The organism is Flavobacterium chungangense LMG 26729 (assembly GCF_000735715.2).
In the GTDB taxonomy this organism is placed as follows: Bacteria; Bacteroidota; Bacteroidia; order Flavobacteriales; family Flavobacteriaceae; genus Flavobacterium; species Flavobacterium chungangense.
Window position 1 is genome coordinate 230,687 of sequence record NZ_JASY01000001.1, and the last position, 57,671, is coordinate 288,357.

Here is a 57,671-nt window from a genome sequence, read left to right on the forward strand (position 1 = left end):
TTGCTTTTTCGATAAGTTTATCGACAGGTTCAGTAAAATTGATATTGAAGTTGCATTTTGTCATTTGTTTTTAATTTTAAATTGGTTGTTTTAAAATTCACTTATTAACGTATCCCGGTAAGTGAAGTTATAGATCGGTTAACAAAATCGGATTAATATTTTTTTCATCTACTCCAATACTTTTTAATATGTCAATAGGCCTTTGCATATCTCCAAAATATGAGACATTCCATTTTATGTTAGCACGAACACTCCTAAATACTTTTAGAAAATAAGGTAAGTCTACTGTAGATATTGAATGGCCGAGGATAAAAATTTCTTCAATTTGTAATAAACTATTAAAGTATGCTTCATTTTCGGCGATGATGGTTGAAGTGTTTTTATATGTGCTTTCAAAATAATCATCTAAAATTTTATTTCCTTCCATTACTCTAACATCGTATGAATCCATATCATCATCGTCTTTATAATGATTAAATGAATTTTCAGGAGTTAATTCCCTACTATGGCCTAAAATTATTTCGGAATCCGTATCTATCGCCTTTTTATGAATATATAAAATTTGATTTTCTGGAATAGAATAATTTTGTTGTAATGTTGGAGTATAATTAAAAACAAGATATTGCGCGTCTTTACTCAACGTAATTTTTTGCACTTTTGGAATATCTAAGTTTAGTATCCAATTTAAAAAGTTTTCTCGCAAATCTACCGTAATAACATTGATAGCCCGCTGCATCTCATATTGATAATCATGATGATTTGCATCACTCCAATCATCAGCGGAATAGCTAACTAAAAAATCAGACGCATCATCCACTATCTTGTCAGTATCGATATGAGCTAGTGTTTCTTCAAAGTCTGACCATAATTCATCAGCTACAAAATATTCATCTAACGCTTCAAATAAATTTGGTTCTTTTTCTTCAACAAAATCACGAAAATCGCTGTATCTAGATTTGATTCCATGAAAAATATCAAATCCATTTCCTATAATATATAATCGTTTACTCATAAGTCTTTAAGATATGCATTGCGTTTCATTTATACGTAGTCGTTTGAGGGCGATAAAGTTATCTATGACAAGATATAGATTCTTAGTGAAATATAAATTTTCGATAATAAAAAAACTTACAATTTTTATAAACAATTTGTTGGAAGTGGTTATTTCGTTTTGAAATTAAATTCAAAAGTTCTATCTTCCATATCAACAGATGTTGAGACCCCCACTTTTATCAGTTCTATTACAAGAAAATTTTTAGAATATTTAAAACCTCCGAAGCATGAGAAGTAACAAAGATTTCAGTACCTTTTATAAAAACTGGCGAAACACCTTTAGGGCTTAAAAGCAAATACCTTATTTTATATAATTAACATAAAAAAACTAAGTCATGCATGACTAGAATATTCAAAGATGAAGCTTAAAAAGAGAAAAGTTCAAAAATCTAAAGTAACACTAGATTTCTGAACTTTTTTTAAATACCATTTTGGACTTCTAAATAAGTTTTTACTCGACCAGATTTAATCCATTTCATTAACTCATGTTTGTAAAAATAAATGCGCTTGCCTTGTTTGTTAAATGGAATTTCTCTCTTACATACTTTACTATAGATTGTTGATACCGATAGATTTAAAAGTTTTGATGTTTCTTGAATGTTTAGTAATTCATCTTGATTTTCTCCAGTAGGAGAGGTTCTTTCAATAAGTTTTTCCAAATGCTCTAATTTATCGTAAAGCTTTTTCATCATTATTGGTATCTGGTCAAAAGTAAATGGCTTCATGGTAATTTGTTATTTAGATCTTATGTAAAAGTATGTATTACCATTACAATAGTTTAAATAAACAGGTATAAATACGTACTCGTCGATGTTTTTTTAATCGATATATTTGAAATTGTTTGTTAAATATTTAAAATACGGTTTTCCATAAATAAAAAATAAATTAAAAGATAATATTTGTCTTAGTGGAAAAGCTTTTAAATACTGTTTTGTCTGAAATTACTTGTATTGTAGTGACAAGTTAAACAGTATGAGACAATAACAAAAAAGGAAAATAATATTATATGTACACAGATAAACCTGCATCAATTCAATCAGAAGATTGTTTTCAACGTTATGAATTTTCAAAGCGCATCGCCTCAATCGTAGCAAAACCTTCAATAGACAAATCCCTTATAATTGGTTTGTATGGCAGATGGGGAGAAGGTAAGACAACTGTGATGAATTTTATTCAAAAAGAATTACCAAAAGAAACAATTATTGTAAACTTCAATCCTTGGCTTTTCTCTGATGAACAACATCTTTTAAAATCTTTTTTTACTAGTATTTCAGCTTCTTTAGGTGCTTCGAATAAGACTAAGAAAGAAAAGATTGGTGAACTTTTAAGTGATTATGGCGGAGCTATCGGCTCCGTAACTCAATTGGTAGGTTTTAATACCGATGGCTTAGAAAAATTAGGTAACAAACTCAAAAGCACATCTGCCGAAGAGTTAAAGAAAAGAATAGATGAATTAATTATTCAATCCGGAAAAAACATCGTAGTATTTGTAGATGATATTGATAGATTAGATATTACAGAAGTTCAATATGTCTTTAAACTAGTGAAATTAGTTGGTGACTTTCCTAGGACTTGTTATATATTATCATTTGACGATGAGATGGTATCTGCTGCATTATCTCCGAAATATGGAGGAGATAGTAAATCTGCAGGATACAATTTTTTAGAAAAAATTATACAAATCCCTCTTAAGATACCTAAAGCAAGTAAGAAGGCTTTATCTAAATATTCCTTAGATCTTCTCAATAAGGTTTTAGACGATAATTCAATAGACCTAAACCAGTCAGAATCTAATGAATTTTTAGAAGTTTTTGATAACGCTTTTCTGCCCATTATGGACAATCCAAGATTGGGGATAAGATTTGCTAATAGTTTGTCTTTTTCATTACCGCTATTGAATGGAGAGGTAAACATTAGTAATCTGATGATTTTAGAAGGACTTAAAATTTTCTACCCATCTTTATATGATTTCATAAGAAACAATGGACAATTATTCTTAGAAAGAACTGATAGAGATCAATCAGATTTTAATAGTAAAAAACAAAAGCAAGATGAGATAAAAAAAGAAATTTCGCAAGCAATTGTTATCTATGACGAGAAGAAGCAGAAAGTAATTATCGAAATGTTTGAGCAATTATTTCCACAACTTAAAATTATATATAGTAATTCTGGTTATGCAGATGATATTTATGTGAGATGGACTAAAGAGAAAAGGATATGTTCAAGTAAATATTTTGATCGATATTTTTCTTATTCTGTACAGGAAGGAGATATACCTGATAATTACTTTGAAAATTTAGTTAAAAATTTTGAAGATAATAGCATTGATGAAGTTGTGATAAAACTTAATGAAACCATAGAGAGATATTCTGCATTTGACTTAATTCAAAAATTAAGAATGCAAGAAGGAATATTTAATGAAAAACAATCTTATAACTTATCTTTAGCATTGGCTGAATTAGGACACACTCTACCAAAAGATAAAAATATATATTTTACTTCCACCTATGCTCAGTCAGCTATTTTAATTACCAGATTGATAGGGATTCAATCTAAGAAAAATCAACTAACACTCTTATTAAAGGTATTTTCAATAAGCAAATCGTTAGATTATAGCATGGAGATTCATCATTGGCTAATGTTTAAAGAGGGAAAAGATCCAGTAAATGCAATTTTCTCTGAAAAAGAAAAATTAAAAATTAAAGAATTACTAGTATCTATTTTTAAAGATTCAATGACAGATGAAAACTTTTTCACTTCATTAGAAGATGGAAATTTGTGGAGAATGCTAAGTTGGTGGATAAATTCTCTTCAGCATAAAAAGACATTGAAAGTTTTTTTGGATAAGCACTTAAAAAAGAAGAACAACCCAATTTTTGCTTTGAAATTATTGAAGGTTTTTACACCGACTATTACAATGACTTCCTCCGCAGATTATATACCAAGAACTTACAAATCTGGCTTTTTTCAGTCAAATTTTGATGCAATTAAAGGTGTTGTAGATGTAAAGTTATTGAATGATAACCTTCTAAAATTGAAAGGATTAAATATAACTGAAATAAATCCTTCTGAAGTGTCAAGTCAAGATCCAATTAATGACGAAACACTTGTTTCAGTATTTCAATGGTTTATAATTACTCAATCAATAAAAGGATGATAAAAACAGAAATAAAACCTTATTTTTTAATTAAAATAGATTCTTTAAAAAGGAGTAATGAAACATCATACTAAAGGAATATATATTAATAATTAAACTGTTAATTGAAAATTATCTACAAATGATAAGAGCATTTTTGCAATTGTTGTTTGCCTTATAACTAATAATAAAAGAAATGATTTTTAGAATCTTAGATAGTTGGGGTCAGTATGATTCAAACTCCAAAAATGAAGTTTGTCTTGTTTGGGACAATTGGAATGACTTTAGTTTTTATACTTTATTCGGTATTTTTTATGTAGATGAGAAATCACAAAAGCATGATCTTGGTGGAGTTAAAATTGGTTTTGTAGGACAGGAGGAAAGAGATAAAGTTTATCATATTGATTACACATTTAATTATATAGGAGATAATTATTTTTCATTGGGAAATTCAGAAGAGTATTATGAGAAGCTTAATAAAATACCAGTGGAAATTAGAGATTCGATACTTAATCAGTTAAATGATGTAGCAAAAAAGCCTGAAGTTTTTAATGGTGTTAGAGAAGAAAGAGTCGTTCAAATTTCATTTCTTAGAGATCTCCATCCGAATACAATAACTGGTCAATATAGAAGAATGGCTAACGGAGGGGCAAAATTAACTCCTTATAGTTTTCGATTCAATAAAGGAAGTAAAAAAGATCAAGATGGATTAAGTCTTCTGTTTGATGTAATTCCGGAATCGCTTCCTCCAACAAATATTCATGTTTTAATTGGTCGGAATGGAGTTGGAAAAACGACTTTGATTGATAATATGATTAATTCGTTAGTTGTTCATTCCGGTCCCATTACTGTGCATGGCAGTTTTCATTTTAATAAAATACACATGTATGATGATGAAGTAAATTCTTTTGCTAATTTAATTTCCGTTTCATTTAGTGTTTTTGATGAATTGGATTTGCGATCTGATGTGGAATTTATTAATGATATGAAGTATTCTTATATAGGTTTAAGGAAAACGAAAGAACTACAGTCTGAATTAGAAATAAAAGATTTAAATACTCTGTCAGTTGAGTTTTACGAGAGTTTAAAAGTATGCAATTCAAGAGGTTTGCTTCCAAGATTAGCAGAAGCTCTTGAAACTTTACAATCAGATCCTAACTTTCGAAGAGAAAGATTTGTTGAATTAATCATGCGTGATGAATTAGATAAGTCAGCAATGGTTATTTCCACGGCCTTTAGAAGACTTAGTTCAGGACATAAAATTATTTTGCTTACAATTACTACATTAGTTGAAAAGTTACAGGAAAAGAGTTTACTACTTATGGATGAACCAGAAGCTCATCTTCATCCACCGCTTTTGGCAGCGTTTATCAGATCGGTATCAGATCTCCTCATCAAAACAAATGGTGTAGCAATTGTCTCAACGCATTCTCCTGTAATTTTGCAGGAAGTACCTAGAAGCTGCGTGTGGAAATTAAGAAGAAGTGGAGATATTACAGTCTCAGATCGGTTAAGTCGGGAGTCTTTTGGTGAGAACGTTGGAGTCCTAACTAATGACGTATTTGGCCTAGAGGTTACAAATTCTGGCTTTTATAAAATGTTGGCAGACATAGTTGAAAAGAATGATTATAATTATGATCAGGTTGTACACTCCTTTAACAATCAATTAGGATCTGAAGCGAGATCAATTGTCATGGCTTTAATTGCAAATAAATAATAAAAATAAAATGCGTAAAATAAATAAACCAGTATTAAAAGCAGCAGTGGTCTATCCTGTCTGTATTGCAACAGTTGGAAATAGTGAACTTCGTGGCAGACTCGAACACTGCCAGACTTTAATAAATAATGCTGAAATAGAGTTTGAAGCTAAAATTACCAAAGGTCAAATCTACACAATTGCGAGGGAAATAATAGTCAATGGAAATGTAACTTATAAGGAGCTAAAAAATGTTTATACAGCTCAGATGGTGCAAAAACCCAAAGGAAGAGTATATTATGATCAGCTTCTCATGGCTGCACCAGGGGGCCTTTGCCCACTTTGTTCACATAGGGAGGCCACCACATTGGATCATTATCTACCTAAATCTAAGTATCCAAGACTTTCAATTGTTCCGATAAACTTGATACCTTCTTGCAAGGACTGTAATACAGGTAAACTGGCAGATTATCCCATAGGACCTAATGATGAAACACTCCATCCTTATTATGATAACATTGAAAATGTAATGTGGTTAAATGCTATAGTTAATAAGACAGCTCCTGTTTCACTATCTTTTAATGTTAAGGCTCCTGCAAGCTGGAGTAACTTGCTAACAAACAGAGTAACTACACACCTTGATTGTTTTAAGTTAAATATTTTATATGCAGCACAAGCAGCCAGGAGGCTATCTGGGATGAAATATAATTTAGAGAAAATTTATTCTAGCGGAGCTGCGCAAGCTGGAATCGAGAAATATCTGGTTGATGAGGCAGCATCAAATGCACAAGTAAATTTAAATTCGTGGGAGACTGCAATGTTTAGAGCATTGTCAGAAGATCATTGGTTTTGTTCAACAGGTTTTCGACTGATTGGATAGCAATATCGTTTTATTATTATTTTATGAATGTCTTTAAATTTGTTATTGTTATATTCAAAATAGTCTGTTGGTTAAGCTAAGCAAATAAAAATAATGATTTATGCATACATTATTGTTAATTTGAAAATATGATAAAATAAAAAAGTTAATTAAATTACATTTGTTTTATTTGCAGAGTTAAGATTATTTTCCATTTAATCTTTTGACCATTTCATATTCAATGCCCATTTGGTATGTTCGCCAATTTTATATAGTTGTTTTTGTTCTCTTTTGCAATGTCCTAAAGAATTTATTAATTCAGTATCTGCCCATTTCAGATATTCAGTATCACCTTTCTCTAAGAGTTTTTCGAGCTCTTTTTCTTGTTTAGGGGTTGGGATCAAATCTAAAATATCATATTGTAATATTTCGTAAGTATCCCAGCCAGGTGTTCTTTTAACAGGAGTAGTGATGGTGCCAACGTAATTATAATTCACATATGGAAAATTTTCCCTTGAAAGAATTTCTCCTTTTCCGGCAATAAGTTCTTCATAGAATTCTCGCCAATGAGAAATCTCCCTGTCCTGTTTTGTATTGAACCAATCAAGAAATTTAATTGCATTTTTTGCAGGTACATATAGCGCATAATCATGCTTCATAAGACCACTTGTTGCCAATTTTATATCATCTTTAGCCTCAAACTCTCTTCTTAGTAAGCTTTGCGTACCTTTCAACCTTTTGTATTTACCTCCTACCAGTTGATAGTGAGGGAAATTTGAGCTTTTCACTAAAAGATACTTATCATTAACCTTGATGCGATATAAGTAAGACATTGAAAATCTTATATAATGACCATTAAAACTTAAATATTTGCACTTTAGTACCAAAAAAACTCTTTTCCAGTTAGTGATTAAATCATATAATCCATCTACAATTAGCAAATCAACCAATAAAAGAATGCCAGCTCCGATAATTTCCGGTTGTAAATTGTCGGATACAAAATAGTACCCGACAATTATCAATATTATACCTAAACAAAATTTAATTATATATCGTATCATATTATTTTTGGACTTGGCTGAATCTTGGTTATTGTTTCACTTAAAATTTCGTAAGTTAAAGCTTTATCAGGAAACGAATTTGCCAAAGCTTCAGGTAAAACACGTAATCTGATGTCTGAAAAAGAATGCCCCAATCCATTATTTTGTTCTGGACCAGTTAAATCAGATAGTGCTTCAAGTTGTTCTTTTGAAAAATCTATTCCTTTTAAACCCATTTCAAATAATTCCATTCTTTCAGCTTTGTCAGGTCTTTCAAATTCTAAAATTATTGCAGCTCTTCTTAGTATTGCTTCATCAAGAAAATGTAATCTGTTTGTCGACATAAATACAATAGCTCTACCATCCAATTCCCTAATCTCGTCAATCTTTTGAATTAGCGTGTTTACAGCCGCTTTCTCTTCTTGGTGCATTTGCATTGTTGAACGCGTTGTTGCAATGGCATCAGCTTCATCAATTAGTAAAAAAGCTAATCTTTTTTTACCTGCTTGGGTTTTTAATTCTGCAAATGCATCATTTACTAGATTTCCCATCTGACCATGTAAACCTTCTCCACGCACTCTAGTACTTAGTTTCAGAAAATGCCCTTCTTTTTTTAGTTCTCTGACCATTCTGTCAGCAATAGATTCCGCAGCAATAGTTTTTCCGGTACCAGCGTCTCCTGCTAAAATAATCAATGGGTATTTATCCTTTATCTGATCAATTACTGGTAATTGAACATTATGAAATTTTTTACTCCAACTTATTAATCCCTCTTGGTCTAGTAATAATTTAAGGTTGGTGTAAATACGATTGAATTTTTTTTCAAATCCAACTAGGTTTTTTGTTTTTTCCTGTATCGATGCACTTGGTAGTACAGTTGCGTTATCAAATATTGAAGCCATTATTTAAAATTTGTTTTTTGCAGTTCGTACCCTTTACTGGCATATAGTTGCGCGTTATTATTATTTAAGTGTGGAAAGTTGGTGTTTACACTGGATGAAACCCACTGCATTTTAAAGTAATGATTTTGTTGAAATTTAACTTGTTCACTTAGTGGTAAAGCATGCCACTTGTCAGAGTATGATAAAATTACTGATAAGTATGTATTTGGTAAATTTTCCCAATCATTATTGTTGCCAGCTCTTTCGCTAGATGTAGCTGTACCGTTAGCGTTTACTGAAAATTTAGCCGCTCTAATTGCATTATCATTACTAGAATTATTAAGAGTTATAGTAACTGTTTTTAGATAATCGCTTTCGGCTAACTCCATTATATCATGAAATAAGTTATCAACGTAAGACATCGTCCATTTATCTGTTCTTCTTGCAATTGTTCTAATATCAGCCTCACAACCTTCAAAAGTTTTTCTGACGTCAATCACAGTATAAGTTCCTGTTATTGTATTTGTTCCGTACATATTTATTTTTTTATTTAATATTAAAAGTTGAACCGAAAACATGTTTCCACTCGCTTAGAGTATCTCCTTCATTCCTTTTTGACTGTGCAATATTCAAAGAATCAAACGCTTCGGAAGCTTCCTCAACAATTTCTTTCCATTTACTATCCGTCATCCTTTTTGAAACATTATTCTCATTATTAGTATCATCTGCAACATAAATACTAGATGTGTAATAGGTTGGTACAGTATTGATTGCGTTCTTAAACGAAATGACAGGGAAGTTTGGTCCGCTCACAAATTGAAAAAATCTAATTATTGCTTCTTCAATATTAGTTTCTATACCGTAATTTATATCAAGATAAGCTACTATTAATTCGATTACGTATGAAGATAATCCTGGTTCATCATCAGTCGGTTTTATCTCCTTTTCATTTCTCCACCATTTTAAAGCTCTGACGATACTCGTGTAAGATGGATTGTTTTTTCTGTTGTTTACAGAAAAATCGAGCTGTTTTGAAATACTTGTAATGTATTTCGAACCACCTCTTCTTGAAGGTTGCCAAACATATTCGACTGGTGAAGAGATTGGAACCACAGGAACAATGTCAACTTCTAATCCTGAGCCGCTAAAAATAATTGTTATAGATTTTGTGTTTCCCTTAGCATCAACAACTTTTCTAATGTCTTTCTGTGGGTAGATCTCTTCTAGATAAGTGATAATGTATTCGAAAAGTTTGTTCAAATCATTTTGAATGTTATCGTCGCCTCCAACAAATAAAACCAAATCGATATCTATTGGAAAATCTCCCGTTGGTTTTAAAATTGTATGTTTTTTCCAAGAACCTGCTAAAATGTATTTTGTCACTTTTAGACCGTGACTGTCATCGTTTTTGATTTTGTTCTCCAGTTTTTCTTTAAGATTATTTATCTGAGTTCTATATTTTGGCATATCCTCAGCCTTTAGCTTAATTTTATCAATAAAAAAACCTAATTCGTCGTTTGTATATTTCATCTTATTAATTTTATGTTAAAAATTCATTCAAATATTATTCCTTATATTGTAATCTGACATACTGGCATAATAACTGTCATGCTAAGGAGCGTTTATTTTATCTGTAAGTAATTTATTGATTATTATCATAGTTAGACTTATTTTAATTTATAACTTTGTGTCTACTATTACTACCAAAAGCGTTACCACGGTTTTAGGTAGTATTATACAGAAGCAATACATGGCGTGGCAAGAATTACAAAATGAATCTACCGAGAATCTCATTGAATATATTCAATGGTCAAGTGATCCAGCTTATTCAAGCACGGCCGATGATGCTTTTATGGTATTTTGTTTTAGATTTCAGATTCAGTTATTGAAAAAATTAATTCCAATATGTAAGCAGTGGAATTTAGACAGAGATTATGCTACTCAACTTGGAGAGAAAGTTTTTGATAGATTTAGAAAATACGCAGGTAGTTTTAATAAGGATAAGTGCAATAAAGAGATTGATATTTGTGTTCTGTTTTTTTTGTTCCGAATTGCACAAAATTTACTACCAGGTTTTAAAAATGAAATCCTTGGAAATGATTTAAGTCCGTACATAGGTGATGAAGAAATTATTAAAGATTTTCCAGATATGGAACAATCTAGTATGCAACCATCAAAACTAAAAGATTTAAAACGAATTCAAGAAATTATACAAAGTGCGCTCGACCGATTATCGCCAAAGCATAAAATAATTTATTTGACGTATAAGATGCATGAGAAAGAAGGATATAAACTTCCAAGGAAATTACTTGAAAGTTTAAGAGATGAACTTGATTTATCTCAAGCAACTATTAGAAGCTATAAAAAAGATTCATTTGATATTGTAGATACATATTTGAAATTATATGGCTCAAAGTAAAAAACATATAACCCCTGAGAATGTTACTGAATGGTTAGCATCAACCGGATTTCTTTTTCCAAGAAATGAAGTTGAGTTATCTAGGTTTGAAACACTTTTTGGAGATACTGACTTTGGTTTAACAGGATTGGAAATTGACCCTGCCAAAATTATCAGAGGTGGAGACAGTCCAAAAAGTATTCAGATTCCGGAATCTATAAAGCCAGAAGATCTTGCCGAATATAGAATGGTTGCCCGTAATGGAAGTAAGTTGCCAGAGCACATCTTGAATAAAATAAAGAACAATCAAAATAAGTCCAAAAAGAATGGTGATACCGAATCATCGGATTAACGAAATAGAAAAGCTGGCAGAGTTTATAGCTAGAGATTTTTCAAATGGAAATCTGACTCTTTTGGAAGAAATTGCAAAGGACGAAGATATTTCACATTATTTCGACCATTATGAAGATGCTTTTGATGGAATGTTACTTTATGATACTGAGGATTTAAATTTCCATATTCATATAAATATTGATAATGGGAACAATCAATTCTCCAAGAGAGGTCGTTACACTTTTGCACATGAATTAGGGCATTATTTTATTGAACAGCATAGACTAGGATTAAAATATGGTTTGCTTGAACCACATGCATCTTTTCATAATATCAATCAGAAAAACTTAATGGAGCTTGAAGCTGATTATTTTGCTAGTGTTCTACTGATGCCAAGAGAGAAGTTTAGAGGTGTTTCAGGAGGAAAAAACTTTTCATTCGAGACTATTTTTAAGCGGTCTGAGGCATTTCAAACAAGTATTCTGGCTACATTAATTAGATTCAGTAAAATAGGAACTCATGAAATATTTGCAGTTATTTCACAAGATAATATTGCAAAATGGTTTTTACGGAGTGATGATTTTCCTCAATGGCCATTTAAATTTAAAGTAGGAAATGTTTTGCCGAGAACTACTGTAGCCGGTGAATTTTTCACAATAGCCGACAGTAAGTATGCAGCAATTCAGGAACTTTCCGCAGACGATTGGTTTTATCCATTTGTTAATGATAATCGTGCCAATAGAACAATGTATGAACAATGCTTTTATTCAGATAATTTTAATTATGTGATTAGTTTGTTATGGTTTAAATAAATTGCATCATGCAGAATAAGTTTTAGCCTTTTTCCTGTATTTATCTGTTTTCTGAAGAAGTTCCTTCATAATTGGCTATTATAAAAGTGAAAGCGATTGTAGAAAAGTGCATTATGTTGAATTGTGAGATAAGGATGAAAATTTGTAAGCAATATGTTTTTAAAGTTTTTATATTTTCTACTATGCACTTTTTTATGGCAATAATACACAATAGGAAAATCATTTCAAATGATTTATTTTTTATTCTGGTAGGTACCAAGAAACCATATTTCTTACGAAATCTGATGTATTTTGTATGGTTGGCAGAAATATGATTCTATCTTCATCAATGGTGTCAACGTAAGGAGCAATTTCTTTTATTATTTCCGGTGAAAATCCATATCTTAATAAGAGAATGTGTATTTTATTATTGGTATTATACCTAAATAGTTCAACAATTTTTTCTGCCCGAGAGTCGTTTCTTTTTTCGCCGTAAATTTTGAATGCTGCTATAAATATATCGGATAGGGAAAAAGAAATTACCTGGTCCATATAGTCGTAGGTATCATATACAATGGAATCATAGCTTACGTTTTCCTTGGGTGTATTCTTTTCATATAATCCATAAACATTTAGACTGCTGTCAGGAAGTTTTTTTGCTGGTTGAGAAAAGGCGCCGAAAGGTTCGTTCGGCTTGTCTCTATTAGTAATTGAGCTATATCTAAGACCAACAATTTCACTGAATGATCGCCCTTGTGCGGCGTGAAAAAAAATATCTATGGCTTGGTTAAATACATTTGTTTCTCCTCCGTTAAGCATTCGTCCCAGCGAAGCTTCATAGATCTTTTTAAGCGAAATCTTGGCATTATCACGATTGCTTTTATTTGAAGCACCGCCTATACTATTTCTTAAATCATTTGGAAATCTGTAGAAAATATCTAGGAATTGCTTAGCTGCAAGCAATACTACTGAAGTTGACAATCGCTCAACTTTTGATATCGGAATATTCTTCTCATCATCAAAAGTATTATTATTTATAGCATCGATGAGTTCCTTATCATCTTCATTATGTTCTCCGTCCTTTGGGTTTTCCAATATAGATTTCTCGCTTAAGGTAAATGTAGTCTTGATTCTTTCTGAAAACAATTTTGCATTGGTTGTATATACGTATCCGTAGTCAAATATTTTATTTTCAGTTAAACGGCCAGCCCTTCCAATTAAATTTTTAAATGCTAAAGCGCGTTCATGCTCGTCCCCTTCGAATTTGTTGTTTTCTAGCCAGACAATATCAAATGGCATATTAATGCCTTGAGCTAATGTACTGGTTGCAAAGCATAAAGTGGAATGTTTACCGCGAATAAAATCTTCAATCAAAAATCTTACCTCAAGGGGAATGGATCCATGGTGAATAACAATTCCTTTTTTAAGAAGATTTACTAGGAATGATATATGTCTGGTCTTATCCGCGCCAACCATATCACTAATGTTATCTATAATTTGAAGTGCGTCTTCATTAGTCACATCCGGAAGACTTGCTATATAGTCTTCAAAGCCCTCTTTAAAGCTGCCTTTATAGATTGAATTTTTCGAAACATAGACCAGAATGGAATGTTGGCCTGTCAATGCGAAGTTCCTAAAATCCCCATCAAAGGCGATGTAGTTCTTTTTCCAATATCCGTTACTGATATAAGGAGAGAAGTAGTAATATTGATCTTCTTTTAAAACAATACATAATTTTCCAACAGAACCATGTAGATAGGAACGGCCATAACCATTATTAATGGGAAGTTGGTGCTTGGAGAATTGAGCTTCCGGATTTTCTATGAAGGGATGTGCAAAGATAATCTTAGCGTTAGGAAAATGTTTTTTGACCCTTCGTACTGCAATATCAAACGTAATTCCCCTGCTATTTTCCTCTGAAATTTGAGCTTCATCGAAAAAGAAGGTCTGAATATTTAACTCGTTCTTAAACTTATACAAATCTTTAGAGCGTTCCGGCGTGAGAACAAAAATTCGGCGTAGCTTACGGTCGTTATAAACCAGATCTACAAAGGAAGAAATCATAACGCTTTTATCATTCTCAAATTTCCTGCGCATCGAGTTCATGTATTCTGCGATCAAGGCTCTGGACGGAACCACTACTACCGCATCTCCAGTTCCTTCTGCAAGGAAGTCCCGGATTGAATATGATTTTCCTGCACTGGTTGGTGCTGAGATCGATATGTACTGTTTCTCGTCAATTGCCCTGCGTATGCTAGCCTGAACAGGTGTAAGAAGAGCTCCATGGTCTTCCATGTGTTCATTTCCAAATCCTTGCATTAAAAAGGAATATAGGTTGCCAGGATTTCCAATCTTATAGAAAAGTCCCAATGCTGAAATAATTTTTTCCTCAAACTCTTCGAAAATCTGAGGATGAAATTCCTTAAAATAGCTAAGATTTTCTAATAAACCTGAGTCCTTAGGGCCTTCGCGATGTATTGTATCTATCAGCTGGCTTAGATCTTTTGCTGGATCTTTCGAGGTTTTAATTGTATTAAGATTCATGACTCACTCCAACAATATAAATGTTTTTTGCCTTTTTTAAATTTTCATACGTTTTGGAATGTTCCAAAGCATTCTTGAGAACCATTAATGGATTTGCTGCATTAATTGAGAATGCCAAAACAACACCAAAAAGGTCGTTATCGAGATTCGTTGCCGGGTCTTCTTCAGCCAGTGATCCTAAATGTGGACCATTCATTAGGTGTTTGTTACCGCCGATGAAACCGTCGGCTTGACCGCCGGCCCCGGAGCTATCGCCTGAAATACCACTATACGGAGAGGAAGTACTTGAGAATTTTGCCTCTCCAAAATTGATAATATCTTCTGTGCAAACGGTATGAAAATCAAAGCCCTCATTTTGGGCAAGTTTGGGTTTCCACAACTCCGCAATAGGAAGTGATCGATGTCCGAATACAACCTCCAAAGCTTTTGATGAACCCATAGAAACCATAAGCTCGCCGAATTCACTAGCCACTTTATTATCGGACGACAGAGTGGTTTTAAATACTTTAACGAGTGCATCTGCCGTTTTTTGTGCAGTTGTTTCATAAGCACGTCTCGCTCTATCATCTAATTTTATAACCCAAGAATTATCATTAACAAGTGTAGTTAGTTCCAGTGCTATTTTTTCCAGATCAGAGATTTTTGCATGGCAGACAAAGATATTTTCTGTATCTGAAACGCTGGTTACCTCATAAAATGTGGATCCCCATGTTTCTTCCTGGAAAATTTGTCCGTAAGAAAGATTATCACTCATATCGCTCTTTAATATGATTTAGAATAAATTTAGATATTTTTAATTTAAATATTGCTACTGTAAAAATTTGCTATTTAATTATAATGTATTTCATGTTAATACAATGTGAGATTATTTGGCGAACTGTAAAAATATAGGTTGTATATTTTTGTGTCCAAACTACTTTTTCCTATATTAAATTTTGAATATTTTGCATTTAAATAATTAAAACAAATATTAGTATTTAATATACAGCTGCATTACGGAAAACCTTAATTGCTCAATATTATTTGATAACTTCAAACTTATCGATTAAATTATTTAAATAAGTACGTATAAATACTTCTTTTTAAATAAAAATTGGTACCTAATATACATTGGGTTATGATATTACTTAAAATAACCTTCAATATCCTTTTTAGCTACATAAGTAAACTTTCCTTCTGAAAATTTACTTATGTTATTGCGTTTTATAAGATTATATAAAGCCCCACTCGAAATATTAAATTTCCTTTGTATTTCAGTGATAGTGTAACAGTCTTTAATTTCAGCCTGTTTTCTTTGCTCTGTTGGTCGTAAAACTATTTCAAAGCCGATTTGTGGCTTTTCAAATAAAGCATTGATATCACACCGTCTAATCAAGGTTTTTCTTTCTGAAAAGTTGTAGGCATTTATTCTTTTGGTATTGATTAAACGATAGACCGTTTTAACTGAAAAACCTAGAAGCAATGCAAGTTGTCTTACATTTAAAAATTCTTTGTCTTTAAGATCAATAAGCGGCTGATTTTTTATTTTGATTGTTTGAAGGTTTGAGCTTTCAATTTTCCGATTTTTTAACCTTCGCTTATAATCTTTACTTGCACATTTTAATGAGCAATATTTTGTTGTGGTTTTCTTTGCAAGGAACTCAAAACCACAAAATCCACATATTTTATATACCGAAATATTCGAGCTCATTTCCAATTTTATTAGTTGGAATTATAGGGTTGTAAAGTAGTTAATTAAGAACGTGTAATGAAGTTAATTATAAAAATATCTAATCACCACTTTTTGATTTGGAGAGAAATTATTCTTGGTGTATTTTTCAGGACTAAATTTTTAATTACTCCAGTAAATATAAGGCTTTCAATTCCAATAATTATGTTTCTTGGTTGATTTAAGCAGTTTGAAAATTTGCTAATTTCTGTGAAATAAAGTAACAGGCCAATGTTTACAACAGCTCACAGGTTTTGATAAAAGCGTGGTACAATTTTGAACAAAATAAAACAAAACAAAAACAAAGTAAAATGGTCATTTTACCTATAAATTTGATGATTTTTAATGATTTTAAGGAGATTTAAGAGGATTTAGGTACCGTTATTTGCCCCAAAAAGGCACAAAATTCAATTTTTGTGTTCTGAGGTACAATTACGGTACAAAAAGTGGGTTTTTAAGTGAAAAAAGTAGGATTTTTGGGTTAAATTTTAACATAAAATTGGCTAAATATGTTAAAATTATGTTAATTATTTGCCGATGCAGAAATTAGCGAAAATATTACCCAATAATTCGTCATTGGTCACCTGACCGGTGATAAGGCCAAATTGATACAAAGCTTCTTTTATATCGAGAGCAATTAAGTCACTGGAAAGGTTCGTTTCAAGGCCAAATTTTACTTTTTGTATTTCATCTAAAGCTTTAAGTAATGAATCGTAATGTCTTGTATTAGTGATTATAGTTTCGTTATTTCTTAGTACACCTGTATTTACAAAAGAAAGTAATTCATTTTTTAAATCATCAACACCAATTTTTTGTTTGGCAGAAATTAAAAGAAGCTTAGCATTTAGATTCTCAAGTTGATTTGTAATGTTTAAGACTTCTTCGTGAGACAAAATATCCTTTTTATTAACAACAATTAATAAAGGTTTTAATGGGTATTTATTTTTGATTTGTTCAATCTCTGAAACAAATTCAGAACTTGAAAGCTGAAACTTCAAACCATCAAACAAATAAACAACAACCTGAGCCTGGTCGATCTTTTCGAAAGTCTTTTTTATTCCAATGCTTTCGACAACATCTTTTGTTTCACGAATCCCTGCTGTATCGATAAATCTAAACCCAATTCCGCCAATAACCAATTCATCTTCAATAGTATCGCGTGTTGTTCCGGCTATGTCAGAAACAATTGCCCGCTCTTCGTTTAATAGGGCATTTAACAAAGTTGATTTACCAACATTTGGTTCTCCGACGATAGCAACCGGGATTCCATTTTTAATGACGTTTCCAATAGCAAATGAGTCGATTAGACGTTTTAGAACAAATTCAATTCGGTTTAATAACTCATAAAATTGTGTTCGGTCTGCAAATTCAACATCTTCTTCTGCAAAATCCAATTCTAGTTCAATTAAAGATGCGAAGTTCAAAAGCTCTTCTCTTAACCGGGCAATTTCATTACTAAAACCGCCTCGCATTTGCTGCATGGCAATTTGGTGTGAAGCTTCATTGTCAGAAGAAATCAAATCGGCAACAGCTTCTGCCTGTGATAAATCCAATTTGCCGTTTAGGAAAGCTCTCAGGGTAAATTCTCCAGCATCAGCCATACGACAGCCTTTTCTCAATAATAACTGGATAATTTGTTGTTGGATATAAGTTGAACCATGACATGAAATTTCGATTGTATCTTCGCCGGTGTAAGAGTTAGGTCCTTTAAAAACAGATACTAAAACTTCATCCAGCGTTTTTTCGTTATCCACAATGTGGCCCAAATGTAAAGTATGGGTCTTTTGCTTTGTTAAGTCCTTATTTTTTATAGATTTAAAAACAGAGTTTCCAATGGAGATTGCTTCAGCACCTGAAATACGAATTATAGCAATAGCTCCTGCTCCGGATGGAGTAGCCAATGCCACTATAGAATCTTGATTTATCATCTTGCAAAGGTAAGAAAAAAGCAGAAATCTTACGAGCTATGAAAATGACAAATGATAACATTAAAGAGTCTAAAATAGCACTATTAAGAAATTATTAACTGTTAAAATCCTGATAATTATCAGTTTGTTTTGTCTTTATAATGATTAAATTTGAGTAGAAACCAATTAATCAGATATAAAATGAAAAAGATATTATTTCCAACTGATTTTTCTGAAGCAGCTACAAATGCATTTGTCCATGCTTTAGAATTTGCTAAAGTTGTCAATGCCGAACTCATTTTACTGCATACTTTTGAAATTCCGGTATATGACAGTCAGTTTTTCCCCGAGAATTACGCAGCAATTTACAGTTCAATAGAATTGGCTAAATTTGACCTTTTTAAAGATGAAATCCCTAAATTAAGGGCTATTGCTGCTGAACGAAATTTAAATGAAATAGTAATAAAACACCGGTTAATGGATGGTGATTTGCTCTATAATTTAAAAAATGCTGTAAAAGAAGATCAAATTGATTTTGTAGTTATGGGTACAAATGGGGTTTCCGACTGGACAACTTTCTTTTTGGGATCCAATACCAGTTCTGTGATTTCAGGGGTTGAGGTTCCGGTGTTATGTGTTCCTATAGATGCTAAATTTAAAAAGATAAAAGTAATTGGTTTTACTACCAGGTATCGGGAAAAAGATAAAAAAGAGTTAAGAAAAGTATTAAAAATAGCAAAGAAAACGGATGCGAAAGTTCGAAGTTTATATGTTAAAACTTCTGATTCGGATGTATCCCAGCAAACCATCAAAGAATGGGAAGTCGAGTTTGCTGATGAAAATGTAGAATTTTTAGTGTTGCCAAGTGATGATGTCAAAGAAACAATACTTGATTTTATACTCTTTAAGGATATTGATGTTCTCACGACTATTACACATAAAAGATCCTTTTTTGAAGGGTTTTTTAGTTCTGGTTTTGCTAAAAAAATAACGAAAGAGGTTTCTATTCCTGTTTTAGTGATGCATGACAACTAATTTCTGATATAATTAATCAGTGTTTTGTATTGGTAAAACCTATATTTGTGATTCATTAAATTAAAAAGATGGATTATTATCAAAACAAGGTTTCGCAATATACCGAATCATTACATACAACTAATAAAAAGTATAACAGTATAAGTGTTTTAAGACTCTTAAGTATTTTTAGTTTTTTGTTTCTGATGTTTTATTATATCAAAACAAGCGAAATTTTATACTTAATTAGTGCTGTTGTATTTTTTATTTGTTTTATATTTTTAATGCGTATTCATTCGCGTCTGTCATTTCAAAAACAGTTTTTAATTGCACTTTTAAAAATAAACGAAAATGAAATCTCTTTTCTTAAAAGAGAAAAACTTCCTTTTGAAAACGGTATTGAATTTAATGATTTCCATCATCCTTATGCATATGATCTGGATATTTTTGGAGATCATTCCTTATTTCAGAATTTAAACAGAGCAGCAACTTTTGTTGGAAAAAAAACATTAGCGAATCAATTATTAAAATTGAACTCCAATGAAAGTATTCTTGAAAATCAAGAAGCAGTTAAAGAGCTTAAATCAAAAATAAACTGGAGGCAGGAGTTTTTTGCTTTAGCAGTTGTCAGTCATGACAGTAAAGATTCATATGATTCGTTAATGCATTGGAAATCATTTAAAAATAATAATTTATCTAAAGTTTTAAATGTACTTTCAATTCTTTTACCTGTCTTGTTTTTTGGCTTTCTGGCAGCTTATTTTATTGCCTCAAAAACTATTCTGTTATCGTACCTGACTTATGTTTTTATCGGAAATCTGATTGTTTTAGGAAGTGGAGTTAAACGTATTCGATCTGAAATTGCCAAAGCTGAAAATATTGATAAAATAATAAAGCAATATAGTTTGCTGGTTCAGAAAATTGAAAATGAAACTTTTGAATCTAAGAAACTGAATGATTTAAAACAGCAGTTGTTTTTTAAAAACGCAAAAGCCAGTTCCCATTTAAAACAGCTGTCAGAATTGTTTTCTAGAATGGATACAATTAATAATTTTGTTACTGCAACTGTTTTTAACGGAACTTTTTTATTTAATCTCCATGTTTTAAGAGCACTTTTGAATTGGAAAAATGTGTGTGCAGATGAACTTGAAAAATGGATTGCTGTTATAGGGGAATTTGAAACCTTAAACAGCTTGGCAAATTTAGCGTATAACAATTCTGACTTTGTATTTCCTGAAATAAACAAGGAACATAAAATTGAATTTACAAATCTAAGCCATCCACTATTGAACCCCGTAAGCAGAGTAGGGAATGATACTCATTTTTATCCGCAGTCTTTTATGATTTTAACGGGTTCTAATATGTCGGGAAAAAGCACTTTTTTAAGAAGTTTAGGGATCAATATGGTATTAGCTGGTATAGGGTCAGTTGTCTGTGCTTCAAATGCTAATATTCATCCATTGCCAGTTTTGGTTTCAATGAGATTATCTGACTCTTTAGCGGATAGTGAATCCTACTTTTTTGCTGAAATCAAGCGTTTAAAACAAATTATGGATGCCTTGGAAGATAAACCGGCTTTTGTTTTACTGGATGAAATTTTGAGAGGAACCAATTCTGATGACAAACGAAACGGAACAATTGAAGTAGTTAAAAAAGTCATTGCTAAAAATGCAATTGGTGCCATTGCGACACATGATATTGAAGTTTGTTTAACAACTAATGAATATCCTGAAACTTTGACCAACCAATGTTTTGAAGTCGAAATAAAAGACAATGATTTGCATTTTGATTACAAACTCCGTATCGGAATCTGTAAAAACAAAAGTGCTACTTTTTTAATGCAAAAGATGGGGGTTATTTAATTCTTTGATCAAAATAAATTTTTATAAAAAAACTTTTTCTGCCTCATAAAGAAGAGTCAGAAAAAGTTTTAAAAAGAAAAAACGAAATATGTGTTACAAGTTCGCTTTTATTTTTTCAATAACAGCGTCATATTCTGAATCAGATAAATATGTTTTTTGAGGGTTCATTTCAAAAACACTTCCAAATCCGTAACCGCCATTGTATTTTGGAACAATGTGCATGTGTAAGTGAGATAAAGTATCGCTAAACGCTCCGTAATTGATTTTATCAGGATTAAAAGCTTTTGCAATGGCTTTTCCTGTTGTAGCAACATCTTCCATAAATAAATTGCGCTGTTCATCGCTTAATTCATAAAATTCAACGGCATGATCTTTGTAAACTACATTTAAGCGTCCCGTGTAAGATTGCTCTTTAAAAAGGAAAAGCTGAGATACTTTTAAATCTGCAACTTTTATCATCAACTGTTGTAAGGTGTCATTGTTTTGGCAATACAGGCATTCTGAAACTGGACTAGGCATATTTTGATTTTATAAAAGGTTTGTAATAATTGAAGTGCTTTCGGCAAAAATACTTTTTATTTTAAAAGAAAAAACTTTTTCTGCTTTTCAAAAGTGAAAGAGGCAGAAAAAGTTTTTATTATTTTAGAAAGCGAACTTTTACTATAATTTATATTTTAAACTAACCATTACCTGACGAGGAGCAATTGGGTTTGTACTATAATTTTCGTGGACTGTATAGTTTAACTCATCTGTTAGATTAGATAATTTACATAAAAGAGAGACTTTTTTCCATTCGTAACCTACAGACGCATCAATAGTTGCGTAACCTTCTAATGGAATGTCACGATCTCTGATAGTAATTGTATATGTTTTTGGATTAGTTGAAGGTTTGTTTTCTGTCCATAAGTAATCGTCATTCCAGCCTCCGGTACGGTCTCCAATATAGTTTCCAATTGCACCAAAAGAAAATCCTTTTAATATTCCTTCAGGTATTTTGTAGAAAAAACTCAAATTTGCAGTATGTCTTGGTGTTCTTGCTAAGATATCACCAACAACTAAACTTCCGCTTGTTCCAGATGATTTTGAAACTTTAGTTTCATTAAAACTATATCCGGCCATAATGTTTAAACCTTCTACAGGTCTTGCAGTAACATCTATTTCAATACCTTTTCCTTTTGTAGCTCCAACTAATTCTTTTAAATTAGTATTTACGTTTTCAGAAACACCATCAGCTTGATATTGTGCAGTTTGTGCTAAATTGTTGTTTTCAATCATATACACTGTTACGTTGGTACTTAAATCTCCTTTCCAGAAATCTTTTTTGATACCTGCTTCGTACTGATCAATTATAGATGGATTTAGTGGTTTTAAATCAACAGTTGTTCCTGTATTAGGTGTAAATGAATTAGAGTAGCTGGCAAAGATTGACATATCTTTATTAGGCTGAACAACCAATCCAGCTTTTGGAGAAAAAGCTCTGTTTAAGACTTTTGCCGCAGTTGTTGGAGTTGCAACTTTTGTTGTACTAACCTGACTTTCCTGCCATGACCAACGGATTCCTCCTAAAAATTTTATATGGTCTGTAATCGAAATTAAATCTTGTGCAAATGCGCCAAAACGTTTCGTGTCTGTTGTAGCTAATTGAGTTATTCTGTTGCTATAAGGAACATTAAGGCTTTGTGTGCTATAGTCATAGTTTAATATATTTATGGCTTTTGCCTCTGTTGTTACAAGATCAGCAGGTTTTGCAGGATCAAAGAAACCAAAAGTATAATTTGGAGCTGTAGAATATTCATAGTCAACCCCGGTAAATATTTGATGTTTGATTATTCCGGTATTAAAGATACCTTGAAGATTTAATTGGTCTCCAAATATATTTTCTCCGGCATCAGCTTTTGTTAAGCCTCTTTTCCAGAGAACTTCCTTTGCACCAGTTGTGGTATTTGTAGAATAAGCTAAATTAGATAATTGTGCTGTTGATGTTTGTGTTCTTCTGTATGATTGAAAAGAAGAATTAAAACCTAATTTCCAATTATCATTGAAGTTATGATTAAGTATTAATGAAGCACTTGAAGATTTTGTGTTTCCGGTTGACCAAAGCGCTCCGAAAAATTGATTGCGTGGTAAATCTAAAATTTCTTTTCCAACAATTCCAGTTCCAAAATCCGGTGTCCAGTCGGCACTTAGATAATCTCCTTGTAATGTAATATGAGTTTTTTCAGTAAGGTTAAATAATAACGAAGGATTAAAATAAATACGTTCATTTTTTACATAATCCCTAAAGCTTTCTGAATTTTCGTAAGAAGCATTAATACGATAGGCGATTGATTTGTTTAAAGGTCCATAAAAATCGATCGATGGTTTGTAAAAAGCATAGCTTCCCATTTGCATGGATAATTCACCGCCTTCTGTAAATTTTGGGGTCTTAGTAACTAAGTTTAAGATTCCTCCAGGGGTAACATTTCCAAATAATAATGCTGATCCACCTTTTAAAAATTCTACTCTTTCTAAACCTGAAACATCCGGAATAGATCCTGTATTATAGCGAAATCCATTTTTAAACATGTTATTGGTATCCATCGTATAGCCTCTTGACCAAAAAGATTCCTGTGCACCGCCACGGGCTGAACCTACATAAACGCCATTAGCATTTTTTATAACGTCACTTAAACGAATAGCCTGCTGTTGTTCGATAACTTCACTTCCAACAATCTGAACACTTTGTGGTAAATCCATTACCTTAATTCCTGAGCGAGCTGCAGAAATTGGTTTTTTAGGTTTATTTGCAGTAATTTTAACCTCATTAAGAACTTCACCTTTTTTGTTTTTTACAGTATCATTAATAGCTGATGCAGTATCGTTATTTGAATAATCCTGGCTGTAAGTAGCAAAACTTAGAAATGATAAACTGAAAAGTAAAATATATTTCATGGTGTTTATTTAGAATAATTTAAAATAATTTTTTTTGCAAATATAGAGGGTATGTTTATTATTTAAAAGTTTATTTAGATTAATTATTATTAATTTTGCAACTATTTGTTTGTTAATTGTTTATTAATTTTTTTCAAAGATATTGTTTTAAAAACATAAGAAAAAAAATACATTTAAAACAGATTTAAACAAAAAAAAAGCCTTTTTCCGAATTGAAAAAGGCTTAATACATATAAAACTTAAATTTATTTTACGGCAATTAAATAAGTTGCCATTTTCCAAATTTCATCATACTTTTTGCCGTTATGTTCTCCTGATACTTTTTCGGTATAAGCAAATTCTACCATGTAATTTCCGGACCAGATTGGTGTAAAAGAGATTTCTCCTTTATCGTTTGTCCATAATTCTTTTTCCCACCCGTTTGGGGCAATTACTTTTACTTTTTGCTTTTTGGCAGAAGCACCTTCGTAAAAAGCAAATATGTCGATTTTGGCGTTTTTCTTAGCGATGTCTGCATTTTCACTAAAAACGCCAATTACATTATTATTTGCCGTTGCATAATTTCCTGCAGTTTTGTTTCCTACTACAACTGTTGCACTTGAATTGTAATCTAAAACCATAGTTCCGTAAATATCTTTTACTTTGTGGTGCATTACGATTGTATAAACTCCGTCTTCATCAGGTGTAAAAAATGCCTGATACTTATTTTCAAGAGCTTTAGAGGTTAACTTAGTTTCTTTTTTTGAAGGAGAAACCAATACTAAAGTAAAGTCTTTTAAATCTGAAAACCATTTGTCGGCTTTGGTAATATCGTTATCTGCGAATTCTCCAAAATATATGGATATTCCCTGGGCCTTGCCTTTTGTACCAGTAGTTTTAGTTTCAATCCATAAGGCGTGGGCAAAAAGGGCAGGGCTTAAAAGAAGCATTAAAATTGAAAAAGCCAGTTTTTTTAAGTTATTTAATTTCATGATAAGTACGTTTTTAATTATTGTTTGTGATAAAATCCCTTAAAAACTAATTTAAGGGATTCATTTTTATTTAGAATTTGTAACTAACCGACAAGCGAACGTTTGTTCCCGGTTCTGCTTGCCAGTAAAAATAGCCCGGATCATATTTTCCTCCAGAATATAAATATTCGTCTAAAATGTTATTTACAATTACATTATAAGTCATTTTTCCTTTTTGGTATGTAACTCCACCATCTAAACGGAAATAATCAGGCAAAGCTGTTTCATCGCTGTCAGAAACAAACCATGGAGATCTGTCAATTTGATATTGGTAACCAATTGAAAGGCCTAAACCGTTTAGTGCTCCCTGATCCATTTTATAGTTTAACCAGGTATTCTGAACATGTCTTGAAGTTCCCGCAACCTGAGTTCCTACTAATGACTGGTCTGTATCTTTAGTGACTTTTGCTTCTGTAAAAGCATAATTTATAACCACATCAAGATTCTTAACAATCTCTCCTCTAATATCAGCTTCAAAACCTTTTACTTTTTGTTCTCCACTTTGTCTCATATACTGAATGCCTCCTGTAGAGTGGTCCGGATCCGCAGTCAAAATGTTTTTATTTGTAATTTGATATACTGCAAAGGTAGAATTCCATTTTCCGTTCATCCAGTCTCTTTTGAAACCAAACTCAAGATTTGTCCCGGTTTGTGGATCAAAACTATTTCCTAGCCAGTCAGTTCCATAATTTTCATTAAACGATTCATCTCTTACAAAATAAGCCGAAGTGTTTTTGTCTAAAGAATAGCTTACACCCAATCGAGGCGTAAATTTACTGTCTTTATATGATCCTGAGTATGCATTTGAAGTTTTTAGTGTTGTGTATCTACCCGCAAGCGTTACACGAAGACTGTTATCAAAAAATCCTAACTCATCTTGTAGATAAAAAGCGTTGTACCCATTGCGATATTGTACACCTCTTTCTCTGATATCTTTACTTCTGTCAAAAACAGGTAATTTATTAGCAGGAACATTACCATGAGTTGGGTTATAAATATCAAAAGGAACAATATTACCATTAACATCATAGCCATTCAAAGCAAACGTCTGGCTCCAGTCATGGTAATTTAATTTGTCACTCATATCAAGACCGCCTAAAATTTTGTGAGTAACAGAGCCGGTTTTTTCTTCACCATTTACGAAAAATTGACCTGTTTTGGCTATTCCTAAAACATCCCAGATAGATACTCCACGGTGTAAAATATTATCGTTTCCAGAATCAAATCCAGGGTATTGAGGCCACATTGACATTCCTTCTTGTTTGAAGTTAAAATAAGCAGCTTGTCCTGTAAATTTCCAATTATCACTTAATTTGTGCTCAAAAATTGCCAAAATACTTTGGTCATTCATATTGGTTGGATCAAAATTTGGCTCGGCATTAGTAAAACTTTTAGGCAAATCTGCGTATCCTTTGTTAGAAAAAAGATAGTTTGAACCTATTGCAAGAACCTGAGAAAATTGATAAGTATATTCTAATGTAAGTGAGGTTTGATCATCAATTAAATATTTTAATACAGGAGCGATAGAAAAACGATTGTTATAATCGAAATCACGGTGACTGCCTTTCATTTGTCCCATAGCATTGATTCTGTACAATAATTTTCCGTCTTTCGATAATTTTCCGTCAAAGTCTAAAGCACCTCTGTACATGTCAAAACTTCCTAATGCAAAATTAGCCTCACCTTTTGTACGTCCGCTTGGTTTTTTGGTTACAACATTATAAAAACCGCTTGGGTTACCATTTGCGAGCATAAAACCGGCTGGTCCTTTTACAAACTCGATACGCTCTACCATACTCATGTCTTCGGTCAATGGTCCCCATGTAGTGCTTACATTCATACCATTTCTAAAAGCCGCAACCTGGCTGCCTCTCATAGTAATATTAGCATAATTATCCCAATGTTCTACTCTGGTAGCGCCACTTACGTTACGGGTAACACCTTCAAGCATATCATATATTTGCTGATCCTGAATTAATTTTCCGGTAATTACCTGAATGTTTTGCGGGATTTCAATAATAGCCGACTGCAAACGAAGCGAGGATGAAATTCTGTTGGTTTTAAAAGCACTTTTGTTACTTAAAACTACAACCTGATTCAGTTCTGTATTTGATAAAGTCAATTTTAAATCTGTAGTCGTTACTTCACCTGCAGTAACAGTTACTTCTTGATTAAGATCATCATATCCCACTAGTGTAACTACTAATGTATGTGTTCCTGCAGGCACATTTTTAAGTTCAAAAGATCCATTATTATCTGCAATCGTGTTTTTGTTTATTCCTTTTATAGAAACAGAAACTCCTTCTGCAGCTTTATCGTCGCTTGTTTGTATTGTTCCTTTTATTGTGCCTTTTTGGGCAAATGAAGTAGTAAGTGATAGCAAAAAGATGCTGAAAACTAATAAGAACTTTAGGTTATTCATATAAAAATAGATTTGTTATTATTTAGACTTAATAAAAATAATACGCAAATGTAAAATTTAATACTTGTTTAACAAATATTATTTAGATTAAATATGAATAATATTTTTTAATGTATTGGTTTTAGGGGAGTAAGGTTTCAAAAAAAAATGCCCTACTTGATAGTAAGGCATATAAATTGGTTTAAGTATTGTAAAATTTCTTAATAATACAAATTTATTATCTGGAATTGAATTAAACTTATTTTTTGATCTGCTTTTTGCTTTTTCTAAAGAATGTCGTATGTTTTGACCTTCCTATTTTGTAACAGAAAAGTTAGGATATAAAAAACATATCATTTTTCAGCAGCTTTCAAAAAAACGTTTGCTTACTTGCTAAGTAAACTAAAAATTAAAGAGAACTAATTTAAAAAATCAGTTTTTTTTGGAATTATTATGTGTTTTTAGAATTTATAGCTAAAACTGGCCACAACATTTCTTGGTTTCTGAGGATTCACTGTGCCCCATCCGCCATTGAAATATTCCTTATTGGCAATGTTATTGATATTTAATGCTACTCTAAATTTGTTGTTACCGTAAAAAAGGGATCCATTTATAACAGTGTATGACGGCAGTACAAATTTCCCGAGTTTATCACTGTTGATAATTGCATTTTCACTGGCATAATTTCCTCCAAAGCCTAGTCCAAAATCTTTCAGCATTCCATATTGAAATTTATAAGTTGCCCAAAGATTAGCTAAATTTTCAGGTCCTGACCACATTGGTCTTTTGCCTTTTTCTAAAAACACATTTTTAATATCTCCTTTTGTTATTTTACTCTCATTATAGCTGTAGCCCGCAATAATATTTAAGCCTTTTGCAGGAGATGTATTCAGATCAAATTCAAAGCCTTTGCTTCTTGATTCACCTCCCTGAATACTATTTAAAGGATTTTTTGGATCAATTGTTACCAAATTGGCTACTTTGATATCATAATAATTTAGAGTTGTATTTAATTTTTCGTCAAGAACATTTGCTTTAACACCAAATTCCAATTGATTGGCATGTTCCGGATCAAAGGCTTCAGAACCTACTAAATTTCCATTAGTATCATATGATTTTTTTGGCGAAACATTTTTAAAACCATTCATGTAATTAGCGAATATAGAAAGCTTGTCAATAATAGGCTGATACAATAAACCGAATTTAGGGGATAAGGAAGTTTGATTGTAATCATCATTATCAGTTTTTATATCTCCTTCATTATCAAAATAATCAACACGTAAACTGGCCATTGCTATTAAACTTGGAAAAATATTGATAACATCTGATGCATATACACTGTATGTTGCATCTTTGCTATTATAATTTGTCGTGCCGGATTTTGCAAGAACAGCATCTACAGAACTGCGGGTTGGGTATGTTGGAGCATCCTCAGTTCCGGTATAGGGATTAAGATAATTAACTTCTCCTTGTGGAGTAATATTATAAAGCCAGGCATAACCGGAACCTCCAAATTTTAATTCTTGTGAAAAGTAATCAAATCCGGCAACAATCCTATTACGCATATTTCCGATTTTAAAATCACCAATAAAATTTTGTTGAATATCAGTAGTTACTGTTTGCGATTGCTCTTTGGTAATATTTACAGCAAATTCGCCTAACCCATTTTCATTATCAGGCATATATGAATAATAACCATCTGATTTGGTAGAACCTCTTGATAATGCTGTTTGCGAAGTCCATTGTTCAGAAATATTGTAATTCATCTGAGCCTGTAAATTGAACTTGGGGTTTTTTATGGACAAATCATTACTATAAAAAGAGAGTTTGGTGTTGTAGTTTAATTCATTAAGATTGTCAAATTGCAATGTAGAGGATCTTCCTAAAAATAACATCGGAGGTGTTGTCTTTTCTTCTTGCATGAATTCAGTATTAATCAGGAAAGATAATTTTTCATTAACCTTGTAGGATAGAACAGGGGCTACAAAAAAAGAAGTACGGAAACCTGCATCCTGAAAACTATTTTCTGTCTGATATGCAGTATTAATTCTTATAGCAACATTATCTGACTCATCTATAGAGGTATTTACATCAGCAGTAACTCTGTTAAGTCCAAAACTTCCGGTAAGATAAGATACTTCTGTGCCAAAACCTGAATAAGGTTTTTTAGTTACTGTATTAATGAGTCCTCCGTAACTAATCAGACTGCTTCCAAACAAAGTTCCGGATGGGCCTTTTATAACTTCGATCCTTTCAATGTTGGCAGGATCTAAACTACCATTTGTTAAACCGGGTAATCCGTTTACAATATTTGCCTGTACATCAAAGCCTCTCAATGTATAAAAGGATCCGCCATCTCCGCTACGGCCTGTTGATTCCCATAATTTTTGAATACCGGGAACATTTTTCAAGGCATCATCAAAATTTGTTATTGCCTGTTCTTTTAATAAATCAGCAGTAACTACATTGTAAACTTGTGGATTTTCAATGTTTTTAAGGGGCATTTTTGAAACATAAGTGCTTTGTTTCGGAAAGAGTTTTGCTCTGTTATTATTATATATAGTTACTTCTTGTAGTTGTTTGTTTGAAACTTTTAATTGTAAATTAAGTTTTGTAGTTTCATTGCCTGTTACTTTTATCTCTTGTTCGAGTGTTTCGTAACCAGTTAAAGATATTTGTAAAATGTAGTTATTGGCTTTTATATGGTTCAATTCAAAATTTCCATTTTCATTAGTTATTGTATTGTATTTAGTGTTTTTGAGAATGATGTTTACACTGGCAGCCGGTATTCCATCTGATGTAGTTATGATTCCACTTAGTTTTCCTTTGTCCTGAGCAAGGCAGTTTGTGGCTGAAATTAAAAACAAGCAAATTATAAAAATAAAATATTGCTTTGGTAGGTTAGGATAGTTCATGGTCGTGGTTTGTAAAAATGTATCTTAATAAGTAAATAGTGCAAATCTAAATATTTAATGTAAAGAAATGCTTAAATATTTGTTTTATTCTTAGTTATTTGCGTTTATGTCTAAGAATTGTTTTATTAATAAAAATCTCTCAATATTTTAGTTTTATTGAAATATTTTTAAAAATTCACTTACCAAACCTTATTTTTATCGAAACTACTAAATAGTTGTTGCCTTTTTTTTATTTTTTCGTCCCCACCAAATCAAAAAACCTGTGATAGGTAAACTCGCTGATACCAAACTGGCAATAAAGGCGAGTATTTTACCTGCTAATCCTAAAATGCTGCCTACGTGTAAATCGTAATTAATGAATCGAAATTTTTCTCCGTTATTTTTCTCGTTATAGGTTGTTGTTTTTAGAATTTTTGCTGTGTATTGGTCAAACTGTATGGCTACATCATCAAAGCGGCTTTCATGTTTGGTAAAAGTTCCAACTGTTGCCGTAGAATCATTTGCTTCTGGTAGAAAAACAAAATAGCTTTCAGCTTCGGGATGTAATTTTTGAAGGGTATTATAAATTGTATCGACTGAACTTTTCCGGGTAAAATGTGTAGTATCAGATTCGATAATCTTTGATTCTTTTTTAATCGTTTTTCCACCATTAAAAACCCATTGTACACCTTTATCATAACAATCAAATGCCCAGACTAATCCGGTGAGTGCAATAATTAAAGCAAAAATCATCATGTAATATCCTAATATATTATGTAAATCGTAGTTTTTGCGTTTCCATTTAGTGGTATTTTTCCATCGGAACCAAAATCGTTGTTTGGCAGCCTGTTTGTTTTTTGGCCACCAGAGTATCAATCCTGTAATTAGTGAAATGATGAATATAATGGTTGCACTTCCTACGATTGGATCACCTATATTGCTGTTTAAACAAAGCGTTTGGTGTAACATTCTGACGAAAACAAAAAACTCAAAGTTGTATTCTTCCCGTTTTTTCACGCTCCCTGTATACGGATCTAAATAAATGTAGGTACTTTGATAACGATTCCAATACCAAATAGCATCTTTATCAAGTTCCTCAAAAAACGAGATAATTACAGTACGTTCATCATCATTAATTACTTTTAAACTAGAAAGTGACTGTTGGGGTTTGTCTTTGTTCGCTTTTTTTGCAATTTCGATTAATTCACTCACAGGCAGTCTTTTGTTTTTTACAGCCTCTACATGATAATATTCATGTACTACAGGACGTAATTCTTCTTCAAATACATATATACAACCTGTAATTCCAAGGATTACTACAATTAACCCCGAGCCTAATCCGAGCCAGAGATGGATTTTAAGTATGCGTTTTTTTAATGACATAAATGTGTTTTATTTATAAAAGACAAATACCTCTGTCCATAACAACAGAGGTATTTTTAATGAATTATTATGTTTAGAATTTTAATGTCAGGTTAACCAATACGTTTGTTGGTGCTTGCGAATTCCCATAAAAATCCCAATATTTTTCATTTGTCAGGTTGTTTAATTTAACTCCGACTCTCCAGGTAGACTGATCATAAAATACAGTTGCATTACATGTTCTATAAGCAGGCATGTAAACAATGTTATCCGTTTGGAAAAAGCTTTTATCCACAAAATTAACTCCAAATCCGGCACCTAATCCTTTTAGTTTATTTTGCAAAGTATAAGTGGTCCAAAAGTTAGCTACGTTGGCAGGTGCTCCAGCAGCTTTATTTCCGTTGATTAGTGGATCTGTTGTATTTAAAATACGATTTTCATTGTATGCATATCCACCAATTATGTTTAAACCTGAAATAGGATTAGCTATCAGCTCAAAGTCTACTCCTTTACTTACTTGTTTTGCATCTTGAATATAAGTTGGCAAATTTTCTCCGGGTACTACAAATGTTCTTGTCGCATTATCAATAGTAATATTATAGTAACTAGCTGTGGCACTTAATTTTTTATTGAATGTTTCTGCTTTTATACCTGCTTCATATTGTTTTGCATAAATAGGGTCTAAAGCCAGCTGATCGCCGCTTGGCTGCGTTACCGGAGCTGCATTTTGAAATCCGTTCATGTAATTTGCAAAAACAGAAACCTGATTTTTTACAACTTCATACACCAATCCTAATTTAGGAGATAATGCCGTTTGATCATATCCTTTTGTAGTTGCTGTGTTTTTTTGTTCAAAGTTGTCTAAACGTAAACTCAACATTGTATACAATCTGTCGCAAATGTTGATTACATAACTTGTATAAGCACTAACAGTTTGTTGATTGGCAGCTACTGAAGAATTTTGATTTATTGCAGCTTCAGCCATTTTTCTTCTAAAAATGGTATAGCCTGTGGTTACGTCAATATTATCAAAAGTTGCAATTCCGGAAGAAAACTTAGATTCATTTAATCTGTAATTTAAGCCCGCTAAAAATGTATGTTTGATACTTCCGGTTGAAAACTGACCATTGATGTTTTCCTGAATATTAGTGAAATTATTTTCAATAGGTCCCCAGTTACCAACTCTTCTCGTTGCTTGGGTAGGAGAGCTCCAAACTGCATAAGTTTGATAACTACGTTCTACATTTTCACCTACGTAAGAAAATAGAGTGGTTGATTTCCAGTTTTCTGAAATTTCATATTCTGCCTGTGCAAAAAATTTATTTCCTGAAGTTTTGGCATCATTATCATCGTGGAATAATGTTTTTTTATAATCTAATTTTAAATCACCTGGATTCGTTATTCCAGATGTTGGAGTATACGTATTATATGTTCTTCTGGTATTGTTAGAGTTTATTAATTCTGCATCAATGTTAAAAGTAAGTTTGTCGCTTGCTTTGTAGGTAAGGCTTGGCGAAATTGCTATAGTTTTATTAAATCCGTAATCTAAAAAACTTTTTTCATTGTTATATGCCAAATTTACTCTGAATAAAACCGTTTTATCCTTATTAAGAGGTGTATTCACATCGGCAGTTAAACGGTTTAAATTAAAACTCCCGGCAGTATAAGAAACTTCTGTTGCCGTAGTTTCAAAAGGTTTTTTGGTTACCAAATTGACAACACCTCCATAAGAAGATATAGAAGAACCGAATAAAGTTCCTGAAGGCCCTTTAAGAACTTCAATTCGTTCAACGTTTGAAAGATCAACAGAAGAACGTCCTGAAATAGTTTCCATACCGTTTCTGGCATTGATTCCGGTTGCGAATCCTCTAAAAGTGATTGCAATTCCTCCTGAAGGAAAACTAACAGGAACCGCTCCAGGCGTATTTCTTATGGCACTTTCAATGTTTACCGCTACTTGTTCCTGCAACAGTTCTTTATGAATTACACTATAAACCTGTGGATTTTCTAGATTAGATATCGGCATTCTTGCTACATAATCTGTCTTTTTAGATAAGATGCTTTTTCGGCTGCTTATTACAACTTCCTTTAATTCTTTGTTTGATACTTTTAATTGTAAATTAAGGACTGCTGTTTCATTTTCAGTAACTGTTACTTCTTGTTCCAAAGTTTCATAACCTGTCAAAGAAACCTGTAAAGTGTAGGTATTTGCTTTTACTCTGTTGAATTCAAAAGCACCCTCTTCATTGGAAATGATCCCATACTTAGAGTTTTTAAGAATAATGTTTACACCTGCTGCGGCATCTCCGTCAGATGTGGTGATTGTTCCTTTTATTTTACCATGGTTTTGTTGTGAAAAAACTGTAAATGCTGATAATAGCAAACTGATTGAAAATAGAAAACGACATGTTTTCAGATTAAAATACTTCATTAAAATAAAATTTGTTTTGGTTATTATTTTTATTTAGAATTAATAAAAACAGTGTAAAAGTAAAAATTATTACTTCACCAACAAATGTTATTTAGATTGATTTCAAATAATTTATTAATATTTATTAAAAGGGAGCAAAAAATGTTAGAAGTATTTTTTTTATTATAAATTATTAAACATTTAATTGTTTTGTTGTTTTAAAGCATTTTAGAAAAGTTTAAAAAGGAAATTTGGTTTTAAAAACCTTAATTTTGCAGAAAATTAAATTGAAAACAACTCAATGATTATTCCCTTTTTAAAAAAAATACAGAATACTCCCCAAGGATTTAGATTGGCAAATACTGTATTTTTTTTTCTTTCCGGATTTGGATATTCCTCATGGGTATCCCGTATTCCGCATATTCAGGCCCAATTACATTTATCTGAAGCCCAATTTGGAGCTGTCTTATTTGCTTTTCCAATTGGTTTGATGCTGACAATGCCTTTTACCGGAAAATTATTAAATAAACACAGCAGCCGCTATATCATGCTTTTAGGAGCAATTATGTTTAATATTGTACTGTCTTTACCCGGTTTAGTAGCCTTTGTATGGCAATTGGTTCTCGTACTTTTAATTTTTGGGGCTTCGCGCAATATTTTCAATCTATCGATTAATGCACAATCTCTTGAAGTACAGAAATTATATCCAAAATCGATTATCACGAGTTTTCATGCTGTTTGGAGTATCGCTGTTTTTTCGGGAGCAGGTTTTGGGTATGTAATGGTAACACAGCATATTGCACCATCTCATCATTTATTAGGAGTAAGTGTTTTTATGCTGGCTCTTACGGCTTGTTTTTATCCGCTGAGCATTCATAATGAGCCAGTTCCTGTGAAGAAAAAATTCTTTGCAATGCCGGAAAAAAACCTGATAAAATTCGCTGTGATTTGCTTTGTTTCCATGGCCTGTGAAAATACCATGTATGACTGGAGCGGTATTTATTTTGAAAATATTTTGAAAGCTTCTCCAAAATTAACCAGTGCTGCATTTGTGTTTTTTGCAACAGCAGTAACTTTAGGACGAATATTTGGAGATTCTGGTGTAACGAAATTTGGGATAAAAAAAATTCTGCTTTACAGCGGAATTTTAATTACTGCAGGTTTTGCGCTTTGTTTTATTTTGCCGTATGCTTACCCAACTATTTTTGGTTACGTTTTAATTGGTTTTGGAGTTTCCTGTGTGGTTCCGTTAGTATTTAGTATTGCCGGAAGATCTTCAAAATTAAGCAGTGGCTCAGCTATAACTTCTATATCTACAATTGGGTATCTTGGTTTTTTACTAGTTCCGCCAATGGTGGGTTTTATATCTGAATATTTAAGTATGAAATGGGCGTTTTTAATTATGGCAATTTTAGGTATTCTGATGATTTTTATGGTGAATAAGATAGGGGAGGATGAGTAGTTTTTTTAAGTTGCTAAGCGACCGAGATGCTTAGATTCTAAGTTTTTTGTGAACGATAAAAGTTTAAAATTCCGTTTGAGGACTCATTTTTTGCTAATTTCTTTTATATAATCTTTCCATTTTTGTTTTTCAATAATATATGAATATTGATAACTTTTTTTGCAAAATCTTATCTTGTTTTTAAATTCCAGAGTATCAACATAAAAGTAATCAAGTTCTTCTTTTTGATTATAAAAATGAATAGAAAATGAGCTTTTTGGACAACAGCAGTAACCAGTTTTTGTAGCATTTTCAAAAATGGTTTCAATGTCCTGGACTTGTTGTTTTGTTGTAGTTTTAAACTCTTTAGTTGCAATATACGATTCAACATTTACTCTTTTATTTGTTAATCTTGAATCGTAAGCTTTTATAACGATTTGATTACTATCTGTTAATATTGAATTGAAGGAAAAATTATCCCAGATATCATCAATTGAATTTTGGGTTTTTTCGTTGCAGCTTATTATTAAAATTCAAAATAGAAATAATAAAAAGACTTTTTTCATTAGAAACAATTTTTAGGCTTATTTCAATAATATCAGAAATTATATTTATTAAAACTCGCAAACTTTAGATGTATTAGTCTCTATTTCTTTTTTAAATTCTGAAGGTAAATGTAATTTGGATGTACAAAAATCTTTCATTTCATATTTTTGTGTTTTTTTATTGAATAGTATTGCCTGATGTGAAATGTAGTCTGAATTATAATACCATACATTGGTATCTTTATCAATATATAAAAGCCAATAATGATTGGCGCTAAAAGTTTCGTTTAGACTTTGCTGAAATAATATTTTATTATTATGATCTCGAATGGCAAATATTTTTGAACCATCTTTTAATTCTTTAATTAAAATATTTCTGTTTTTGCCCGGGATATTGTAGATTCCTGCATCATATAAAAAACCTGATTTAATATTTTTGGATCTTAATTCAGAATTATTGCATGATATAAAAAGAACTAAAAATAAAATATGAAATGACATTGATTTTATAACAAATTGTAATGTTCTATTTTTCATGATTCTAAGAAAAGATTACTTCTTCTTCATAATAAACCTTTCAGTAGTAAGCTTTCCGTTCAACTTTCCTGTAATCTCAGCTGTCAAAGTATTATTAGCTCCTTTTGTATAAGTGATTTTTTGTGGATAATCGTGTTTAGGGTTTTCGAAAACCAATTGTTTGTCTGATTCTGAAGTAGAAGGGAAGGAAACCGGTTTGTCATCATTTTGACCTTTTACAGTCGCTTTGTAAGTAAGCGTTTCACCTAATTGAGCCAAAATAATGTTTTCAAAATGCAAAGTATCTTTACCTTTGATAAAATAAGAAGCAGCGTTAAAAGTACTGTCGTTTACTTTTTCCCAGTTTTCGGTTAAAATCCCATCCGGTGAAGTATTTTCCCAGTTGCCAATTAGCCAGTCTGCTTTTTTGATTTTGTCTTTTTCAACGGTTTCTTTTTTCTGACAGGAAATGAAAGCTATAATAAGTACCGTAAGCGTAATTTTCTGAAACATATCTGGAAGTATTAGTTTTAATAGTACAGCTAAAATAGATAAAAATTATTTGCCATATCCCGAATGACTAAGATAAAGAAGCAATTATATTAATTTTTGTTATTAAATTTTGTTTACGCAGATTTAAAAAAGATTTATGCAGATTTATAAAATTTAAATTAAAAAACATCTGCTTAAATCTGCAGAATCTGAGTGAAACAAAAAATATTTTCATCTTTTAATCTGGGGCAGAAAAACTCAAATACCTGCTGTTAAAATCGAATACACCAATTCCTTAGTTGGTTTTTGATCTTTTAATTTTGCTCTTACATCATCAAAAGTCACTTTAAAACCACAACCCGATTTATATTCACTGCAGCCGTAAGCGGTTTTGCCTTTTAGTATTGTCCCTTTTTGGCATTTTGGACAGATTAGTGAATCTGAATTTTCTTTTGAGTCAGTTTTTTTATCACTTTTCTTTGGTTCTAACTTTAGTTTATAGTTTTCTTCAAACCGAATTAAACCTTCAACAGTACCGTTATCAGTTTTAAAGCCTTTTATATTGACAGTTGAACCTTTTTGAATCAGGCGTAAATATTGGCTTTCAGTAATCTTTTTATCATGAAAAACAAAAGGGAGCACAAAATCACAACCCAATTTGTACGCACTGCAGCCATAAGCTGATTTTCCTTTTATGAGATTTCCTTTTTGGCATTTTGGACATGTTTCTGCCAAAATTCCTGAGGATTTCTTTTTTTCTTTTTCAGCTTTTATAACTGGTTTCTGAATCATTGCTGCATGAGAAATGTTTGCGTGTCTGGTTTCGCTTCGTACTTCAGTGACCAAAGCTTCAACCATGCGTTTCATGTTTTTGATAAAGGCACCTGCAGTAAAAGTACCTTTTTCAATGTCTTTCAGTTGTTTTTCCCAGGAACCGGTAAGTTCTGCCGATTTTATCAATTCATTCTGAATCGTATCAATCAATTGAATGCCTGTTGGAGTAGGCAAGACCTGTTTTTTATTTCGTACAATATACTGACGTTTAAAAAGCGTTTCAATAATATTAGCGCGTGTAGACGGACGCCCTATACCATTTTCTTTCATCAATTCGCGTAAATCTTCGTCATCAACTTGTTTTCCTGCGGTTTCCATGGCACGCAATAAAGTCGCTTCAGTAAACTGATTCGGTGGTTTGGTTTCTTTTTGAAGGAATGATGGTTCGTGTGGCCCTTTTTCACCAACCACAAAATTTGGCAGTAAATCTGCTTCTTTTTCTTTTGCATTCGGATCTTCAAAAACAACACGAAACCCTTTTTTTAAGATCTCTTTTCCGGTAGCTTTAAACATAACTTCAGCAGCTTTTCCTATTACGGTTGTGTTGGCAACCAGACAATCATCATAAAAAACGGCAATAAAGCGTTTTGTTATAATATCATAAACCTGCTGCTGATTATATTGCAGATTGTTTTGAACTCCGGTCGGAATAATAGCGTGGTGGTCAGTTACTTTTTTATCATTAAAAACCTTAGGCGATTTTTTGATTTTTTTCGCTAAAATGGGCTGCGTTAGTTCTGTGTAACTTGTTAATTTTTGCAGAATCCCGGGTACTTTTGGATAAATATCATTGGGTAAAAATGTCGTATCTACTCTTGGATATGTAATTACTTTTTGCTCGTAAAGTGTTTGAGCAATTTTTAGTGTTTCCTCTGCCGAAAATCCGAATTTCTGGTTGCAATACACCTGTAAACCTGTTAAATCAAACAGTTTTGGTGCAAATTCATTTCCGTTTTTTTTATCAATCGAAACAATTTCAAAATCACTTTCTTTGACTTTATTCGCCAAAATTTCCCCATCTTCCTTATTCAAAAAACGACCTTCTTCATAACTAAAAAGTGTTTCCCTGTATAAAGTCTGTAATTCCCAATAGGGTTGGGGTTTGAAATTTTCTATTTCTTTAAATCGGTCAACCACCATTGCCAAAGTTGGTGTCTGAACCCGCCCAATTGACAGCACTTGTTTATACCCGCCATGTTTTACGGTATATAAACGTGTAGCATTCATGCCTAATAACCAGTCACCAATAGCTCTGGAAAAACCGGCGTAAAATAAATTATCGTAGTTAGCAGATGGTTTTAAGTTTTCAAAACCTTCTTTTATCGCTTCGGTGGTTAGCGAAGAAATCCATAAACGCTGTACTTCGCCTTTGTAATGGGCTTCGTTCATCACCCAACGCTGAATAAGTTCTCCTTCCTGCCCGGCATCCCCGCAATTTATTACGACTGTGGCTTTGTCAAATAAACTTTTTATGATTTTAAACTGTTTTTCGATTCCCGAATTTTGAACTACTTTGGTTTCAAATTTTTCAGGAAGCATAGGAAGGTTGTTCAAATCCCAACTTTTCCAATGTGGTTTGTAATCATTGGGTTCTTTTAAAGTACATAAATGCCCAAAAGTGTAGGTCACGGCATAACCATTGCCTTCATAGTAACCGTCATGCTTGGCATTGGCACCCAAAACGGATGCGATTTCTCGTGCTACACTTGGTTTTTCGGCAATACAGACCTTCATTTTCTCTTTTTATTTGAAAGCGAAATTAAGGATTTAGAAATTGGTATTGAAATTTTTTACGGTTTAGCAATTAGGTTTGGTATTAAGATGCAAAGTTTTTTCTTAGCGGCATAGAACCTTAGTGACTTAGCGTCATTATTAACCTGCAAAGAAATCCAGCATTGTTTTCAGGACATTTTTTGAGTGCATTTTTTTACCATTTTCAAGTGATTTGTTATAATCAATACTGTTAGTTTACATCAGCTTTAAAACTGATGTAAAAGCCAAGATCGCCCCATACATTACAGACCGTTGCGGTATAATAGTTTAACCCGGTAATCATAAGATTTCCAATAAAACAACATTCTAAAGTTAGTATTAAAAATAACAAGATATTTACTTCAAATAAACTTTTTTGAAAGATTAAAATAATTATATTCGCTTATGCTAATTTAATCTTAACCAACTAGAAATGAATATAAAACAAGCCACTACTATAGATGAAGTTATTCAGTTACTGGATGAAATAATTAAAGAATCAATATCGAAACAAAGCGCTATAGGTTTATTTACTATGTTATATCGTGAAGTGACTGTAAAAATCAAAGAAGGAATTCAAATTGGTTCTTTTCAGAATGGTGAACGAATGGAAAAACTGGATGTTATTTTTGCTAATCGGTATCTAAAGGCATATTATCAGTATAAAGCCAAAGAAAAAGCATCGGAATGTTGGGAGTTTTCTTTTCAGCAGGCAGAAACCTTTTGGCCAATAGTGGTTCAGCATTTACTGCTCGGAATCAATGCACATGTAAATCTGGATTTAGGAATAGCTTCAGCCGAAGTGAGTACAGCAGAAAATATTAAAGATTTGGAATCTGATTTCAACCAAATTAACATCATTCTTAGCAACTTGGTAGAACATGTCGAAAAATGCTTAATCAAAATCTGGCCTATACTCACGATTATACTAAAATTAACGGGTAAAATAGACAACTTTTTTATAGATTTTAGTATGAAAACCGCCAGAGACGGTGCCTGGAAATTTGCGAATGAATTTGTGAGGACTCAGGAAGACCAAAGAGAAGCCTGTACGCAGAAAAGAGATAAAAGAATTGCCGAAATCGCCAGATTGGTTTCAAATCCCGGATATTTTGTAAGTGCTGTTTTCAAGTTCATTCGTTTATTCGAAAGGGGAGATGTTGCTCAAAAAATAATGAATTTGAAAATAATTGAAGAAAAAGAACCTGAGTGTGTGGTTATTTAGTTTTAAATAATCAATTTCAATATAAAAACCACAAACTTTCGCTTGTGGTTTTTTTATATTTAAATTTTATATTTGCTTTAATAACTAAAGTGATCAGCCATTTAGTTATCTTAATTTTTGTCGCAAATTATAATCGTCCATGATTTCCTTAACACTTTCCTGTTTAATTTGCTTTCTGGTTAAGCCTTTTAGGCTTCCTACATACCCATTAAAAACATGGCTAATATAAAGGGGAGAAAGTTTCGATCTGTGAGAGGCATTATGACATGAAAAGCAATTAACCAGACTATCGACTGTAACCTGATGTATTGATTTCGGGCCAAATCCTACCTGAACATAGGTTTCCATAGTAATATTGTAAGCTGCAACAGAACCTCTTGTCAATTTTCCGGGTGTAGATTCTGAAAGTGTTCCACTTAAGGAGTCTAATAAAGCAGCTTGTTGCTGAGTAGTCTTGTATCCTGCTGTATTAATCCATATGGATCCATTGTAAAAATAATTGTTCCAAATGCCTTTCAGCTGTGACTTAACGCTTTGATTGATTGTACGAATATTATTTAAGTTCTGTGAACCATTTTGACTTGTTTTCATGAAAAGCTGAACATTATGAGAACCTTTCATTGCTTTTTCAACCGGAACACCATATTTATAAACTGAAAAAACATCGGTATAAATTCCATTTCCTGAAGTTATATTGGTAACCGTAGCTGTGCTGCTCTTATTAAAAAAAGGATAATCTACTGTACTTGTTACTGGCGCATCAGTCGTTGGTGTAGCTTTAGACCAGTCGTAAGCAGGTGCAAGATTTTCATGTTCAAAAGTAGCCCATACAAATTCGGGATGATTTTCTACCACTCCAACTACATGCATTCCTAAAAGAGCCACTTTGGTTTTTACGCCATTAATTAATCCGTCAGTAATAAAATAAGAAGAAGGATCTTTAAGAACACTCGCATCAATCCAGGAGGTTTTAAGTTCTAATGAACCTACAGGAAAAGTGATGTCTTTTAAGCTAGTAGGGTCATTTTTTGCTATTGGACCATACTTTAGCATTGTTGTGTACATAAGTCTGTCCATGAAGATAGAATAATAGACTGTAGTAGATTTAGGAACACCTGATGGATAATTAGGTGTTTTTAAAATATCAGATGGAGAACTTGCCTGAGCAATATCTGTTAAAACAATTCCACTACCTGGATTTAATCGCTGACCTGCTGAATTCACCTGAATCAGATTAGTTATAAAGAATGGTACTCCATTGACCTCATTAGTAAGCCAAAGAAATTTTTGCCAGGACCATTGATGAAAGTCACAATTCGTTACTGTTTTATTGTTGGCAAATACGCTTGTTGGTCCTTCATTTGGAGCAGGAGTCTGGCGGGTGTTGTTTACGATTGTAAACCAATTAGCAGGAGCTAAACACTCAGAAGGAGCTGCACTTATTTTTATATTCGTGTAATTGTTTTTCTCTCCTTTTGAATCCTTTTTACAGGCACACAATGAGATTAGTGTGATTAAAAGTAATACCTTTTTTGTCGTTTTCATAATTGGGTCTCTTTGGTTAATTTTTGTAATTATCTCTTTTGAAGACCTGAAACTAAACAATTAAGAAATTGACTGCTGAAAAAATGTCTTAAGCATTCAGGATTTAGGTACAAAGACAAGAAAAATGGGTATAAGTAAAATAGCATAAGTAGGTACTATAGTTCTAATATCTTAGCAGGCAGTTTACCAATAAGATTCAATAGAAGATTATAGCTAATTATTCTTTGGCAAGAGCGGAGTATTTATTTTTACTTTTTTCTTGCCAGCACAACCCAGTCCCGCTGGTCTTTTTCTTCGACAAAATTTTCAATTGAATATACGATATCAAAACCAAGATCTTTCATTAAGCTGAGAACAAAATCTTTTGACAGGCAGCTGTAATAAAATTGCTCTCCAAACATTTTGTCAATATGTTCGTCTTCTTTTTTTCCGTGGGTAAAAAGAAAATAACCTCCGGGAGCTAACAGTTGATATACTTTGTTGTAAATTTCTATCTGACGTTCTTTTGGGAAATGGAAAAGCGAGTCCCAGGCAATAACTCCGTTAAACTTTTCATCTGAATCAAAATCAAAAAAATCGCAAATACAAAAGACTACGTTATTAATTCCGACAGATTTGGCTGCTTCTATCATTTTAGCCGATAGGTCAACTCCTGTTATGGAAAAATTACGGTCAGAAAGATATTTTGCTATTGGCATTCCTGTTCCGCAACCAATGTCTAAAATAGTTCCTTTTGAATTTATATAGTCAGCAAAGTCTATAATGGGTTTGTTTACAATAGTATTGTTTCTTGCGTTGATCCAGCTGTTAATAATTTTATTGTATGAGTCTTTGTTTGTCAAAGGTTTATGGTATTTATAATTAAAAAAATCTGCGCTATTGGGTTTACAAGGCAGATTTATAGTTTAAAAATATCAATTCTTCGCATCCACGAGATTTCTGATTCCAAAAACGTAAGTTTTGTTTGAACTATTTTATCACTTTTATCTCTCGGATTTTTAGTAACAAATCTCGCTGTAGAATTATTAAAATCTAACGTGTATTTTGCATCAAAGTCTTCTTGTTTATTCGAAAAAAATGTAACCAGATTGTCTTTTGCGCTCCATTTTCCTTTTCCGTATTTATTCACTTCAGGTGGAATTCCTTGTTTCATATTTGAATAATAATGAAATACAAATGTTCCGTCTTGATTTAAGGTCAGTTTATATTCAAATACATGTTTTCCTTCTGTGTCACCCAGTGAACGCTCGTAATTACCAACGAATTGATTTGATTGTGCGAATGAGGTGAGGGTAAAAATTAAGAGTAGGGTAGTGATTTGTAATAGTTTCATGGATGAGATTTTTTATTTATAGTATGGAAAAACCCAAAGGTCATAATGATCAGGAATATAGGTAGAACAATCTTCTATTTTGCAAATCTGAAAGGAACGAATCACATTTTCATAAGTAGTGTTTCTACTAAATTTTAAATGAATCCCCTTATTTGCATCTTCAGCTTTCATTATTTTTTGAATTTCAAGCTGAAACAGATTCAGGATACTATCATTATATTTTCCATTTCCGTTAAGTTGCAAATTAATTATTGATTTTGTTTTTACATATTCTTCTAATGTAAATCCCAATCTTTTCTCAATATCTTTATCACGATAATCAATATGAGTAGCTTTTTCTGCGAATGTATTATTTCTAAGCATCCATAAAAAACATGCAGCAACAAAAATGATAAAGAATGCTCCGTAAATATAAAAGGATTTTGTTTTCATTTAAATGGTATTAAATAGCTGACAAAGCGTAGCGCTTCAGCAGAAACACTTCGCAGATATGGTAATTACGACTTTTAAGAAGAAAGCTTCAAAGAGCAGTTTTAATACAAAACAAATGTCTTACTATAAACGCGTTTATTTTCTATAAAAATATTCATTTGCCAATTGCCTTTGATCAATTCATAAGGCTCATCGAAACTGTAAGATGAGGCTGAAGGGATATTGGTTGGTCTTTTTGTTGTGTATCTTATGCTTTTAAATTTTTCGCCTTTATCGTTTGTTATTTTTTCAGGATAAATCCATTCAATATCGATGTTAATGTCAACAGTATCTTTGGCAGTAACTATGTAAACAACTCCAAAATTTGCTTTTTTAACAGCCTCAATTGAATCTGTTTTTTTTATGATCTCAAAATCTTGTAACCAGCCACGGGTTCCTGTTGGAGAGTTCTTAAGTTCCTCGGTTTTTCTGCCTTTAACATTTGCTTGTCCATAATCGAGCTCCTTAAAATCTAAGTTTCCATAAGTTTTAGATTTAACAGTTGTCTGTGAAATGATTGTTTGTAAAATAAAGAAAGAAAACAATGTATAAACGATTTTCATATTATATTGGGTTTAAATTTAGTACGTAATTATGTTGGTTTTATCAATCATTCCCGATTGGGACTAGTGGTTATTTGTGTTAGCTCTTTTTTGCAAATTAAAAACGGTACCTGAAGGCCCCATAATCCAATGCATGTCTGTATGGATTTTCTCAATATCATCACAGGTTTTTATATTGTTTTGTTTTAAATAATGTGCAGCTTCTTCAACATTGGGGTATTTAAAATAATCATTCGTTAATGATAAATAAACTGGTGTTTTTGTCAAAAATTCTGGGAAGATATAACAAACAATTTTTATCAAAAAATTTTAAAATTTTGAAATTATTATAGCTGCTTAATTCTTTAAAAGAAACTGTTTTTTTTGGTGAAGAAATTTTAAAGTAATCTAAATAGACCGGGCAAACTATAGGCCCGCCTAATCTTCCGCCACCACATTGTGAAGTGTTTCCGATTACGATACTGTCAAACGGTTCTAAAACATCTTCTTCATTATGCAGACTTGTGATATTGTATACTTCTACTTTAGAGCCTCTATTTTTCCAAAACAGTGAATCTAAAGGTTGCGGATTGTAATCTGGTGGTGAAAATTTATAATCGAGAGTGTAAATTACATCATCAATCATTTCTACATGATACAAATCAATACTTTTTGATTGTGAATTGGATTCATTTTTAATAGAAGTATTATTAGACTGATCGATTTTAAAATAATATTTCCTGCAATTTGTAAGGCTTGTATAATCTGAAATAACAATAGAGTCTGAAGATGCAGCGCTATTATTTTTACTCACATAACTAACTGTAATGCAATTTTTTTTTGTGATAAAAATAGCCTGGATATCTTCATTTTTTCCGCTGAAAAATTTTAGATTCAGCTTTTCAGGATTTGAAGCCACATCAGAAAATGTTAGCATTTTAGGATACTTATCTTTTTGGGGTTTTTGATAATCACACGAAATAAGGAGAAGTGAGAAAAGGAATAAAAGAAGTTTATGCATATAAGATTTATAAAGATTTTTAGTATTTTGTTAGGGAGGGAAGTGTATTATGTACTTGAATTGGAGACATTGAAGAGTGGCATGAAGTAAGAAATAAAATTACTCCTGTAAGATTTAGTTTAATCAGCTTATTCATATAAATAGGTTTAATTATTATCAAATATAAGATATTTCTTGTATAATTTTTAAGGTTTATTATTTTGATTTATATATCGGTTGTATACAACTGATTGTATACAATCCTTTAAAAGTAATTCATTACTTGTAATTTCGTCTCTATGAAAAATCAGAATAAAAGACAATACAAACTAAAATAGAATATCATGGAAACACAACATAAAGAACAAGTAGCAGAATTTCTTCAATCAATGTATACGTCAAAAAAGTTTAAAAAGCTAAAACCGCATCATAATAGTGATAATTCGTTTAATGTAACACTTAAAGTATCCGGTTATAACCAATTAAACTTAATGGTTTCAGATTTGCTAAAAGCTAGTATTGTTTTGCTTCATCATGATGCACCAAGTTTACCAAGTCATACCGTAAACACAGATATTAATGTAATGACTTTACTTGAAATTGCCTTGCAGTTATTGCCTGAAGAAGAAATGGAATTATTGGATGAATTGTATAAATTAAATTTGAAAGTTTAATGTAATTTATTTTTTCGGTGCTGGGCATTGTCTCTGACTTTGCGCTATTTTCGATATCATTAATTTGAAAACAGAAACGTCTCAGAGGCTCGTTTCCATTTATGGAATTAATGTCTTGTATTAATTGTTTTTAGAACAATCAGTAAAAAGTCGGGAGACTTTTGAGTGGTTTTACGATTTATAGGAAACAAAAAAAAACGCAAAGTCAGAGACATTTGCGTAGCGATTCAGTTTGAACACTTCGGGGAGCTGGAGAAGTTTGCGTAGCGCCCGGAAGGAATACTTCGGAGAGCTGGGGTTCGGTTTTTTATTTCAATAGATTGTTCCGTTTCTACTTTCGAATCTTACTTTCAGCCTGATTATTAAATCTACAGTAGATTCATCTCTACTAAAGTCTTTTTTGTTTAAGTATTTAATTAGTGAACTGTAGCAGTTCGAAAATTTTATTGAAAAATCACATTTCGTAAATTCTCTTAAATGCCATGAATATGGAAAAATTAAACAAATAAGTAATCTTTCCGCTCGTTTTGTCTTATCATCATAAGTGAAAAAGCAAGTAAATTCATAACCTATAGTTGCGAATACAATTCCTAAAATTGACACAGGAATCCTTAACAAATAAACTTTTTCATATATGAATGATAAACCAATAAGAGGTCCATAAAATAATACAATCCAAATTAAATTTATTGGATAATAAATTAATTTAAAAGTTAAACTTATAATTACTTTAAAAATTACCGCAAAAATAAATTGAAGCGGAAGTGTAATTATAGAGATTATTTTAGTTAAAAAATCAATGATTTTATTTGTTATCATATATAAATCATATGGTTAATCATTCTGCCACTTTAAAGGAATGAAAGTTTAAATTTAAGTTCACAATGACAATTTTAAATTGTTGGACAACATTGTTCTAAACGAACAAATTGTGTAAAGTAATTCTAACTTGAGCAAAATTAGATTGTACATCTACAGTAGATTTAAGATCTTGAAGATTTCTTAATTCTAATTGTATTACTGCGTCTTTCGATTTTATATTTGCACAATGAGTGTCAAATTCAATTTCGGATTCAAAATCTTCTCGATTTAAATCTCTATACTTTTTGTATATGTTTGAATAAATACTAAAAACTTCAAATCTGTTATTTTCACTAAAAGATTCAATTTTTTTTATAGCTTCAATAATTTCGTTTTGCAAAACTTCTTTTTTGGACATATTATATTTTTATGCTGTAATTAAAATCGATTTTAAATCGTCAGTTCGTTTCTGTTAAACTGACCGCCAACTTGTTTATATGAGTGATAAAATTACACAAAGCCATCTTATTTGGTTAGATATGTGTGATAAACAAGTGTAATATTAATTTACTAATGTATAAATAAATTATTATAAATGATCAAATAGGCTTTTAATTTGCTGGATGTTTTTTAGTGATGTTTGTATTCTTTCAAAGCGAAATTCCCTAGCCCTGATAGAAGCGGCATCCTTTTTAGGCAAACGAAAAATATAATTAAACCGTAAATATTCTGCCTAAAAAGATATAGCGGATAGCAGGAATCAGCTCCTGAAAACAATCAAACTTGCTCTCCAATTTCTCATCAAAAAAGACAAAAAGTTAAGAATTGCCAGCTGGAAATACTGTAACTTATAAAAGTAATTTATATAGTTTTTTTTCCAAAACCTGCAAAGAAGGATTTTTGGAAAAACCAGAAGAATATTTAGCAAAAAACTAAACTAAAAAAGCAGGAAGTTATTTAAACTTCCTGCTTTTTATTTAGAACTTGAATTTAATTCCTATACCTACATCAAATCCAAAATTGTCATCATCATAGTTTCCTGATCCAATTTCAGGCCTTGCATCCAATGACAATAAGAGTGGAACTTTCTTAAATCCGTATTCTATGCCAATATCTCCTGCAGCAAAAACAGAAGTCCCGCTATCATGATCTTTTGTACCGTCATAATCCCAGCTTGCAATACCGGCTCCGGCGCCCACATACCAATTAAAGTTTCCATCAAGATTCCAAACCCATTGGTAAAGCGCCAAACCTTTAATAGCATCATAATCTCTTATGTCTCTCCATCCTAGATTGAATTCTAATCTATTGTGGTTTGATAATCCTCTTTGATAAGTAGTTTCTCCTCCAAACCCGTTATTGGTTCCCGGACGGATACCTAGTGCATTTTTAGCAATTTCTTGTGATTGGGAAGTAAATGTCAATCCTAGTAGGGTAATGACAGATAAAATTATTTTTTTCATGAACGGTGTTATTTTTTTTAAAAACTTAGAATTATTTCTAATTAGATAGATGTATAAATGAATTTATTGCATAAAAATTCATTTATGCATCGTTAATAAAAAGTAGCTTTTTTTTTACTCTTTGGTTGAAGTAAAAGTGGGTTAGTTTTAAATTGAAGTTGATTTTTTCTGCTTTTTCCATTGGTACATAATTTTAATAGATTAAGCAAAATTCAGTAATAATAAAGGCTTGAGTGTTCTAAACTATAAATTGGAACACTTTTTTTTAAATTCAGAAGGTGTTTTTCCTGTCAATTTTTTGAATGTAGTATTGAAAACTGTCTTTGAATTAAAACCAACTTCAAATGCTATTCCTACTAAACTAAGATGATTCATCTCCGGGTTCATCAATACTATTTTGGCTTCTTCAATGCGATACCGATTAACGAACTGATAAAAATTTTCATTAAAACCGTTGTTGATTGTATAAGAAAGTTGATGAGATGTGATATTTAATTTTGTAGCAAGCTTAATTAAACTCAATTCGCAATCCAGGAAAGGTTTTTCCAGTTGCATCAATAGTAATAATTCTACTTTGATGGATTCCAGTTTTTCGTCCTCAATGATTTTTTTACTGTTTTCATTTGGAATCAAAGATTGGGTAATAATTTCTTTTAATTCTTTTTTGTCTTTTTTTGAATAAGGGTAAATTTCCTTTTGCTTCAAAGAATAGTAGGTAATATAAAAGACTAGAAAAATGTTTATGATTTCCAGGAAGGTATAGTAATAGATATTTTCGTTTTGTACTTGAAATATAATGCCGCTTGCCCAAAATAATGCCAGAAAGATGACAACGAATGTTATGTTTTTTAGCCATTTTAAATCGACATTTTCTATTGCCGATGAAAATAAACGGATGCTTTTTTGGTGTCTTTTTATTTTTTTATAACACAAATAGCAATAGCTTATTACTTGAATTCCGATAAGGCAATTGAAAATAAGAGAAATTAATCTCAAAATGTTTGGGTTACTATTAGTTGGTAGTTTTAGAAATAAGACAAAAAGAGTAAAAGCTATAAAAAGGAATGCTAAACCAAAATGTAAAAAATATTTTGGTTTCCATTTTTTTGTTGGGTTTATAAAGGAAGAAACACTTAAATAAAATAGAGGAGAAATAAAGAAATTAGAGATTTCAATAATCTTATACACAGCATTATTCTTCAATTGAAATAAAACACTGTTGCTATTTTGTATAAATAAGCAAAGAACAAACAGAGCTAACCATTTATTAGCATTGACGTTCACTTTATTGATATTGACCAATAAGATGAATAACAACATCAAACAAGCACCTGGTATTATTATAGCTAATATGTTGTTCATATTATTTTAGGGTTTAATGAATTGCCTTGCGGCTTTGCCTCGGGGTAATTCATTTTACTTTTCTTATTTCGTTCACCCAAATATAGAAACTTGTAACACACAAACTTGCTACAATCTATAACTAGTTATTTTTTTTATAAATTTAATCGTATGAGACCTCTTTCTAATTCAATAAAATATACTCCATTAGTCAGGCTTTGAATGCGGTCTTCTTCAATCTCTAAGGTTACAAAAGCTTATTTGGGACAGATGTTTTTAAATAATCATATAAATATCAGTGTTTTCTAAATTATATTTTTGCCAGTTTTTATTCTTTAAGAATTCGTTTTGTATATACTTTTCCTGAGTCTGTCCTAACTTTTACAAAATATATTCCCTTTGGTAAGTTTTTAATATTAATCTGTTTAGTCCCAGACTGGGATAAAACTAACTTGCCCGTTATATCAAATAAATACAACTGTTCAATATTCAGAAAACTCTTTATGTAAAGAATATCGCTTGCTGGGTTAGGGAAAAAAGTTATTTCTTCAGCACTTTCAGTTTCCGGAGTTACGGTACCTAAAAATTTGTCAAATAATCCTTCGCCCATAAAAAGCCCCTTTACTTCTAAATTACGCAAGCCACTAAAGTTTGTGATTCCAATTTCGTAACCTAAAAAATGAATTGTGCCATCTGGAGCTATTTTTACTTTTGAAATAGCAGAAGATTTTTGCTGATCAACTTTTTTTGCCGTTTCCCAGTTTCCATCTGTGTCAATAATAGCAATGAAAGGATTTGTTTCTGTTGAATTTAAGGATAAGTTACCCAATGAAACGTTTCCCTGAAACTGTCCTCCCACAACAATCTTATCTCCTTTAATAAACATAGTAAGCGCTTCGGAACCACTTCCTCCTTCTATGGTTTTCAGCCATACTAACTTTCCGTTAACAGGTTCATATTTGGCAATGAAAGCAGTTCCACCGGAGGCAGATGTCTTTGTATCATAGGCAAGGGTATTGTCTAAATCGAAATCGACACTATTTCCCCTAAAACATCCGGTAACATATACATTTTCGTTTTTATCGGTCAGTATTTCAGTAGCTCTATCATACAGCATACTATTAATGGTCTTTGCCCATTGCACTTTTTCAGAGCTATTGTATTTTGCAATAAAAATGTCTTCTTTCTCGCCACCACAATCCTGCATAGTCATGCTTTTTGGGGTCTTATATGGAGTAGCGTCATTTATAAAAAATTCAAGTCCGCTACCAGAATGATAATTCCCGGTAATGTAAAAGTTGCCAGAAGGTTCTGAATGAACATTCATTTGTCTTACTACTCCTGCTCCACCAATGCCTTTAACATTAAGAAATTCTCCATCGCGACTGAATCTGGCAATAAAAGGAGTAGTACAGTCATTATAAGTAATAATATCATGATTATCCAGATACGTTTTGGTTTTATCAAAATCAAAAGTAATATTGCCACCAACGGTTCCTGTTACAAGAATATTGTTATTTTGATCAAAACCGAGCCTATATCCCGAGTTAACGAGATACTCTCCATTAATTTCTTTATAAAAAAGTAATGTCCCTTCAGGAGAATATTTGGCTAGTATAATATCTGTGTAATATCTAAATGCATGATCCCAGGGATCTAATTTTTCATTTTTAATAATTGAATTGGTGACTGGGTGTTCCGGATCCAGATCTATCACATCACTTACAAACAAATCTACATTCGCTAATATGTAGATGTTGTTTTCACTGTCAACCAATACATCTGTCACTTCATCGATAGACGAATGCGTGTCTACATGTTTACTCCCACCAATATTTTTTATCCATATTATTTCATTTTTGCTATTATACTTTGCAATAAAGCCATTGGCTTCAACACCTGTACTCAACATGTTTGAAGCATCAAAGGCTACATTTTTGCCCGAACAACTGCCAACTACAATTTTGTTCCCTTCTGAGTCAAAGGCGATACCAGATTTAAACCCGTCCCTGGCAATTATATAATTAGTATCGAATGGGATGTTGAGCTGATTAGTAAGAGTTAATACCTGAGCACTAACATTATGAAATCCAAAGAGAATTCCAGTTAATAATAGTAATTTATACATTTTATTTTTCATTTAATTTTTTTAATAATCTGAGCAATTAACCATCTGGTTACCGGTTTTTATATTTGGTGGGGATGCAATAGAAAAAGTAAATTAAAATTGTAGCAAAAAGTTTTACTTTTATTGCTTAATTAGCTTTGCTGTCTTGGTTTGATTCGATGAATTAACAATTTTTAATAAATAAATTCCAGAGTTAAAAGCTGATAAATCTACTTGTGAAAGTTCTGCATCTGCTTTTTGAAATTTCAATTGTTTTCCTAAAATATCATATACTTCCAGTCTGGCATTTTGATCTGTTTCTATATTAAAAACACCAGTCGACGGATTAGGAAAAATCGAAATTTTATTGTCTGGCTCAAAATCGGAAACAGATAAAGTAGCAACTGATTTAAAATCTTTCCAAACGGCTGAAGCTCTATAAGCGCTCTCACTACCTGCAGGGACAATTAATGGTATATTTGAAATTGTTACATTACCAAAAATACCTGCATTGATTATTACAGGGATTGGATTTAATACTGTTACAGTTTTTAAAGCCGAACAATCATAAAAAGCACTGGCTCCTATACTCGTAACTAAACGAGGAATACTAATAGATGCCAATTTAGAACAAGCTCCAAAAGCTAAACTTCCTATACTTATAACTGAATCGGGAATTGTAATAGATGTTAAAGCAGTACATCTGTTAAAAGTAAGATTCTCTATGCTCTTAACAGTATTAGGAATGTTTACGGAACTTAATTTGTAACAATTTACAAAAGCGGACTGTCCTATACTTATAACAGAATTAGGGATAATTATAGAAGTCAAAGATGAGCAATTGGCAAAAGCATGTTTTCCGATACTTGTAACAGAGCTGGGGATTGTTATCGAAACTAAAGAGGTGCAAAGGGAAAAAGTATTACTCTCTATACTCGTAACTGAATTAGGAATTGTAACAGACGTTAAGGCTGAACAACCTGCGAAAGCAAAATCTAAAATGCTGGTAACAGAATTAGGAATCGTTACACTATTTAGAGCCAGACAATCAAAAAAAGCATTTTGCTCAATTTTTGTAACAGTGTAGATCGTACCAGCATTTGTAACATTACTTGGAATATTAGCAGTAGTAATATAAATATCTTTGGCTTTTACGGATACATCTGTACCAGATGTTACAGTGTAAATTAAATCTCCTTGTGTGAAAGTTTGCGCCAAAATCGTTAGTGGAGCAAAGCATACTAATAAACAAACTAAAAAATATTTTTGTTTCATATATGATTTATTCGTTACCTATTCTTTTTAGGAGTTTTGGTTTTCTCCTTATTTTATTAATGTTCAAAAAAACATTTCTATTTTAAATTAATGACTTGTAAAACAACACTTTTATATGAATTTAAAGTGTTTTTTTACAAGTCTAATCATGGCTAATTTATCTGTTACGGGTTTATATACTTGTTGAAGATAAAAATGTAAAGGCAAATTAAAATCGTTGCAAAAAGTTACTTTTATTGTTACTATCTTGATTCGATAAATTGACCGCTTTTAATCGTTTTATTTTACTTTATGTGATTTATGTTCACTAATTTTTCCGTTATATGTGTTGCTTGAAAATTTTATGATGCCCACATCTTTTGCAATCCAATAATCACTTGAATAATCCCATGCTGGCCACACATTAAGAGTTACGTCATCAATACTTTGTGTAAACCTGAATTTTATAACATTCTTAAAAACGGTTCCGTTTACAGTTAAAGAAATTCCTTTTTCTAAAATCTCACCTGTATATGTTCCCTCTGTGAGTTGAATAGGTAAAAAGGAAGCCTTATTACTTTTTATATAATTATAAGTTCCGGTCCAGGTTTGATTAACGTCTAAATAGTCTTTGAAAAAAAGAAATTCATATCCGGTAATTTTAGAAGAAACACCATCTATAGTAGTATTCTTTTCGTCTACTTTAATATAATAGTCGCCTTTATTTTTCTTAATTGAGAAAGATTGACCATTATGAACTGCAACTTCAGTTGCACCTCCAAATATATCTAATTGATTAAATCCGTAGTATTTAGATCCATTAACATCCTCAGTTCCGATTATTTTAATAGAAATTTCGTCCGTACCTCCAGTATAAACCCAAGCATTATTCACGCTTGTCGGCCAATAATCACCAGTTAAATTTTGATTTTCATTACCAGTTGAGTCGTCACTGCATCCTGTAAGAGAAATTACCATAAGAAGAGAGAATAAAAATAAAGCTATATTCTTTTTTTTTGAAATCATTGTTGCTATTTTAAGTTGAAGATTTAGATGTATTTAATTGAAATTTATTTATTCATCGTTAATAAAAAGGAACTGTTCTTTTGCTTTTTGTTTGAAGTAAAAGCGGGTTTAGTTTTAAATTAAACTTGATCTTTTCGGCTGTTTCCATTGTTACATAGTTTTAATTGATTAAGCAAAATTCAGTAATAATAAAGGTTTGAATGTTCTAAATTATAAATCCGAACACCTTGTTTAAAATTCAGAAGGTGCTTTTTTATGTCATTTTTTTGAATGCAGTATTGAAAACTGTTTTTGAATTAAAACCAACTTCAAATACTATTCCTACTAAACTAAGATGATAGGTAATATAATTTAATAGGTACTATTTTTTCATGAAATGGATTTTTATCCAAAATTACAAGTATTGAATTCCAAGAAAATCATTATTTATAATGATTTTCTTGACCATTTTCTTTAGTTGGTTTAGCTTTGAGGACAATATGTTTCTATTTCCGGATTAAGTATTCTGTTCTAGCCACTTTAAAATTGATTGGGTTGTTTCCTCTGGCTTTTCTTGCTGAATCCAATGACCACAATCCAGACTAACTATATCCAAATTAGGAACGATATTTTTTAGGTTTTCAGACTGTGGAATCGTATCCTGTTCGCCATATATCATAAGAGTAGGCTGATGAATGATTGGTGTTACGTCTGCCATTAAGTGCCAGTTTCTATCAAGGTTTCTGTACCAGTTTATACTTCCTGTAAACCCTGATGATTCGAAGGCAGAAACAAATACAGACAGTTCGTTGTCGCTCATTAAGGGGGCTCCAAGTGGTTTTTCTGCTCTTGCAAGATTTATCATTAGCATTCCCGGCTCAGGCGGTGTAGGAGGTAAGTTTTTGCGGAATATGTTACGGAGGAACTGGGATGTATTTTCATTCATTATAGCATCTGCTACTCCTGATTGTCGATTGAAGTGAACAAAATAGAAGTCTCCTCCAAATATGGCTTCCATAAACTCAATCCATGGTTTTTCTCCACGCTCCTGATAAGGCAAAGCCAAATTTATTATTTTATTTACCCGTTCAGGATGCAATAATGCCAGACTCCAAACAACATTTGCACCCCAATCGTGACCAACAAAAATGGCATCTTTGTATCCAAAGTGATCGAGTAGTGCGACTAGGTCACCTGTTAAGTGTTCAATGTCGTATTCAGTTACTGCGGACGGACTGGATGAGTTGCCATAACCTCTCTGGTTTGGAATGATAACATGATAACCAGCTGCAGCAAGTGCTGGAACCTGATGACGCCAGGAAAAAGCATGCTCCGGAAATCCGTGACAGAGTACAATTGGTTTTCCGGCATTTTCTTTACCTGCTTCAAAGACTTCCAGTACTACACTATTAACTGAAATCATAGTAGCCTTTTGAAATGCTATTGGATTAAATGCTGTCTTAATTACGTTTGTCATTTTTATTCTTTTAAAGATTATTTAATGATGCAAACTTATAACTGGCAAGTGACAGCCTTATGTCAGGGGGTAAAAATAAATTAGTGATAGTGGTTAAAATACTCTTCCAGGGTCATTTTGTGGGGTTCAAATTGCTCGGTAAGTATTTCCAATTTTTTAATTCTGTCCAAACGAAAAAAACGAAATTCGTTTCTTAATCGGCAATAGGCAACCAATAGCCAATTTTCAGTGCTTAAAAGCGCAAATGGTTCAATATGCCGATTTGTGGTTTTGTTTTGTTCGGTGGTGTATTCGATTTTTGTAAGACGGAAATTGGTCAAAGCAAATTGTAAGTCAGATAACTGACTACTGTTTCTTTCCCGATTGTTATTTTGATCAAATCGTACTCTTTCTGAAAGTAAGTTCGCTTTGTCTTGTATGTTGTATTTTAAGACCGCTTTTACTTTTTCAATGGCTTCGGTGTAATCTTTAATAAATGAAGTGTCTTTGTTTTGGAGAACAAATTGTTCTGCGGTAATTAATGCATTTGCCTGTGCTTCTGTAAACATTATCGGCGGAACTCTGTAACCTTCCATTAGCGAATACCCTTTTCCATCTTCTGTAATAATTGGAACTCCTGCTTGTTCCAAAGCTCTTATGTCCCGATAAATGGTTCTGACACTTACATTGAATTTTTCTGCAAGTAGTGTTGCTGTCAAGAGACGTTTGGTTTGCAGTTGTGTGACTATTGCAGTCAGTCGTGAAAGTCTTTTAGTGTCGTTATCGTTCATTTTTGTCTGACTGTTTGTGTTTTTAGGGTTACTTGTGGTATTGTCTAACGTTCTGGTACGACAAGTGGGTTTGTGACTAAATTAAGCCCATTCTTTAGATTTGACAAATCATTTCAAATACAAGACCAACATTCCATTAAGCCTATTGCCCTAATCCGTTGTAGCTGTTAGTGGTAGTTTTTATTATTTGCAATATTTTTTAATTAGTTCATTCGGGTCTTCAATATTGTAAATTTCTTTCCACTCTTTTTTATACACATAACCCTTTTTGATTGCAATATTCCAAAATTCACATGCTTTTTCAATATTGCCTAAATAACAATATGAATTTGCCATATTATTATATGAGTATTTGTCAGTATCAAAATTTTCATCAAAAGATTTGCCAAGATTTATGTTTAATGCTTTTTCAAAATCAAGAATTGCATTTTGATATTCTTTTAAATAAAATTTGCAAAGGCCTCTATTGTTATAAGATACTTTGTCTATTGAATCTAAGGATATAGCTTTATTAAAATCTAAAACTGCATCTTTATACATTCCTAATTTTAGTTTAATATCTCCACGATTAATGTATGCACTAGTATATTCTGGATCTAATTTTATAGCTTTATCATAATATAATATTGATAAATCAATTTTTTTCCATTTACTATAAAGTAAACCTAAATTAAAAATTATGACAGATGAATCTTTGTCAAATTCCAAAGCCTTTAGATAGCTTTTTTCAGCAAGCTCAAATCTTTGAGTATTTTCAAAAACTATCGCTCGTCCCATCCATGCAAGTGAATTTGTTGAATCAATTATTATCGCTTCATTATGGTTGTTTAGTGCTAAACCATAATTTTTCAAG

At 31.9% G+C, this 57,671-nt stretch carries 47 protein-coding genes (2 of these 47 running past the window's edge); 11 read left to right on the forward strand and 36 right to left on the reverse strand.

Going from position 1 to position 57,671, the window contains the following annotated elements:
• The 3 genes from JE46_RS00950 to JE46_RS00960 all read right to left on the reverse strand — a co-directional run.
• Positions 1 to 64, reverse strand: partial view of a hypothetical protein gene (locus JE46_RS00950; protein ID WP_031453376.1) — the start only. It extends 227 nt beyond the left edge of the window; the window shows 64 of its 291 coding nt (coding positions 1–64); it begins with the start codon at positions 62 to 64; the stop codon falls past the left edge of the window.
• A gap of 63 nt (positions 65 to 127) precedes the next feature.
• Positions 128 to 1,012, reverse strand: a complete 885-nt coding sequence (locus JE46_RS00955; RefSeq protein WP_051872778.1) for a bacteriophage abortive infection AbiH family protein — start codon at positions 1,010 to 1,012, stop codon at positions 128 to 130.
• 460 nt (positions 1,013 to 1,472) lie between these two features.
• A complete protein-coding gene (locus JE46_RS00960; RefSeq protein ID WP_031453378.1) occupies positions 1,473 to 1,778 on the reverse strand; it encodes a helix-turn-helix domain-containing protein in 306 nt (101 codons plus the stop codon).
• Between the two features lie 281 nt (positions 1,779 to 2,059).
• Here JE46_RS00960 and JE46_RS00965 point away from each other — a divergent pair, with 281 nt between their 5' ends.
• The 3 genes from JE46_RS00965 (at position 2,060) to JE46_RS00975 (ending at position 6,765) form a co-directional block, all read left to right on the forward strand.
• Positions 2,060 to 4,210: a KAP family P-loop NTPase fold protein gene (locus JE46_RS00965; RefSeq protein WP_031453379.1), complete on the forward strand. Its 2,151-nt coding sequence runs from the start codon at positions 2,060 to 2,062 to the stop codon at positions 4,208 to 4,210.
• 175 nt (positions 4,211 to 4,385) lie between these two features.
• Entirely contained in the window at positions 4,386 to 5,906 is a 1,521-nt protein-coding gene (locus JE46_RS00970) for an ATP-dependent nuclease (protein ID WP_031453380.1), read from the forward strand.
• Between the two features lie 10 nt (positions 5,907 to 5,916).
• Positions 5,917 to 6,765 carry an HNH endonuclease gene (locus tag JE46_RS00975; protein ID WP_031453381.1) on the forward strand — a complete coding sequence of 283 codons (849 nt, stop codon included), beginning with the start codon at positions 5,917 to 5,919 and terminating at the stop codon, positions 6,763 to 6,765.
• A gap of 194 nt (positions 6,766 to 6,959) precedes the next feature.
• Here JE46_RS00975 and JE46_RS00980 read toward each other — a convergent pair whose 3' ends face one another.
• From JE46_RS00980 to JE46_RS00995, 4 genes are read right to left on the reverse strand one after another with little or no spacing between them, the layout of a single operon-like run.
• Positions 6,960 to 7,805, reverse strand: coding sequence for an SMODS-associated NUDIX domain-containing protein (locus JE46_RS00980; RefSeq protein WP_051872780.1), 846 nt, complete (start codon positions 7,803 to 7,805; stop codon positions 6,960 to 6,962).
• The gene (locus tag JE46_RS00985) at positions 7,802 to 8,686 is read right to left on the reverse strand and encodes an AAA family ATPase (RefSeq protein WP_031453383.1); all 885 of its coding nucleotides are present in this window, start codon (positions 8,684 to 8,686) and stop codon (positions 7,802 to 7,804) included. Before JE46_RS00985 ends, JE46_RS00980 begins: the two co-directional genes overlap by 4 nt.
• Positions 8,686 to 9,201, reverse strand: a complete 516-nt coding sequence (locus tag JE46_RS00990; protein ID WP_031453384.1) for an HORMA-1 domain-containing protein — start codon at positions 9,199 to 9,201, stop codon at positions 8,686 to 8,688. The genes JE46_RS00985 and JE46_RS00990 overlap by 1 nt, the downstream gene beginning before the upstream one ends.
• 10 nt (positions 9,202 to 9,211) lie before the next feature.
• Complete coding sequence (locus tag JE46_RS00995) at positions 9,212 to 10,195, reverse strand: CBASS oligonucleotide cyclase (protein WP_031453385.1); 984 nt, start codon at positions 10,193 to 10,195, stop codon at positions 9,212 to 9,214.
• A gap of 220 nt (positions 10,196 to 10,415) precedes the next feature.
• Between JE46_RS00995 and JE46_RS01000 the strand changes: the two genes are divergently transcribed.
• The 3 genes from JE46_RS01000 to JE46_RS01010 are packed head-to-tail and all read left to right on the forward strand — an operon-like array spanning position 10,416 to position 12,208.
• Entirely contained in the window at positions 10,416 to 11,084 is a 669-nt protein-coding gene (locus tag JE46_RS01000) for a hypothetical protein (RefSeq protein ID WP_031453386.1), read from the forward strand.
• Positions 11,071 to 11,415, forward strand: coding sequence for a hypothetical protein (locus JE46_RS01005; protein ID WP_031453387.1), 345 nt, complete (start codon positions 11,071 to 11,073; stop codon positions 11,413 to 11,415). The genes JE46_RS01000 and JE46_RS01005 overlap by 14 nt, the downstream gene beginning before the upstream one ends.
• The gene (locus JE46_RS01010; protein ID WP_031453388.1) at positions 11,390 to 12,208 is read left to right on the forward strand and encodes an ImmA/IrrE family metallo-endopeptidase; all 819 of its coding nucleotides are present in this window, start codon (positions 11,390 to 11,392) and stop codon (positions 12,206 to 12,208) included. Before JE46_RS01005 ends, JE46_RS01010 begins: the two co-directional genes overlap by 26 nt.
• A 240-nt stretch (positions 12,209 to 12,448) precedes the next feature.
• On the opposite strand, the gene JE46_RS01015 is transcribed toward JE46_RS01010, so the two are convergent.
• The 4 genes from JE46_RS01015 to mnmE all read right to left on the reverse strand — a co-directional run bounded on the left by JE46_RS01015 (position 12,449) and on the right by mnmE (position 18,367).
• Entirely contained in the window at positions 12,449 to 14,731 is a 2,283-nt protein-coding gene (locus tag JE46_RS01015; RefSeq protein WP_031453389.1) for a DEAD/DEAH box helicase, read from the reverse strand.
• Positions 14,721 to 15,485 (reverse strand): hypothetical protein, encoded by a 765-nt coding sequence (locus JE46_RS01020; RefSeq protein WP_035136356.1) that lies wholly within the window; start codon positions 15,483 to 15,485, stop codon positions 14,721 to 14,723. Before JE46_RS01020 ends, JE46_RS01015 begins: the two co-directional genes overlap by 11 nt.
• A 369-nt stretch (positions 15,486 to 15,854) precedes the next feature.
• Positions 15,855 to 16,421: a helix-turn-helix domain-containing protein gene (locus tag JE46_RS01025; RefSeq protein WP_031453391.1), complete on the reverse strand. Its 567-nt coding sequence runs from the start codon at positions 16,419 to 16,421 to the stop codon at positions 15,855 to 15,857.
• A 545-nt stretch (positions 16,422 to 16,966) separates the two neighbouring features.
• Positions 16,967 to 18,367: a tRNA uridine-5-carboxymethylaminomethyl(34) synthesis GTPase MnmE gene (gene mnmE, locus JE46_RS01030; protein ID WP_031453392.1), complete on the reverse strand. Its 1,401-nt coding sequence runs from the start codon at positions 18,365 to 18,367 to the stop codon at positions 16,967 to 16,969.
• Between the two features lie 180 nt (positions 18,368 to 18,547).
• On the opposite strand from mnmE, the gene JE46_RS01035 reads away from it, so the two are divergent.
• Positions 18,548 to 19,381 (forward strand): universal stress protein, encoded by an 834-nt coding sequence (locus JE46_RS01035; protein WP_031453393.1) that lies wholly within the window; start codon positions 18,548 to 18,550, stop codon positions 19,379 to 19,381.
• Positions 19,382 to 19,449: 68 nt separating this feature from the next.
• Positions 19,450 to 21,222: a MutS-related protein gene (locus JE46_RS01040; protein ID WP_031453394.1), complete on the forward strand. Its 1,773-nt coding sequence runs from the start codon at positions 19,450 to 19,452 to the stop codon at positions 21,220 to 21,222.
• Positions 21,223 to 21,315: 93 nt separating this feature from the next.
• On the opposite strand, the gene JE46_RS01045 is transcribed toward JE46_RS01040, so the two are convergent.
• The 7 genes from JE46_RS01045 to JE46_RS01075 all read right to left on the reverse strand — a co-directional run bounded on the left by JE46_RS01045 (position 21,316) and on the right by JE46_RS01075 (position 34,251).
• Complete coding sequence (locus JE46_RS01045; protein ID WP_031453395.1) at positions 21,316 to 21,741, reverse strand: HIT family protein; 426 nt, start codon at positions 21,739 to 21,741, stop codon at positions 21,316 to 21,318.
• Between the two features lie 141 nt (positions 21,742 to 21,882).
• The gene (locus JE46_RS01050; RefSeq protein ID WP_031453396.1) at positions 21,883 to 24,153 is read right to left on the reverse strand and encodes a TonB-dependent siderophore receptor; all 2,271 of its coding nucleotides are present in this window, start codon (positions 24,151 to 24,153) and stop codon (positions 21,883 to 21,885) included.
• Between the two features lie 245 nt (positions 24,154 to 24,398).
• Entirely contained in the window at positions 24,399 to 25,124 is a 726-nt protein-coding gene (locus tag JE46_RS01055) for a hypothetical protein (RefSeq protein WP_031453397.1), read from the reverse strand.
• A 70-nt stretch (positions 25,125 to 25,194) separates the two neighbouring features.
• A complete protein-coding gene (locus JE46_RS01060) occupies positions 25,195 to 27,585 on the reverse strand; it encodes a TonB-dependent receptor (protein ID WP_031453398.1) in 2,391 nt (796 codons plus the stop codon).
• Between the two features lie 440 nt (positions 27,586 to 28,025).
• Positions 28,026 to 30,479 carry a TonB-dependent receptor gene (locus JE46_RS01065; RefSeq protein ID WP_031453399.1) on the reverse strand — a complete coding sequence of 818 codons (2,454 nt, stop codon included), beginning with the start codon at positions 30,477 to 30,479 and terminating at the stop codon, positions 28,026 to 28,028.
• Between the two features lie 207 nt (positions 30,480 to 30,686).
• Positions 30,687 to 31,841, reverse strand: coding sequence for a PepSY-associated TM helix domain-containing protein (locus tag JE46_RS01070; protein ID WP_031453400.1), 1,155 nt, complete (start codon positions 31,839 to 31,841; stop codon positions 30,687 to 30,689).
• A 73-nt stretch (positions 31,842 to 31,914) separates the two neighbouring features.
• Positions 31,915 to 34,251: a TonB-dependent receptor gene (locus JE46_RS01075; protein WP_031453401.1), complete on the reverse strand. Its 2,337-nt coding sequence runs from the start codon at positions 34,249 to 34,251 to the stop codon at positions 31,915 to 31,917.
• 280 nt (positions 34,252 to 34,531) lie between these two features.
• Between JE46_RS01075 and JE46_RS01080 the strand changes: the two genes are divergently transcribed.
• Positions 34,532 to 35,692 carry an MFS transporter gene (locus JE46_RS01080; RefSeq protein WP_031453402.1) on the forward strand — a complete coding sequence of 387 codons (1,161 nt, stop codon included), beginning with the start codon at positions 34,532 to 34,534 and terminating at the stop codon, positions 35,690 to 35,692.
• Between the two features lie 593 nt (positions 35,693 to 36,285).
• Here JE46_RS01080 and JE46_RS01085 read toward each other — a convergent pair.
• The 3 genes from JE46_RS01085 to JE46_RS01095 all read right to left on the reverse strand — a co-directional run bounded on the left by JE46_RS01085 (position 36,286) and on the right by JE46_RS01095 (position 39,792).
• Positions 36,286 to 36,753 (reverse strand): hypothetical protein, encoded by a 468-nt coding sequence (locus tag JE46_RS01085; protein ID WP_055726138.1) that lies wholly within the window; start codon positions 36,751 to 36,753, stop codon positions 36,286 to 36,288.
• 15 nt (positions 36,754 to 36,768) lie between these two features.
• Positions 36,769 to 37,245 (reverse strand): DUF6265 family protein, encoded by a 477-nt coding sequence (locus tag JE46_RS01090; protein ID WP_031453404.1) that lies wholly within the window; start codon positions 37,243 to 37,245, stop codon positions 36,769 to 36,771.
• A gap of 237 nt (positions 37,246 to 37,482) precedes the next feature.
• A complete protein-coding gene (locus JE46_RS01095) occupies positions 37,483 to 39,792 on the reverse strand; it encodes a type IA DNA topoisomerase (RefSeq protein ID WP_031453405.1) in 2,310 nt (769 codons plus the stop codon).
• 451 nt (positions 39,793 to 40,243) lie between these two features.
• Here JE46_RS01095 and JE46_RS01100 point away from each other — a divergent pair, with 451 nt between their 5' ends.
• The gene (locus tag JE46_RS01100) at positions 40,244 to 41,035 is read left to right on the forward strand and encodes a DUF5995 family protein (RefSeq protein WP_031453406.1); all 792 of its coding nucleotides are present in this window, start codon (positions 40,244 to 40,246) and stop codon (positions 41,033 to 41,035) included.
• Positions 41,036 to 41,140: 105 nt separating this feature from the next.
• Here JE46_RS01100 and JE46_RS01105 read toward each other — a convergent pair whose 3' ends face one another.
• The 6 genes from JE46_RS01105 to JE46_RS01135 form a co-directional block, all read right to left on the reverse strand.
• Positions 41,141 to 42,580 carry a hypothetical protein gene (locus JE46_RS01105; protein WP_031453407.1) on the reverse strand — a complete coding sequence of 480 codons (1,440 nt, stop codon included), beginning with the start codon at positions 42,578 to 42,580 and terminating at the stop codon, positions 41,141 to 41,143.
• Positions 42,581 to 42,828: 248 nt separating this feature from the next.
• A complete protein-coding gene (locus tag JE46_RS01110) occupies positions 42,829 to 43,422 on the reverse strand; it encodes a class I SAM-dependent DNA methyltransferase (protein ID WP_031453408.1) in 594 nt (197 codons plus the stop codon).
• Between the two features lie 56 nt (positions 43,423 to 43,478).
• Positions 43,479 to 43,913: a hypothetical protein gene (locus JE46_RS01115; RefSeq protein WP_031453409.1), complete on the reverse strand. Its 435-nt coding sequence runs from the start codon at positions 43,911 to 43,913 to the stop codon at positions 43,479 to 43,481.
• 12 nt (positions 43,914 to 43,925) lie between these two features.
• A complete protein-coding gene (locus JE46_RS01120; RefSeq protein ID WP_031453410.1) occupies positions 43,926 to 44,345 on the reverse strand; it encodes a hypothetical protein in 420 nt (139 codons plus the stop codon).
• Positions 44,346 to 44,446: 101 nt separating this feature from the next.
• Positions 44,447 to 44,947, reverse strand: coding sequence for a DUF3859 domain-containing protein (locus tag JE46_RS01125; protein WP_031453411.1), 501 nt, complete (start codon positions 44,945 to 44,947; stop codon positions 44,447 to 44,449).
• A 229-nt stretch (positions 44,948 to 45,176) separates the two neighbouring features.
• Complete coding sequence (locus JE46_RS01135; RefSeq protein ID WP_031453412.1) at positions 45,177 to 45,863, reverse strand: hypothetical protein; 687 nt, start codon at positions 45,861 to 45,863, stop codon at positions 45,177 to 45,179.
• Between the two features lie 407 nt (positions 45,864 to 46,270).
• Between JE46_RS01135 and JE46_RS01140 the strand changes: the two genes are divergently transcribed.
• Entirely contained in the window at positions 46,271 to 46,600 is a 330-nt protein-coding gene (locus tag JE46_RS01140) for a hypothetical protein (RefSeq protein ID WP_031453413.1), read from the forward strand.
• Positions 46,601 to 47,516: 916 nt separating this feature from the next.
• On the opposite strand, the gene JE46_RS01150 is transcribed toward JE46_RS01140, so the two are convergent.
• The 9 genes from JE46_RS01150 to JE46_RS01190 all read right to left on the reverse strand — a co-directional run.
• Positions 47,517 to 47,819, reverse strand: a complete 303-nt coding sequence (locus JE46_RS01150) for a hypothetical protein (protein WP_031453415.1) — start codon at positions 47,817 to 47,819, stop codon at positions 47,517 to 47,519.
• Positions 47,820 to 48,378: 559 nt separating this feature from the next.
• The gene (locus JE46_RS01155; protein ID WP_031453416.1) at positions 48,379 to 48,864 is read right to left on the reverse strand and encodes a hypothetical protein; all 486 of its coding nucleotides are present in this window, start codon (positions 48,862 to 48,864) and stop codon (positions 48,379 to 48,381) included.
• Positions 48,865 to 49,107: 243 nt separating this feature from the next.
• Positions 49,108 to 50,226 carry a helix-turn-helix domain-containing protein gene (locus JE46_RS23795; RefSeq protein WP_031453417.1) on the reverse strand — a complete coding sequence of 373 codons (1,119 nt, stop codon included), beginning with the start codon at positions 50,224 to 50,226 and terminating at the stop codon, positions 49,108 to 49,110.
• Between the two features lie 307 nt (positions 50,227 to 50,533).
• A complete protein-coding gene (locus tag JE46_RS01165; protein WP_167343408.1) occupies positions 50,534 to 52,333 on the reverse strand; it encodes a T9SS type A sorting domain-containing protein in 1,800 nt (599 codons plus the stop codon).
• Positions 52,334 to 52,453: 120 nt separating this feature from the next.
• Positions 52,454 to 53,587, reverse strand: a complete 1,134-nt coding sequence (locus JE46_RS01170; RefSeq protein WP_083480827.1) for a leucine-rich repeat domain-containing protein — start codon at positions 53,585 to 53,587, stop codon at positions 52,454 to 52,456.
• A 279-nt stretch (positions 53,588 to 53,866) separates the two neighbouring features.
• Positions 53,867 to 54,592: a hypothetical protein gene (locus JE46_RS01175; RefSeq protein WP_031453420.1), complete on the reverse strand. Its 726-nt coding sequence runs from the start codon at positions 54,590 to 54,592 to the stop codon at positions 53,867 to 53,869.
• Between the two features lie 496 nt (positions 54,593 to 55,088).
• A complete protein-coding gene (locus tag JE46_RS01180; RefSeq protein WP_031453421.1) occupies positions 55,089 to 56,048 on the reverse strand; it encodes an alpha/beta fold hydrolase in 960 nt (319 codons plus the stop codon).
• Between the two features lie 80 nt (positions 56,049 to 56,128).
• Positions 56,129 to 56,818, reverse strand: a complete 690-nt coding sequence (locus JE46_RS01185; RefSeq protein WP_031453422.1) for a helix-turn-helix transcriptional regulator — start codon at positions 56,816 to 56,818, stop codon at positions 56,129 to 56,131.
• Between the two features lie 183 nt (positions 56,819 to 57,001).
• A protein-coding gene (locus JE46_RS01190; RefSeq protein WP_031453423.1) for a tetratricopeptide repeat protein crosses the window boundary here: on the reverse strand, positions 57,002 to 57,671 show its 3' portion. Its footprint extends 236 nt past the window's final position; 670 of the gene's 906 nt are visible here — the last part of the coding sequence; its start codon lies beyond the right edge, outside the window; it ends in the stop codon at positions 57,002 to 57,004.

What these genes read in the sequence shown, in the direction of transcription:
- JE46_RS01140 (WP_031453413.1), top strand. Translation starts at nt 46,271, where the DNA reads ATGGAAACACAACATAAAGAACAAGTAGCAGAATTTCTTCAATCAATG.
- JE46_RS01100 (WP_031453406.1), top strand. Translation starts at nt 40,244, where the DNA reads ATGAATATAAAACAAGCCACTACTATAGATGAAGTTATTCAGTTACTG.
- JE46_RS00975 (WP_031453381.1), top strand. Translation starts at nt 5,917, where the DNA reads ATGCGTAAAATAAATAAACCAGTATTAAAAGCAGCAGTGGTCTATCCT.
- JE46_RS01095 (WP_031453405.1), bottom strand. Translation starts at nt 39,792, where the DNA reads ATGAAGGTCTGTATTGCCGAAAAACCAAGTGTAGCACGAGAAATCGCA.
- JE46_RS01125 (WP_031453411.1), bottom strand. Translation starts at nt 44,947, where the DNA reads ATGAAAATCGTTTATACATTGTTTTCTTTCTTTATTTTACAAACAATC.
- JE46_RS00965 (WP_031453379.1), top strand. Translation starts at nt 2,060, where the DNA reads ATGTACACAGATAAACCTGCATCAATTCAATCAGAAGATTGTTTTCAA.
- JE46_RS01055 (WP_031453397.1), bottom strand. Translation starts at nt 25,124, where the DNA reads ATGAAATTAAATAACTTAAAAAAACTGGCTTTTTCAATTTTAATGCTT.
- JE46_RS01180 (WP_031453421.1), bottom strand. Translation starts at nt 56,048, where the DNA reads ATGACAAACGTAATTAAGACAGCATTTAATCCAATAGCATTTCAAAAG.
- JE46_RS01070 (WP_031453400.1), bottom strand. Translation starts at nt 31,841, where the DNA reads ATGTCATTAAAAAAACGCATACTTAAAATCCATCTCTGGCTCGGATTA.
- JE46_RS01060 (WP_031453398.1), bottom strand. Translation starts at nt 27,585, where the DNA reads ATGAATAACCTAAAGTTCTTATTAGTTTTCAGCATCTTTTTGCTATCA.
- JE46_RS00990 (WP_031453384.1), bottom strand. Translation starts at nt 9,201, where the DNA reads ATGTACGGAACAAATACAATAACAGGAACTTATACTGTGATTGACGTC.
- JE46_RS00985 (WP_031453383.1), bottom strand. Translation starts at nt 8,686, where the DNA reads ATGGCTTCAATATTTGATAACGCAACTGTACTACCAAGTGCATCGATA.
- JE46_RS01025 (WP_031453391.1), bottom strand. Translation starts at nt 16,421, where the DNA reads ATGAGCTCGAATATTTCGGTATATAAAATATGTGGATTTTGTGGTTTT.
- JE46_RS01035 (WP_031453393.1), top strand. Translation starts at nt 18,548, where the DNA reads ATGAAAAAGATATTATTTCCAACTGATTTTTCTGAAGCAGCTACAAAT.
- JE46_RS01075 (WP_031453401.1), bottom strand. Translation starts at nt 34,251, where the DNA reads ATGAAGTATTTTAATCTGAAAACATGTCGTTTTCTATTTTCAATCAGT.
- JE46_RS01040 (WP_031453394.1), top strand. Translation starts at nt 19,450, where the DNA reads ATGGATTATTATCAAAACAAGGTTTCGCAATATACCGAATCATTACAT.
- JE46_RS00980 (WP_051872780.1), bottom strand. Translation starts at nt 7,805, where the DNA reads ATGATACGATATATAATTAAATTTTGTTTAGGTATAATATTGATAATT.
- JE46_RS01165 (WP_167343408.1), bottom strand. Translation starts at nt 52,333, where the DNA reads ATGTATAAATTACTATTATTAACTGGAATTCTCTTTGGATTTCATAAT.
- JE46_RS01020 (WP_035136356.1), bottom strand. Translation starts at nt 15,485, where the DNA reads ATGAGTGATAATCTTTCTTACGGACAAATTTTCCAGGAAGAAACATGG.
- JE46_RS01090 (WP_031453404.1), bottom strand. Translation starts at nt 37,245, where the DNA reads ATGTTTCAGAAAATTACGCTTACGGTACTTATTATAGCTTTCATTTCC.
- JE46_RS01170 (WP_083480827.1), bottom strand. Translation starts at nt 53,587, where the DNA reads ATGAAACAAAAATATTTTTTAGTTTGTTTATTAGTATGCTTTGCTCCA.
- JE46_RS01045 (WP_031453395.1), bottom strand. Translation starts at nt 21,741, where the DNA reads ATGCCTAGTCCAGTTTCAGAATGCCTGTATTGCCAAAACAATGACACC.
- JE46_RS00955 (WP_051872778.1), bottom strand. Translation starts at nt 1,012, where the DNA reads ATGAGTAAACGATTATATATTATAGGAAATGGATTTGATATTTTTCAT.
- JE46_RS01155 (WP_031453416.1), bottom strand. Translation starts at nt 48,864, where the DNA reads ATGAAAAAAATAATTTTATCTGTCATTACCCTACTAGGATTGACATTT.
- JE46_RS01135 (WP_031453412.1), bottom strand. Translation starts at nt 45,863, where the DNA reads ATGCTAACATTTTCTGATGTGGCTTCAAATCCTGAAAAGCTGAATCTA.
- JE46_RS01105 (WP_031453407.1), bottom strand. Translation starts at nt 42,580, where the DNA reads ATGAAAACGACAAAAAAGGTATTACTTTTAATCACACTAATCTCATTG.
- JE46_RS01115 (WP_031453409.1), bottom strand. Translation starts at nt 43,913, where the DNA reads ATGAAACTATTACAAATCACTACCCTACTCTTAATTTTTACCCTCACC.
- JE46_RS01050 (WP_031453396.1), bottom strand. Translation starts at nt 24,153, where the DNA reads ATGAAATATATTTTACTTTTCAGTTTATCATTTCTAAGTTTTGCTACT.
- JE46_RS01080 (WP_031453402.1), top strand. Translation starts at nt 34,532, where the DNA reads ATGATTATTCCCTTTTTAAAAAAAATACAGAATACTCCCCAAGGATTT.
- JE46_RS00995 (WP_031453385.1), bottom strand. Translation starts at nt 10,195, where the DNA reads ATGAAATATACAAACGACGAATTAGGTTTTTTTATTGATAAAATTAAG.
- JE46_RS01120 (WP_031453410.1), bottom strand. Translation starts at nt 44,345, where the DNA reads ATGAAAACAAAATCCTTTTATATTTACGGAGCATTCTTTATCATTTTT.
- JE46_RS01010 (WP_031453388.1), top strand. Translation starts at nt 11,390, where the DNA reads ATGGTGATACCGAATCATCGGATTAACGAAATAGAAAAGCTGGCAGAG.
- mnmE (WP_031453392.1), bottom strand. Translation starts at nt 18,367, where the DNA reads ATGATAAATCAAGATTCTATAGTGGCATTGGCTACTCCATCCGGAGCA.
- JE46_RS01000 (WP_031453386.1), top strand. Translation starts at nt 10,416, where the DNA reads ATGGCGTGGCAAGAATTACAAAATGAATCTACCGAGAATCTCATTGAA.
- JE46_RS01085 (WP_055726138.1), bottom strand. Translation starts at nt 36,753, where the DNA reads ATGAAAAATAGAACATTACAATTTGTTATAAAATCAATGTCATTTCAT.
- JE46_RS01185 (WP_031453422.1), bottom strand. Translation starts at nt 56,818, where the DNA reads ATGAACGATAACGACACTAAAAGACTTTCACGACTGACTGCAATAGTC.
- JE46_RS00970 (WP_031453380.1), top strand. Translation starts at nt 4,386, where the DNA reads ATGATTTTTAGAATCTTAGATAGTTGGGGTCAGTATGATTCAAACTCC.
- JE46_RS00960 (WP_031453378.1), bottom strand. Translation starts at nt 1,778, where the DNA reads ATGAAGCCATTTACTTTTGACCAGATACCAATAATGATGAAAAAGCTT.
- JE46_RS01150 (WP_031453415.1), bottom strand. Translation starts at nt 47,819, where the DNA reads ATGTCCAAAAAAGAAGTTTTGCAAAACGAAATTATTGAAGCTATAAAA.
- JE46_RS23795 (WP_031453417.1), bottom strand. Translation starts at nt 50,226, where the DNA reads ATGAACAACATATTAGCTATAATAATACCAGGTGCTTGTTTGATGTTG.
- JE46_RS01065 (WP_031453399.1), bottom strand. Translation starts at nt 30,479, where the DNA reads ATGAACTATCCTAACCTACCAAAGCAATATTTTATTTTTATAATTTGC.
- JE46_RS01175 (WP_031453420.1), bottom strand. Translation starts at nt 54,592, where the DNA reads ATGATTTCAAAAAAAAAGAATATAGCTTTATTTTTATTCTCTCTTCTT.
- JE46_RS01005 (WP_031453387.1), top strand. Translation starts at nt 11,071, where the DNA reads ATGGCTCAAAGTAAAAAACATATAACCCCTGAGAATGTTACTGAATGG.
- JE46_RS01015 (WP_031453389.1), bottom strand. Translation starts at nt 14,731, where the DNA reads ATGAATCTTAATACAATTAAAACCTCGAAAGATCCAGCAAAAGATCTA.